This window comes from Longimicrobium sp., assembly GCA_036389135.1.
Lineage (GTDB): Bacteria > Gemmatimonadota > Gemmatimonadetes > Longimicrobiales > Longimicrobiaceae > Longimicrobium.
On record DASVQP010000077.1, the window covers coordinates 1 to 55,564 of the forward strand.

Here is a 55,564-nt window from a genome sequence, read left to right on the forward strand (position 1 = left end):
GTTGAAGGTCTGGAAGACGAAGCCGATCTCGCGGTTGCGGATGCGAGCCAGGTCGTCGTCCTTCATCCCCGCCACGGGCTGGCCGTTGAGCACGTAGTCGCCGGCGCTCGGCGTGTCCAGGCAGCCGATCAGGTTCATGAAGGTGGACTTGCCCGAGCCGGACGGGCCCATGATGGCCACGTACTCGTTGCGCTCGATGGTCAGGTCCACCCCGCGCAGCGCGCGCACCGTCTCCGCGCCCATGCGGTACTCCTTGCGCAGCCCCTGCACCCGGATCAGCGCCGGGGTCATTTCCGCACCGCCCCGGGAACCTCGGAGCGCACCACGTCGCCGGGCTGCAGCGAGCGCACGGACTCGTAGGGCCCCGCCACCACCACGTCGCCCGCGCGCAGGCCGCTCTTCACCTCGAAGTGCTGCTCCCCCGTGATCCCCACCTGCACCGGGGCGAAGACCGCCTGGTTGTCGCGCACCACCCACACCCCTTCGGCGCCGCGGGTGCGGCCCACCGGACCGCCCCCCGGCCCGCGCACGGTGAGCGCCAGGATGGGCACGGCCAGCACGCCCCTCCGCTCCTCCACCGCCACGTCGGCGCTGGCGGAGAGCTCCGGGCGCAGCCCCTCGGGGGGACGGTCGAGCGCGATCACCACGCGGAAGCCGGCGGACTCCTGCGCCCCGCCGCGCAGCGCGCTGTTGGCGATGCGCACCACCCGCCCGGGGAAGGCGCGGCGCGTGTAGGCGTCGATCCGCACCAGCGCGCGGTCGCCCACCGACACGTCGGGGACGTCGGTCTCGTCGATGACGACGTGCGCCTCCATCTCCGACAGGTCGGCGATGGTCAGGAGCTGCGAGCCGGGGCCGTTCATCGCCATCGCCGTCTCACCCTCCTGGATGTTGACGCGCGTCACGCGGCCGCTCATGGGAGCCACGATCGTGGCCTTCGCCAGCGCGTCGCGCGCCTCCGTGAGGGCGGCGCGCGCCTGGTCCACGGTGAAGCGGGCCCCGCGCGCCTGCGACGCCGCGCCCTGCACCTGCGCCCGCGCGCGCTCCGTCTCCGCCTCGCTCACGAAGCCGCCGCCGCCCGCCACCGCCTGCAGCCGGCCCAGCTCGCGCTCGGCGTACACCTGGTTGGCCGCCGCCTGCTCCGCCGACGACTCCGTCTGCGACAGCCCCGCCTGGGCGCGCACCAGCGCGGCGTGGAAGCGGGCGGGGTCGATGGTCACCAGCAGGTCGCCCTGGTTCACCCAGTCCCCCTCCTGCACCGCCAGCCGCGTCACGCGCCCGGATACGTCGGTGGAGACGTCCACCTTGCGCTTGGGCTCGATGCGGCCGCTCCCCGGCACGGTGGAGACCAGGTTGCGTGCGGCCACGGGCTCGGTGTGCACCGCCACCCCCTCCTCGGGGTCCGAGGCGGCGGAGACGACGACGACCAGCATGACGACGAGGCCGGCGGAGACGAGGGTGGCGATCTTGCGCTTGCGCATATGGAAAGTCCCGGGACGTGGGTTCAGCGAAGGGGGGTGCCGACCAGCGCCTGCAGCTCCGCCAGGCTCAGGTGGAACGCGTACACGGCGTCGATCTCGTCCAGCTCGGCCTGGCCCAGCCGGGTCTGCGCGTCGGTGAGCAGCAGGATGCTCCCGCTGCCCATCCGCATCCGTTGCTCGGCCAGGCGCACCTCCTCGGTGGCCAGCCCGCGGACCGTCTCGTGCGCGCGGGCCAGCTCGTACGAGGCGCGCAGGTTGGTGGCGGCGGTGGCCACCTCGGCGTACACCCTCACCTGCTCGGCGCGGCGGCGCAGCGAGGCGTCTTCCAGCGCGGCGCGGCTGCGCTCCATGCTCGCCCGCCGGGCGAAGCCCTGGAACACGGGAACGGAGAGCGTGAGCGCGGCGTTCACCGGCTGCCGGTTGTAGTTGAACGGGTAGCCGTCGTTCTCGCTCAGCACCCGCTCGCGGATGGCGGCCTCCTGCTCGGGCGTGGCGCCGCGCCCCAGCCGCTGCTGGATGAGCGCTTCCACGTCGCCCGAGCGCTGGATCCACCCGTGCGCGTTCACGGAGAAGGAGAGCGTGGGCAGGGAGGCGGCGCGGGCCAGCGTGGTGCGGGCGCGCGCGGTGCCCACGGCCAGCTCGGCCGTGTTCAGCGACGGGTTGCCGGCAAGGGCCCTCTGCACCAGCTCCTCGTCCGTCCACTTCGGCTCGAACAGGGCGAAGGTGGAGGTCAGCTCCACCTCGGGGTCCATCATCACCCCCGTCACGCGGCCCAGCGCCAGCACCTCGGTGCGCAGGGTGCGGCGGGCCTGCATGCGGCGGATCTCGGACTGGCTCAGCTGCACCTGCGCGCGGGTGCGGTCCAGCGGGCTGGTGAGCCCCGCGGCGGCCTGGGCGTTCCCCTGGCGCACGTACTCGCCGGCGCGCACGATCTCGCGCTCCGCCTGGTGGAGCCGCGCCTGCGCCTGCAGCACCGCCAGGTAGCGTCGCGTCACGTCCGCCTGCACCGTCGCGGCCATGCTCACGGCCTGCCCCTCCGCCTCGCGGGTCTCGGCGCGGATCACCCGCGGCTGCAGGAGGCGCGATGCGGTAAGGCCGTACGACGCGCCCACGTTGAAGCTGGACGAGTACACGGAGGGCTGGTCGCCCAGCGACACCGAGCCGATGCGGCGTTCGCCGCTGGCGGTGTATCCGAGTGAGTTGGAGAGGTTCAGCGTGGGGAGGAGGTCGCCGTAGGCGGCGCGCAGGGCGGCACCGGCCACGCGGCTGTCGTTGGTGTGCTCGGCGATCGCCGGGTTGTGCTCGCGCGCCAGGGCCGCCGCCGCTTCCAGCGACAGCGTGCGCGGCCCGGCCGGGATCGCCGGCTGCTGCGCGCCCGCCGCGGCGGTGGCGAGCACGGTCCCCACGGCGGCGATGCACACCGCGCCCTTCCACCCACCGTCGCCAGGATACCTCGGCATTTCTCTTCCCCCGTTTTTTCGGTAACGCCGCTCTCCCCGGATGTGGGGGGCGGAAGCGTGCGGAGCTCCCTGCGGCCAGCGGTTCCGCTGCCGGCCCGCGGACGGGCCGGCAGCGGAGCTGTGCGTGATGATGCGGATGGCTACTGCCCCGCGTGCCTTCGGCTGCGGTCCGGCCCGCGCCCGGGGGCGCGGTTCCGGCGGAGGCACGCGGCTCCCCTCAACTAGCAGACGGTCTGGACTTCCTGGTACATCTGGTACTGCTGCTCCTGCTCGTAGCCACCGCCGCAGCTGCCGCCGCCGCTGCCGTACCACATCTCGGTCTGCTGGAAGTCGTTGTTCTCGACGTAGGTGCTGGAAGCGTTGTCCGCCTCGTAGTCGGCCTGCGAGTTGTAGTTCTTGACCTCGGCCTCGCTGCCCTCCTGCTTCTCGCCGCCGTCGGTGCTGCTGAAGAGCTCCTCGAGCCACTCGGTGATCGCCTTGACGATCTCCTGTACGATCACGCCGATGACCTTCTTGATGACCTTCTTGACCCACTTCTTGAACTTCTTCCACAGCCCGTCACCCTGCACGTCGCTCATCTGCGCGACGGAGAGCTGGGCCACCTCGACGCTCACCGGCGCGGTGGCGAGGGAGGCGAACTGGACCGGGGCTGCGTGCGACACGGCGACGGAGGCCGTCGCGGTCGCCGGGGCGCCGGCCGTGGCGGCGACACCGCCACCGACGAGCGCGAACGCGAGAGCCACACTGAGACCAAATTTCTTGAACACGGCTGTCCTTGAGAATTGCGTCTGAAAGTGAACATCAGGACACTTCGGTACGACCCACCGCAGCAGCACCACGCAGTACATCGGTACTCGACCTTCTCCGGCCACGCAGCGGGCCGGACTGCCTCCCGGGTAGGGGGGTTCCAGGGCGCGGCTTGCGCCGCGGCGATACGCACCCCGGCCGGCGTGGGCGCAACGAGGCGCCTGCACCACACCGAGCCACGAGCTCTGTTTTGTTCAGGAGATCAGCACGCTTCGCCGGAGGAGGGGAGATCCCGCAGGATCCCGGGCGATGCGGGCGGGGCGGATCGAGCCCCGGCCACTGAGCGCGTGCTTTACGTCAACGAGAGTACGTTCGGTACGTAGGGTGGCGATCTAATCCTGCTAACAGACAACGAAGCTGGGCGGTCTCAATCCCGGCTCGGCCGGGAAGAGCGCTGCCTGGGGCGGGTCATTTTGTCAGCGGGGTACGATCAGAGGATACATCTGCCGCAAAGTTCAGTCAACCAGTTATATCGGGAAATATGCGTCAAGCTGAGGAATGTGGAGCCCCGTGTTTCCGGACCTATTCAGCTGCCGAAGACGAGCACGTTTCCCGTCCAGAGCCGGGCGAAATCCGCCGCCGGCAGAACGACGCGGCCGATCCCGGGGTCGCGCACATGCACCGTGCCGTCCGGCAGAACGCGGTCCACCACCACGTAATGGTCTTCGAAGTGGGCCACCGCGGGGAGCGGAGCGCGGGCGAGCGCCCGCATGTCCATCCGCCACCCCTGCGCCGCGAGCCCGTGCCGCGCCGCGATGCCCTGCATCTCTAGGAGGGACAGCCCCTCGCCCCGCTCCAGCACGCCGCGCCGCTCCCCTTCGAGCTCCGCGCGCCGCTGGTGGTGCTTCATCACCATGGAGAGCGCCGCGATCCCGCAGTCCGACTCGCCGCGCTGCATCTCCACCCCTTCCCTGCCCTCGTAATCGCCGCCGTACCACCACGCGACCGCCACGGACACCGGCACCGGCGTGGGGGAGCGGCTGGCCCACGTCCCCGTGGCCGCCGCACCCGCAAGCGCCGCGAACGACAGCACCATCCACCTGCTGCCGATCTTGCGCACCGATCTCCGGGGTTGTGAAACGAAGGTGATCCGATGCCGTGAGAGCTAGCGCCCCCCACGGTTCCCGTCAACCTTATGTTTGTTCCTGCGGATGCGAAAAACCTTGTCGTGTTTCAAGATGTGTGCAAAGACGCAAAGAGAGTGCAAAAGAGAACGCAATGTTCACTCTGTCTTCTTCGTATGATCACCGCACCGCGCATGCCCGTTGGCCCCGCGCCGGCCACGGGAGGGGGCCGCGAGGAACGAGCGGGGGTGAGGGCCTCACAGCTTCCGCAGCCGCACCCGCTCCACCCGGTGGTCCTTGCCCTTCTGCAGGATCAGCCGCGCGCGGTCGCGGGTGGGGAGGACGTTCTCGCGCAGGTTCACGGCGTTGATGGTGGCCCACACCTCGCGCGCGAATGCGATCGACTCGTCGTCGGACATCCCGATGGCGTAGCGGTGGAAGAAGGAGGTGGGATCGCGGAACGCCGTCTCGCGCAGCCGCTGAAAGCGCTGGATGTACCACGTCTCCAGGTGGCGCTCGCTGGCGTCGATGTAGATGGAGAAGTCCAGGAAGTCGGATACGAAGAGCCGCGCCGGCCGCTCCGGCTGCGGCGCGCCCGTCTGCAGGATGTTGAGCCCCTCCACGATCAGGATGTCCGGCCGCCGCACCACCAGCTCCTGGCCGGCGACGATGTCGTAGATCAGGTGCGAGTACACCGGCGCGCGCGCCTCCTCTGCCCCGCCCTTGATCTCGGCCAGAAAGCGGATCAGCCGGCGCACGTCGTAGCTCTCGGGGAAGCCCTTGCGGTGCATGATCCCCCGCGCCTGCAGCACCCCGTTGGGATACAGGAAGCCGTCCGTCGTCACCAGGTCCACCTTGGGATGGTCTGGCCAGCGCGCCAGCAGCGCCTGCAGGATGCGCGATGTGGTGCTCTTTCCCCCCGCCACGCTGCCCGCCACCCCGATCACGTACGGCACCCGCGCCGCAGGGCTCCCCAGAAAGGTGTCGGTGACGCGGTAGAGCTGCTGCGCCGCCGCCACGTACAGGTTCAGCAGGCGCGAGAGCGGGAGGTAGATGTCCGCCACCTCCTCCAGCGACACGTGGCCGTCCACGCCGCGCAGGGCGTCCAGCTCGGCCTCGGAAAGGGTGAGCGGGGTGGCGCCGCGCAGCCGCGCCCACTCGCCGCGGCGGAACTCGGCGTACGGGGAAAGCTCGCTGCCGGGGGAAGGTCTTGCCATCCGGATCGCTGGAGTGCGGTGGGAAAAACGCCGGCCCGCCGTGGTCGGGCGGGCCGGCATCAGCTTACCGCGCGCGGCGCCCGCGGAACAGTGCCTACAGGGCGTAGAACGTCGCCAGGAAGAGGACGAAGCGGTAGACGGTGAGCACGGCCAGCGTCCCCACGGAAAGGACGGCCGCCTTGCCGATCGCCAGCGCGCGGCCGTGGCCGTACGCCGTGCGCAGCGCCAGCGCCAGGTAGACCCCCCAGAACAACCCCGGCCCCGCCGCGTCTGCGATCATGCTGGCGGCCTCCGCGCTCGCCCCGGCGCTGTAGGCAAAGCGGGCCAGCATGCTCAGCGCCAGCACTACGGGGGGCATCAGGAGGAGCATGAAGGCGATGGCGTGCGTGGCGAACACGAGGTGCTCCACGAAGAAGCGCCGCGGACGCCAGAAGACCATCGTCACCAGGAGCGCGAAGATGGGCACCAGCAGAAAGGCCAGCGACCGCGCGTGGGCATCCACGGCGGCGTCGAAGATCGCGCGATACGCCTCCAGCCCCATCCCGCGCCGCGCCACCTCGGCGGTCACCCACGGCTCCACCAGGGGGCTGTAGGGAGTCTGGCTCAGGTGGATCGCCAGCGGCGAGTTGAGGCCGTTGAAGCCGATCAGCGGCTGGGTGAAGAAAAAGAAGACGCTGCAGAAGAGGAGGATCTGCTGCGGCCGCAGGTACTCGTCCCGGCGCGGCGAGAAGTACGCCGCGGTCAGCTCTCCCGGCCGCACCAGGAGCGCGCGGAACGAGCGCACGAAGCGCGAGTCCGCGTTCGTAACCACTTCAAAGAACTCCACCAGGTAACGGCGGAGCGAATAGTCCGTGGGTTCGGGCGGGGGCGTGTCCGGGCGGGGCGCGTTCAGCGGCTCAGGGCGGTTGGTGTCAGGTGGAGCAGCCATGGTACACGCGCTTCCCGTTCCGCTCCAGCGTGGCGGAGTCCGCGTTCACTTCGAAGCGCATCCCCCCCGCTTCGTAGCTGTCGCCGGTGCCGGCGCGCACCTGCGTGAGCGTCACCTTCTCCGTCTCGTCGGGAAGGAGGAGGCGCACGCCGCGGTCCTGGAACCACGCGGTGATGCGGGCACCGCCTTCGCAGGTGAAGGTGACCTCGTTCTGCCGCGAATCTTTGGCGTTGGTGCATGCGGCCAGCAGCGGCACGCACACTACGATCCATCGAGCACTCACTGCGTCCTCCCGGGAAACGGACCCGCCGCCCCGGAGCCGCCGGGGAACCACCTCCCTCCGGCAAACAGCGAGCCCGCGCGACGACAGTCGCCGGATCGTTACGCACGGAAGCGCCTGGATCGTCGCGCGCGGCGTGGTTCGGCGGACGCCCAGGGCACGGGCAGCCACGTGGGGCGGCCCCTACGGGATCGGTGCGTTGCGCATGGATCGAGGTGGGCGCAAGGGCGGGTGGACACGCAGGGCGGCGATCGAGGTGGAGGCAAGGGCGGGCGCGATGAATCGCGCCCCTACCGGATCGATGCGTTCCCCGATCCGGAAACACCGCGCGAATCCCCGCGATCTCCCCCCTCTCCCGAAGTCGGGAGAGGGGGGCCGGGGGGGTGAGGGCCTAGGATGCGTTCCCAGCCGCGGAGACACCGCGCGAATCGCCGCGATCTCCCCCCTCTCCCAGCGGTTTGGGAGAGGGGGGCGGGGGGGGTGAGGGGGCCTCCAGCGGAATCCGCACGGTGAACGTGCTCCCCTCGCCGCGCGTGCTGGCGACCTCCACGGAGCCGCCCAGCATGTCCACCAGGTGGCGGGTGACGCTCAGGCCCAGGCCGGTGCCGCCCGCGCGCCGGATCGAAGACTGCTCCACCTGCCAGAAGGCGTCGAAGATGCGCTCCTGCTGCTCCGGCGCGATCCCGATTCCCGTGTCGGCGACGCGCAGCACGGCCTCGTCGCCCTCCGCGCGCACGGCGAGGCGCACCTCCCCCGCTTCGGTGAACTTGACGGCGTTGGAAAGGAGGTTCAGGAGGATCTGCCTCACCTTGCCGGGGTCGGAGACCACCCACAGCGGATCGGCGGAGGTGTCCACCGGGAAGCGGAGATCCTTGCCGCGCGCCATCGGCTCCACCATCTCCGCCGTGTCGCGGGCCAGATCCGCCAGGTCGAAGCGCTCCACGCTCACCTGCTCGCGGCCGGCCTCGATGCGCGAGAAGGTGAGGATCTCGTCGATGAGCTGCAGGAGGTGCCGCGCGCTGGCGCCGATGCGGTTGAGCTGCTCGCGCTGCGCGGCCGTGAGGGGGCCCGCCACCTCGGCGTCCAGCAGGTCGGCGTAGCCCAGGATGGCGTTCATGGGGGTGCGCAGCTCGTGGCTCATGGTGGCCAGGAACTCGCTCTTCGTCTCGCTGGCATCGAGCGCGGCCGTGTAGAGGCGCGCGTTGTCCACTGCCAGCGCCACCCGCCGCGCCAGCTCGCCCAGCGCCTCCGCGTCCGCCCGGCCCAGGGTGCGCCCCGAGGGCCCGGTGGCCATGCGCACCGACCCCAGCATCTCGCCGCGGGCGATCAGCGGCGCCGCCACGTACGAGCGCACCCCCGGCAGCTCGCCCGGCCCCAGCGCCACCGTCTCGCCGGCCGCCAGGCGCTCCTCGAACTCGTCGGGGAGCACGGGGAGCGCGTCGCGGTCCGGCGCGGAGGCCACCATCCGCTCGCCGTCCTCAAAGGGGTGCAGCTCCAGCGAGAAGGAGTCGGCCAGCAGCGGGACGGCGATCTCGGCGAGGCGCCCCGGCATCCGCTCCGCCTCCAGCGACGCGGCCAGGACGGCGCCCGCGTCGCTCAGGAAGCGCTGGCGGTCCTCGGCGCGGCGGCGGTCCTCCACGTCCATGCAGAGGCCGACCCACTCGCGGATCTCGCCGCCGGGCTCCAGCACCGGCACCCCGCGCGCCATGAAGATGCGGTAGGCGCCGTCGCGCATGCGCAGGCGGTACTCGGTGTCGTAGGTGCCCTGCTCGCGGACGGCGTCCTCCCACGTCTGCGCGATGCGGGCGCGGTCGCCGGGGTGCACCGCGTCCAGCCATCCCCACCCCAGCAGCTCCTCCGGCGCCTGGCCCGTGAGGTCGCGCCAGCTGGGGAGGTCGCCGGTGAGCCTCCCCCTGGCATCGGTGGTCCACACCACGTCGGCCGTGGCGGAGGCGAGCACGCGGAGGCGCTCCTCGCTCTGGCGCACGACGCTCTCCGCCTCGCGCACGCGCAGCAGTGCGCGGATGGTGGCCAGGAGCTCGCGCGGCTCCACCGGCTGGGCGAGGTATGCGTCGGCGCCGCCCTCCAGCCCCAGCGCGCGGTGCTCCGGGTCGCGGTACGCGGCGGACATGTGCAGGAGGGGGATGGTGGCCGTCTCGGGGTCGGCCTTGATGCGCCGCGCCACCTCGAAGCCGTCCACGTCCGGCAGGTTCACGTCCAGGATGATGAGGTCCGGGCACTCCCCGGCGCGCGCCAGCGCCTCCGCACCGGTGGTCGCCTCCAGCACGCGATAGCCGGCCTGGCGCAGCACGCGCGAGGTGGCGTACAGCGCGGCCGGGTAGTCGTCCACGTTTAGGACGGTGAGGATCCGCTCTTCGGTCATCCTTGCGCCGCGGGCTCGGTATAGGTGAAGGGGATGACGAGCGAGAAGACCGATCCAGCCCCCGGGGTGCTCTCCACGCCCAGGTCGCCCCCCAGCAGCACGGCCAGCTTGCGCGAGAGGGGCAGCCCCAGCCCGCTCCCGCGCACCCGCCGTTGCAAGTGGCTCTCCACCTGCGCGAAGTCGCGAAAGATCCGCTCCCGGTCCTCCGGCGCGATCCCGATTCCCGTGTCCGCCACACGGAACTGGACGGTGCCCTCCCCCGGCCCGCGCGCGGCGGAGATCCGCACCTCGCCACGCTCGGTGAACTTGAGGGCGTTGGAGATGAGGTTGCGGAGGATCTGCGCCACCTTGGCCTCGTCGGTGTGCAGCGCGGGGAGCCCCGGCTCCACCTCCCACGCCAGCGGCGGCGCGGCGGCGTCCATCAGGGGGCGGAGCATGGCGCGCACCGCGTTGTAGACGTCGTCCACCGTGAACGGGGAGGGACGCACCTTCACCTGCCCCGCGTCCACGCGCGACGCGGCCAGCAGGTCGTCCACCATGTCCAGCAGGTCGCGGGCGGAGCGGCGCACGAACCCCACCTGCGTCTCCTGCTCGTCGGTGAGCGGGCCGTCGGTGCGGGCCAGCAGGAGGCCGCTCAGCGCCAGGATGGAGTCCAGCGGCGTGCGGAACTCGTGGCTCATGTACGACAGGAACTGCGCCTTGAGGTCGTTGGCCTGCCCCAGCTGCTCGGCGCGCTGATCCAGCTCGGCGTACAGCGCCACCACGCCGCGGTTGGTGTCCTCCAGCTCGCTGTTCAGGCGCTCCAGCTCCTCCTTGCGCTCCTCCAGCGCGGCGAGGGCGCGCAGCACCTCGCGGTTCTGCTCGTGCAGCTCGTGCACGGGCTCGGGCGGGGCCGCGCGCACGAGATCCGCGGCGATGCGCGCCGCATCCGTCTCGCCCAGCCGCCTGCCGGGGGGCAGCTTCATCGACATCACGACCGTCGTCCCGCGCCCCTCCGCGGTGTCGATGCGAAAGGTGTCCATCAGCCGCCGCGCCCCCGTGATCCCCGCGCCCAGCCCGGTCGGCGAGGTGTAGCGTCCGCCCAGCACGTCATCCAGGTGCGGGATGCCGGGGCCCCGGTCCGCCACGCGCACCCCCAGCGAGCCGTCCGCCACGAACAGCTCCATCGAGCCGCCGCCGGCGTAGCCGTAGGCGTTGCGCGCGATCTCGCTGACGGCGGTGGCGATGCGGGTGGCGTCCTGGCGCTCGAAGCCGGCGCGCTCGGCGGCCTCGCGGGCGCGGCGGCGGGCGATCACCACGTCCTCCTCGCGCAGCAGCGGCAGCGACAGCAGCGGAAGCTCGCTCACGGGGCGGTGGGAAGCGTGAAGTGGAAGATGGCGCCCTCGTTGGGTGCGCTGGTGACCGACAGGATTCCGCCGTGCGCCTCCACGATGCCGCGGGCGATGCTGAGCCCCAGCCCCACGCCGCGCCGGTCCGCGCGCCCCGCCTGCCAGAACCGGTCGAAGGCGCGCTCCACCTGCTCCACGCTCATCCCCGGCCCCGTATCCGCCACGGAGAAGCGCACGGCTCCCTCCGCGCACGCCGCTCCCAGCGTCACCGCGCCCCCGGCGGGGGTGAACTTGACGGCGTTCCCCGCCAGGTTGGCGAACACCTGCAGCACGCGGTCGCGGTCCGCCAGCACCGCCGGCAGCGAGCCCGCGCAGTCGGTGAGGAGCTCCACCCCGTTCTCCTCCGCGGGAGCGCGCATCACCTCGGCGGCGTCGGCCAGCAGGCCGGCCACCTCCACCGGCACGGCGTCCACCGCCAGGCCCCCGGCCTCGATGCGGGTGACGTCCATCAGGTCCTCCAGGAGGCGGTTGGCGCGGCGGGCGGCGCGGTGGATCACCCCCACCTGCTTCCCCTGCGGCGTGGCGAGCACCTCCCCGGGGAGCGTGTCCAGCAGGAAGGCGGCGGCGGTGATGACGCTCCCCACCGGGTTGCGCAGGTCGTGCGACACGATGGCGAGCACCGCGTCCCGCGCGCGCGACGCGGCTTCGGCGCTCCGGCGGGCCTCGGCCTCGCGGTCGGCGCGGTCGCGCAGCTCGGCGTGCAGGGCCAGGACGCCGCGGTTGGTCTCCTCCAGCTCCGCGTTGAGGCGGGCCAGCTCGTTCTGCCGCTCCTCCAGCGACGCTAGCAGGCGCAGCAGCTCCTGGTTCTGCCTGCGCACCTCGGCCGCGGCGTCGTGCGACACCTCGCGCGCCAGCGTGTCCGCTGCCCGGGCCAGCGACGCCGCCGTGGGCGCGGCGCCCGCGGGAAGGCGCTTCGCCATCGTCACCACGGTCCCCTTCCCCGGCGCCGCTTCGATGGCAAAGGAATCCATCAGCCGCCGCGTTCCCTGGAGCCCCACTCCCATCCCGGTCGAAGAGCGGTAGCGCCCCGCCAGCACCTCGTCGAGATGCGGGATCCCCGGCCCGCGGTCCGCCACGCGGATGGCGAGCGACCGCACACCTCGCTCCTCCTGCACCCCGATCTCTATCGTGCCGCCGCCCGCGTACGTCTGGGCGTTGCGCACGATCTCGCTCACGGCGGTGGCGATGCGGGTGGCGCCCTGGGCGTCGAAGCCCACCAGCAGGGCGGCGTGCCGCGCGCGCTGCCGGGCGAGCACCACGTCCTGCTCGCCGCGCAGCACCAGCGACCAGAGCGGGGTCACGGCGTGCGGCGGACGACGACCACCGTGGCGTCGTCCGTCTCGCGGCAGAAGTCGCGAAAGAGGACGCCCGCCACCAGCGCCGGGTCGCGCCCGGCCAGCCCCGGGTAGCGCGCCATCGACCAGCGCGCCTGCAGGCCGTCCGAGTGCATCACCACCAGCCCTCCCGCGGGCCAGGCGTAGGTGAACTCCTGCACGCGCCCCACGTGGTGCCCGGCGGTGCCGTTGTGCGACACCATGCTGTGCTCGCGCTCGCCCCCCGCCACGCTCCCGGCGATGTTCCCCACCCCGCAGTAGCGGATCTCGCCGCGCACCGCGTCCAGAACGGCCACCGCGATGGCCGCGCCGCGCGTGGGGCGCAGGGCGGCGTGGATCGACTCCACCATCTGCACCGGCGAGTCGTCCGGACGCGCGCGGAAGACCCTGACCGCCTCCATGGAAGCCTCGGCGGCGCCGGGGCCGTGCCCCAGCCCGTCGGCCACCAGCAGGACGCCGCCGCCCCCGCGCGGAACGAAGGCCCAGTTGTCGCCGCACACCGATTCGCGCGGCTTGGAGAGGTGTACCGCCGCCACCTCCAGCGGCACCGGCGCCGGCTGCGCGCCGCGTGGCCAGAGGCGCGCCAGGATCGCCGTCCCGATGCCTGGAAGGGAGTGGATGTCGAAGCGGTCGGCCAGCCGCGAGATGGCGCCCAGCCCCGTTCCCGGCGAGCCGGCGGTGGTGAAGCCGTCGCGCAGCGCCTGCCCCACGTTGGCGATCCCCGCCCCGCGGTCCAGCGCCAGGATCTCCATCCCCAGCACCCCGCCCTGAATGCGCGGCTGGGCCAGCAGGCGGCCGCCGCCGGAGGTGTGCTTCACCAGGTTGCCGGCCATCTCGGTGGTCACCAGCGCCACGCGCCCGGCGTCCGTCTCGTCGAAGCCCAGCCCGTGCGCCAGCCGCTGGAACTGGCGGCGCGCGTCGCCCACCTGGCTCTCCTCCTCCACGCGCACCAGGCACCCGCAGCGCGTCTCCATCGCCGCTACTTCCATTTGGTGCCCGTGATGCGCGTCCCCTGCCCCGCCGCCGATTCGATCTCCATCTCGTCCAGCAGCCGCCGCGAGCCGCCCAGCCCCAGCCCCAGCCCGCCACCGGTGGTGTAGCCGTCTCGCAGTGCCTGCTGCACGTCCGCGATGCCGGGCCCGCTGTCCTCGAACACCATGCGCAGCCCGGTGCGCGGCGGCCGCTCGACGGTTTCGATGCGCATCGACCCGCCCCCGCCGTAGACCAGGGTGTTGCGCGCGAGCTCGCTGGCGGCGGTCACGATCTTGGTCTGGTCCACCAGGGAGAAGCGCAGCTCCACCGCCCGCGCGCGCACGGCCTGGCGGGCGGCCACCACGTCGGCGTCGCTGCGGATGGCGTACGCCTCACTCCCCGGCGTCAGCATCGCCGGCGCCGTCATCCTCGCCCTCCTCCTCCGCCAGCGCCACGCGCAGCAGCTCCATTCCCCGCTCCACGTTGAGCGCCGTGCGGACCCCTGGAAGGGAGAGGCCCAGCTCCACCAGGGTGATGGCGACCGCCGGCTGCATCCCCACCACCACCGTCTGCGCGTCCAGCACGCGGCTCATGGCGGCGATGTTGGCCAGCACCCGCCCGATGAACGAGTCCACCACGTCCAGCGACGAGATGTCGATCAGCACCCCGCGCGCGCCGCTCTGCGCGATGCGCGTGGTGAGGTCGTCCTGCAGCGCCAGGGCGAGCCGGTCGTGCATGTCCACCTGGATCGTAACCAGGAGGACGCGCCCCATCTTGAGGATCGGGATGCGCTCCATGCGGCTCAGCCCTTCGCGGTGCGCGTGACCCGCCACCCGGTCTGGCGCAGCGCCATGAGGATGGCGTCGGCCAGCGTAGCCTTGGTGGCGGCGCCGTGCAGCTCCACCCCCAGGTGCACGATGGTCTGCGCGATCTGCGGGCGGATGCCGCTGATGATGCAGTCGGCCCCCATCAGCCGCGCCGCCGCCACCGTCTTCAGCAGGTGCTGCGCGACGAGGGTGTCCACCGTGGGCACCCCCGTGATGTCGATGATGGCGACGGTCGCCTCCGTGTCCACGATGCGCTGCAGCAGGCTTTCCATCACCACCTGCGTGCGCGCGCTGTCCAGCGTGCCGATCAGCGGTACGGCAAGGATGCCGTCCCACAGCTTCACCACGGGGGTGGAGAGCTCCATCAGCTCCTGCTGCTGACGGTGGATCACCTCTTCGCGGCTGCGCTGGAACACCTCGGTGGTGTGCAGCCCCAGCCGGTCCACCAGCGTGGTGACCCCTCGCAGCCCTTCGTGGTAGCGCCCCGGATCGTCGCCCGCCGCCGCGCGCAGCCGCTCGAAGAGGGGGCCGCGCAGCGAAAAGACGAAGGTAGCCGTCTCGGAGGGCGTGAACCCCTTGAGCGCCCGCGCCCGCGACACGCGCCCCAGCATCTCGCGCAGCGGCGCCCAGGCGGGGCTGTCCGGCTCGGCCGGCCCGCCGCTTCGCAGCGCCTCGCGCAGAAGCTGCAGGAACTCGCCGGACTGCTGGCGGAGCTCGGCCTCGGTGATCAGGTCGGGGCGCGTGTCCGGCGAGGCGAGCTGCTCGGCGATCCACGCCTCCTGCAGCCCGTGCGGGTCGCTCGTGAGAAGGTCCGTGACGATCTGGGTGGTGCTGCTGTCCATGGCTGCGCCGGGGATACGTGTTGGCGGGCAACGAATTGACGAAAATGGGATGCTCCGCGGCTGCGCCGGTTCGCAAGGATGAAGCCGGGGCGCGCGGGCCTACCCGCGCGCCCCTTCGATCTCCTTCAGCAGCTCCCCGTCGTCCATCCCCTCTTCCCAGTCGCCGGCGAGCTCCAGCTCGGCGGTCTGCGCGCCGCCGCTGGGGGTGCACACCACGCGGAAGCGGTCCCCGGCGCCGTCCACGCGCGCCGCGTCCTTGTTCCCCGATTCGTCCGCGCTCTGGGCCAGCCCGGCGTACGCCTGCACGCACGTCCACCGCACCCCCTCCGCATCCGTGACTTCCCGTGGCATCCCGTCTCCGTGGCCGGTGTGACTTCGATTCCGTGCGCGGCGGGTTTGCGAATCGCGGGCCAGGGGGGGACGCGGGCGGCGGCAATCCTCGCAGGGGCCGCCCCGCGTGGCTGCCCGTGCCCGCCCCGGCTCCGCCCCCGTCGTCCCGGCGCGGCGATTGCCTGCGAAATCAGGTCCCGGCCGGCGGTCCGTCCGCCGGCATGCGGCACCCACAACGCGGAGCGTCCCCCATGAATCGACACATTCTCCTGACCCTCTCGCTGTGCGGCATCCTGGCCGGCTGCGCCGACGCATCCAAGGAACCCGAGCCGCCCGCGAACTCCGAACAGCTCCCAGCACCGCCGGACCCGTCGGGCGGCACCGCGGGCCAGGGCGAGGGCGCGCAAGACCCGGCCGTCACGCCCGGCAGCACCTCGCAGCCCACCACCGCGGCGCCGTCGGCCCCGGCCCTGCCCGACACCGCCGCGCACTGACGCACGTGCCCGAGCCCGATCGCACGGAGACGCGGAAGAGAGCACGCGGCATCTTCTCCGTTTCTCCGTGCCAGTTCGTCCCGTCGCCCACCATGCCCACGATGCCGGAAGAACCGAGCGCGCCCTCCGGCCGCTTCCTGACGGCACAGTGGCGCGACCTCCTCATGCTCAACTACGAGGTCGATCCGGCCGCCCTGCGCCCGCTCGTGCCCGCCGGGACGGAGCTGGACTCGTGGGGCGGCACCACGTACGCCAGCATGGTGGGCTTCCTCTTCCTGGACACGCGGGTGCTGGGGGTGCCGATCCCCTTCCACCGCGACTTCGAGGAGGTGAACCTGCGCTTCTACGTTCGCCGCCGCGGGGCGGAGGGGTGGCGGCGCGGGGTGGTGTTCGTGCGCGAGATCGTGCCGCGCTGGGCGATCGCGACGGTGGCGCGGGTGATCTACAACGAGCAGTACGCCGCCATGCCCATGCGCCACCGCATCGCGCCGCTGGATGACGGCGGGCGGCACGTGGAGTATGGATGGAAGCATGGCGGCCGCTGGTGTGCCCTGCGCGCCACCACGCACGGCGATCCGCAGCCGCTCGTCCCAGGCTCGGAGGCGGAGTTCATCACGGAGCACTACTGGGGATACGCGGCGCAGCGCGGCGGGGGCACGGTGGAGTACCGCGTGGAGCACCCGTCGTGGCGCGTGTGGGATGCGCAGACGCACCAGCTCGACGCCGAGGTGGCCGCGCTCTACGGCCCCGCATTCGCTGAAGCGCTCACCGCTCCGCCCCGCTCCGCGTTCGTCGCAGAGGGGTCGCCGGTCGTGGTGCGGCGCGGCGCGCGCGTGTAAATTTACGGCATGAACCCGCCATTCCCCGAAGAGCGCGTCGTCCTGGTGGACGAGAGCGACGCCGAAGTCGGCACGCTGGAGAAGCAGCGCGCGCACGTGGAGGGGCGGCTGCATCGCGCGCTCTCCGTGTTCGTCTTCAACCGCGACGGCGACGTGCTGCTCCAGCGCCGCGCCTCCGCCAAGTACCACTCCGGCGGCCAGTGGACGAACACCTGCTGCAGCCATCCGCGCCCCGGCGAGCCCGTCGACGTCGCCGCGCGCCGCCGCCTGCGCGAGGAGATGGGTTTCGAGTGCGACCTCCACCCCGCCTTCGCCTTCACCTACCGCGCGGAGGTGGGCGGCGGCCTGGTGGAGCACGAGCTCGACCACGTCTTCGTGGGCCGCTGGGAGGGCGCCCCCGCCCCCGACCCGGCCGAGGTGGACGGCTGGCGCTGGGCCCCGCTCGACGACCTCGCCCGCGACGCCGAGGCCCATCCGGACGCCTACACACCTTGGATCCGCATGATCCTCGCCGACCCGCGCTGGCGCGACACGCTCCAGCGCGCGGCTGCCCCCCTGCCACGGCATCCGTGGTAGGGGCGCGATTCATCGCGCCCACCCTTGCCCCCGCCACAACCTCCGCGCCCCGCACCAATCCCGTAGGGGCAGACCTGCGTGTCTGCCCTCCCTCTGCCCCGCCTCGATCCAGGCCGCCGCATGACAATCCCGCCGCCATCCTCCACCGAAACGCACTGGGCCCGCGCATCGTAGGGCAACGTGCGCCGAGCTGGCCGAACGCGGTCCGCCGGTCTCCCGAACCGATACCCCCTCGATGCTCCCGCGCGTCTTCCTGCTCCTGATCGTCCTTTCCGTCATCGCGTGCGGCATCCGGCAGCTGTATCTCGCGCTGTGGAGCTTCCCCGCGCTTCGGCCGGACGAGATGGAGGGCGCCGAGCCCGCGCTCCCGCGCGACGACGAGGAGCTGGCAAGCGGCGCATTCCTGCATCGCATCCTGACCGAAGGGTTCTGCCACGAGCGCGAAGCGTGGGCGCTGGAGCAGGCGCGGAGCGTTGCGGACCGGCTGCAGCCAGACCGGCCGCCGGAGGCGCGATTGCACGTGGAAGTGCTCTGGACGGCGGAGGTCAACGCGTTCACGGCGCCGGGGCGGTGGGTGTACCTCTCGCGCCGGCTGATGGAGCGGTGCATGTACGAAGACGCCGTCGCGATGGTGGTCGCGCACGAGATCGCCCACCACGACCTGGGGCACCTGGACGGCGCCTCACCGCTGGTGTGGATGGCGCGGCAGCGCCTGCACGGCCCCGAACACGAGGCGAAGGCGGACGCGCACGGATTCAACCTGTGCCTGGCGGCCGGATACGATCCCTGGCGCGCCCTTCACCTCTTCGACGTGCTGGAGGCGCACGCACTCGACGTCGGCGCCCGATCCGCCGTATTCGGCCCTGAGAGCGCCATCGATGCCGCCCTCGCCGATGCCCCCGAGTGGAAGGTCGAGCTGCTCCGCTGGCTCCACGCCCGCCGCACCGGCTACCTCCCGCTGCGCGAGCGCAAGGCGGCGCTCGCCAACGCGTATCTGGCGGCCGCCGCGGAGTGCACGTGAAAAAAGCCTCACACGGAGGCCACAGAGGGAACTACAAGCCGCGGAGCACTTCTCTCCGTAGTTCTTTCCGTACCCTCTGTGGCTCTGTGTGAGGCCCTCTGTTTCGGTGCCCGGCCGCGCGTGGTAGCTTGGGGAAACGGACGAACAGCCACCCTGCGCAACCGCACCATGCGAACGCTCCTCACGCTTCTCCTTGCACTCTGCGCCCTCCCGCTCGCCGCGCAGACGCCCGCGCAGGCAGTACTGATCCGCCCCGCGCGGGTGTGGGACGGGGTGGCCGCCGCGCCGCACGAGGGATGGGTGGTGCTGGTGCGCGGCGCGCGCATCGAAGCCGCTGGACCTGCGTCCGCCGTGCGGGCGCCGGCCGATGCGCGGGTGGTGGATCTCCCCGGCGCCACGCTGATGCCGGGGATGATCGAGGGGCATTCGCACCTCCTCCTCCACCCGTACAACGAGACGTCGTGGGACGACCAGGTGCTGCGCGAGTCGCAAGCGCTGCGCGTCGCCCGCGCCACCGCGCACGCACGCGCCACGCTGATGGCGGGCTTCACCACCGTCCGCGACCTGGGGACGGAGGGCGCCGGCTGGGCGGACGTAGGGCTCCGCGACGCCATCGCGCAGGGGATCATCCCCGGGCCGCGGATGCAGGTGTCGACGCTCGCCATCGTCGCCAGCGGGAGCTACGGGCCCAAGGGCGCGAGCGAGGTGAGCTTCCCGCAGGGCGCTGAAGAGGCGGATGGCACCGACGCCCTCCTCCGCGCCGTGCGCGGGCAGATCGGGCGGGGCGCGGACTGGGTGAAGCTGTACGGCGACTACCGCTGGGGCCCGGACGAGCCCTCGCGCCCCACCTTCACCGAGGCCGAGATCCGCCTGGCCGTGGAGGCCGCGCGCGACGCGGGGCGCCCGGTGGCGGTGCACGCCTCCACGCCCGAGGGAATGCGCCGCGCCGCCGCCGCCGGCGCCGCGACCATCGAGCACGGCGACAACGGCACGGCCGAGGTCTTCCGGCTGATGAAGGCGCGCGGCACGGCGCTCTGCCCCACGCTGGCCGCGGGCGACGCCATCCTCCAGTACCGGGGGTGGCGCAAAGGGGTGGAGCCCGAGCCGGCGCGCATCCGTGAGAAGCGCGCCTCCTTTCGCGCGGCGCTGCAGTCCGGTGTCACCATCTGCATGGGCGGCGACGTGGGCGTCTACACGCACGGCGACAACGCGCGCGAGATGGAGCTGATGGTGGACTATGGGATGACGCCCGCGCAGGCGCTGATGGCCGCAACGTCGGTCAACGCACGGATCTTTGGCCTGGCGGATCAGCTCGGCACGGTGCGCCCCGGGCTCCTCGCCGATCTGGTGGCCGTCGATGGCGATCCCACGCGCGACATCCGTGCGACTCGCGCCGTGCGCTGGGTGATGAAGAACGGCGTCGTGTTCCGCGGGCCGGGTGCCGCAGCGGAGCGTCCGTAACCGCGTTTCACACAGAGACGCAGAGGGTACGGAAAGGGCACGGAGGGAGATACGAGAGGAGGCCGCACCCGCGGGGGTACGGCCTCCTTTCCTGCGTTCGGAAGCAGTCGGATCAGGGCGTACGGGTCCGCGTATCGTCCACCGGGCGGCCGCAGAAGCTGCCCTTGATGGTCGCGGTGCGCGTGGCCAGATCGAAGGTCGAGGTCAGGTCGATCACGCAGGTGCCGCTCCTCCCGTTGCTGCGGCTCCAGGCGAAGGCGCCCTTTTGCGTCTGGGTGCGCACGCCGGGGACGCCCTTGTTGAAGCTCTGGTTCACCGTCATCACCGTGTGGGGCTGTCCGGTGACGGTGACGGTCACGCCGTCGCGCTGCCGGAAGGCGCACGCGTTCTCCACCCGCTTCGCGTTAACGGCCAGCGTACCGGTCTGCGTGGCGCGGTCGATCGAGCGATCCACCGTGCCGGATACCGTCACGCTGCCGCCCGCGGGGCAGCCGTGCGTGCGCTCAAAGGTGCCCGCGCCCGCGTTCAGGTCGAAGCTGGCCGTGCCCGCCACGTCCGGCGACGCAAAGAGCCCATCGCCGAATTCCGTGAGCTGGGGCGCCTCGGCGGACGGGGACTCGTCGCGCGCGCCCGTCGTGCTTCGCTCGCATGCGGCGGTCGTCGCCAGCACCAGGAGCAGGGCGGCCATCTTTCGGTTGAGCACGGGGACCTCTGAAGAAGGGTTGAGCTGGATCGCACGTCCGCAACGGGCGGCACTACTCCTACAGCGGAGCTCCGGCCGGCGTTGGGCGCTCTCTCCTGCACGATACGCGATTACGGCGCGCAGCACAACGACGCCGACGAGCTAGAACCGACCCCCTTGCTGCGCCCGCCGGGCCGGACTCACTTTGGCGGGATGAATCCCGATCCCACATCCGCCCTGCCGCCCGCGTACGTCGGATGCGCGGGGTGGAGCCTGCCGCTCAAGGACCAGCCGCGCTTCCCGGCGGACGGCACGCACCTGCAGCGCTACGCGGGCGCCTTCCCGGCGGCGGAGATCAACTCCTCCTTCCATCGTCCGCACCGCCCGTCCACCTATGCGCGCTGGGCGGACGCCGTTCCGGAGGGATTCCGATTCTCCGTCAAGCTCCCGCGCGAGATCACGCACGCGGCCAAGCTAGTGGGAGCGGAAGTGGCGCTCGACCGCTTCCTGGGCGAGGCGTCGGGCCTCGGCGCGAAGCTGGGGTGCCTTCTCGTCCAGCTCCCGCCGAGCCTTGCCTTCGATGAAGACGTCGCGGGCGCATTCCTTCGCGCCCTGCGCGAGCGCCACGCCGGCCCGGTCGCCTGCGAGCCGCGCCACCCCACCTGGTTCGCCGCCCCCGCCGATGCGCTGCTGATCGACTCCCGAGTCGCCCGCGTCGCCGCCGACCCCGCGCGCGTCCCGGAAGCCGCCGAGCCGGGCGGCTGGCCCGAGCTGGTCTACTACCGCCTGCACGGCTCGCCCCGAATCTACTACTCCGACTATCCGCCATCCTACCTGGACACCCTCGCCGCATCACTGAAAAAAGCCACAGAACGGATTGCATCCACGTGGTGCATCTTCGACAACACCGCCTCCGGCGCCGCCACCTCCAACGCCCTCGACCTCCTCGAACGGCTGCGCTGAACCCCTCTCCCTTCCCCTTGCAGGTTCCCTCTGTGGCTCTGTGTGAGACGCGGTTCCTCACCCATCCGCCGCGTTCCGGTGTATGGAATCGCATCGATCACCCGCAACCGCACCCGATGTCCACCGAAGCGCGCCCCCGCCGCATCCTGCTGGCCGACTGCGACTCGTACTTCGTCCGCTGCGCGCAGCTGGCGGACCCCGAGGGCGCCGGGCGTGCCGAGCTGCTGATCGTGGGCGGCCGGCCGGATGGTCGCGGCGTGGTGACCTCTGCCAGCTACGCGGCGCGCAGGTACGGGGTGCACGCCGGGATGCCGATGGCGCGCGCCCTCCAGCTCTGCCCCCGCGCCACCCTCGCCCCCGTCCCCGGCGAGATGGTGAAGCGCAAGCACGTGGAGGTGCGCGCCGTCCTCGACGAGTTCTCGCCGCTGGTGGAGGCGGCGAGCGTCGACGAGTTCTACCTGGACCTCACCGGCACCGAGCTCCTCTACCACAACGAGCCGCTCGAGGAAACCGCGCGCCGCATCCAGGACGCGGTGCGCGAGCGGACGGAGATCGTGGTCTCCATCGGCGGCGCGACGTCGAAGATGCTGGCAAAGATGGCCGCCGGAGTGAACAAGCCCGCGGGGATCTTCGTGGTCCCGCCCGGCGGCGAGCAAGACTTCATGCTGCGCTGGGAGCTGGCCGACCTCCCGGGCGTGGGCCCCTCCTTCGCCGAAGCGCTCCGCCGCCGCGGCGTCACGACCGTGCACCAGGCGCTCCCGCTGGACCTTGCGACGCTGACCGCGTGGCTCGGCCCGGCGCGAGCGCGGTGGCTCCACACCGTCATCCGCGGCGAGGGAAGCTCCGAAGTCACGCCGCGCTCGCCGCAGAAGTCCGTCTCGCACGAGCGCACCTTTCCGCGCGACCTCACCGACGAGCGCGAGATCGAGACCCGCCTCCTGTACCTCGCCACGGAGACGGGCGCATCGCTGCGAAAGGAGGGGATGAAGGCGCGCACGGTGACGGTACGCCTGCGCTACGCCGACTTCACCGACCGCTCCGCGAGCCGCACGCTCCCCGAGCCGCTGGAGTCGGACCGCGCGATCTTCGCGGTCGCGCGCCAGCTCCTCCGCCAGCTTCGCGAGCAGCGCGGGGGCGGCATCCGACTGCTGGGCGTGGGCGTCTCCAAGCTCGGCGAGGACGCGGACGCCGAGCCGCTCCTCTTCGAAGCCCCCGGCGGCGTCGAGAGCGCCCGCGACCGCAAGCTCTCCGAAGTCACCGACCGCCTGCGCGCCCGCTTCGGCAAGGACGCGCTGATCCCAGGCCGCATCACGGAGCCACGGGAATCGTAAAAGCATCTCACACAGAGACACGGAGGCAAACGGAAAGAATGGAAGGAACTCCTCTCCTTTTTCTTGTTGTCTCCTCTGTGGCTCCGTGTGAAGCTGCGGTTCGCTGGAGACTGTCAGGATTCATGTCGCAGCGGCGTTTGTGGGAAAACAGCTCCAGCCACGGTACTCCTACCTGAAACACCCATGCTTTCTCGCGCCATCCCGATCATACTCGCGGCCGCGCTCCTCGCCTCGTGCGACGACCCCACTGGACCCCTTCCGCGTGAGGGCGCGCCGCGGGAATTCGAATACTCCGTCGGCGGCTTCGCGGTCGGCTCCGGCAGGGTGGAGCTGCACGGCGATACGGTGGTGCTGGTCCGAACTCCGTGGGACGCGCGCCCGGGAACCCGCCCCGACAGCATCCGTACCGTGCCGTCGGCGGAAGCGTGGCGCGCGTTCTGGAAGGCGGCCGCGGACGCAGGCGTGCGGCGCTGGCGCCCGCGCTACATGGCCGAGGGCATCGTGGACGGCGGAGGCTGGAGCCTGCGCATCGTGGCGCCGGGGGCAAAGATCGAGTCCAACGGGAGCAACGCGTACCCGGACCGGCACGGGCTGGAGCACGAGGGCGAAGCGCCGAACGAGTTCAGGGCATTAGAGGACGCGATCGAGGCTCTGGCCGGGGCGCCGCTGTACCCCGTTGCCGACACGCGGTAACCGGCTGAAATCCTTGCGTTCGAGGCCCTGGCGGCCACACACTCCCAACGTGCAGAGTGAAACCGGTCCCCGGGCGATTCGTATTCATCCCCGTGGCCCGGCTTCATGCCGAGGCCGCACGGGCGCCCCGCACGGGAGCGGCCCACCACCTGTAAGAACGCGGAGCTCCACACCGTATGCCTACCACGCAGATCCCCACCGGCCGCCCAGCGAGCCGCATCGGCCGCACCAACCCGTTCGGCGCGCTGCTGGGGAAGGCGCCGCTGCTGATCGGCGGCGTGCTCCTCCTGGCGGCGATCCCCACCACGGTCACGTACATCAACCCGGGGAACGTGGGGATCATCATCCACAAGCTGGGCGGCGGCGTCGATCCCAAGCCGCTGGGGCCGGGAATGCACTTCAGGAACCCGATCACCACCGGCGTCGAGGAGTACCCGGTCTTCATGCAGACGCTGGTGCTGACGGCGGGCACCGGCGACGGGTCGAAGCAGAACGACGAGATCAACGTCAACAGCGTCGAGGGGCAGCCGGTGTCGCTGGACGTATCGCTCTCCTTCGAGCTGGACCCCAGCAAGACGCCGTCGCTGTACTCCACCTTCCGCACGGACATCGAGTCCATCCAGCACGGCTACGTGAAGCAGGCCATCCGGCAGGCGCTTCAGGAGGTGGTGGGAAGCGAGGAGATCGCGGCAATCCTGGGCCCCAAGAAGGCCGAAACGGTGGCCAAGGCGCAGGCGCTGATCTCCAACCGGCTGGGGCAGTACGGCTTCATGGTGAAGCAGTTCACCATCAACGAGATCCGCGCGCCGGGCGCGGTGATGGAGGCCATCAACACCAAGAACGTGATGCAGCAGCAGGCGCTGACCGCGCAGAACGAGCTGCAAAAGAACACGTTCCAGGCGCAGGGCGACTCCATCAAGGCCGCCGGCCGCGCCATGGCGATCCTGGCCGAAGCGCGCGCGCAGGCCGAGGCCAACCGCCTCCTGAGCCAGAGCATCACCAACACGCTGGTGCAGTACGAGATGACCAAGCGCTGGGACGGCAAGATGCCGCAGGTCAGCGGCAACGCGGTCCCCATGATCCAGCTCCCCGCGCGACAGTAAGCGACCAGCCTCAACTGGAGGCACACGGAAAAACGGCGGGGGGCGCCCTGGAAGGAGCGCCCCCCGCTCTCGTCGTGCCTCCGCGCGAACGAGTTAAAGCCTGGGTATTGTAGGATTTAGCGGACCTTTCTACCTTCGATGCAGCGGGCACAAGACGTCCCGCGGGAACCCCCACCCGGAGGCGCGCGGTGCCCGATGAAGGACGTGTTCGCGTGGGTACCGCTGATTTGGACGAGCCGTATCTTCGTCCTGGTCTCCCTCTGGGGCGCCACACTGATCGTCACGCTGTACCTGGCCCGCTTCCTTCGCCCAAGCCATCTCAAGCGGCTCGTCACGGCGGACCTCCCCGTCTTCAGCAAGATCGGCGGCGAGGCGGAGGTCATGGGGCAGAAGCTTGCGCTCAACGCGGAGCTTGAAACGAGCCGGGAGGCCAAGCTTGGCAATACCGAAGCGCAGCTGCAAGAACTCCGCAGCGTGGTCAGGAAGCTTGAAGCACGGCTCGGCCTCGACCCACAACCGAACACGGAAGCCGGAGGCGAACATGGCAGAGGAACCGACGCGCAATAGCGTGCAGGAGACGTCGCGGGAGATCCGGGCACGAGAAGCGGTGATGGAAGTTCTCGACGCGGAGAACAAGCGGATTGATGCCCGGATCGAGGAGCTCTGGCGAAAGCGGCGCGCCCTCGACGCGATAAACCCGATCGGGGGCTTCACCGAAGAGCGATGGCGGGAGATCGACGCGGAGAGAGAGGCGCTGCGCCGCAGAATCGAGGCGGCTCGCCAGCTGTCCGACAACGAAGCGGCCTCCGCGTGATGGCGGAGGCCGTTCGGTCGCGCCGAGACGCACGCGTCGCCTAAGCGTTCTTCCGGTTCTTGTCCACGATCGCCGCGAGGATCAGGACGAAGGCAAGGAGGCGCAGCCCGTAGATGATGGTGTCGCTGCGGTCCTCGATTGGGATGAGCGCCAGCGCGATCCGCTGCCCAGCCAGGATGGTGAAGGCGACGGCGAACGCCAGGAAGAGCCGGTCGCCCGTCTCTCGGCGGAAGCGGAGGAAGAAGAGGGCCGCCACCAGGTAGCCGGCGACCAGCGCCCCCGAGATCAGCTGGACCACGGGCACCCCCTCCGGACGCCGAAGCGCGCCGCGATCATCGGGTGTCCCACACGAAGCCGTACAGGAGGAGGGCGATCCCGGCCAGCGCGGGGAGGGTGCGCCAGACCGAGAGATCCATCTCCGGCACAACGCGCATGTCGATGACCAGCAGGATGTTGTTCAGCGCCAGCCCCGCGAAGCAGAGCCCGCTCCACAGGAGGAGGCGAAAGCGGCTCCGCGCGTACCCCCGCAGGAGGAGGAAGGCGCAGGCGGTGCTCGTGAGCGCGCAGAGCACGTAGACCAGGGTTGCCACGGTCAGTCCCTCCTCATCCGGAAAGCGTCGGCGAAGCTGCGGACCGGGTCCGAAGGGCGGGCGAAGACGAGCTGGATCACCGCCACCCGCGACTGTCGGTAGGCAGCCGACAGCGCCGCCACCTGCCGCTCCAGCTCGGGGGTGGCGGGGGCGAATCGGTACGTGGGGTTCGCCGCCCTGTCGGACGCGGCGAGCCCCTGCCGAACCAGCCCCTCGAGCGACGCGATGGCGGCGGCGGGGACGGTGAAGACCTGCCGGCTCACCTCGTCCGCCGTCCACCCGCGCTCGGGCGAGCCGGCGAGCAGCAGGAGGATCTCCAGCATCTCGGCCGTTGGGATGCGGTCGGCGATCAGCCGCCGCGCCTCGTCGGAGATATGGCTTTCGGCCACCCGCCCTCCCGGTGAGCTTCCGTCACTCCGCTTTCGCCGCAGTTGACGCAGGGCGGCACGCGGACGCCGAAGGTGGCACCTCCACGCAAGCCCGTCAAGCACGGGGCGCACCTGTTACACAAGTACCTTCCGCCGCCGTCGGTTGCGCTACATATTCCGCGTGGGGATCGTTCGGGCCAGCCAAACAGACGGGGCGATGGCGTACCGCGAGTTCACCGACGACGGCGGCATCTCCTGGCGTGCCTGGGACACCTACCCCGGCTCCGCCGCAAACGTGCGCCCAGGGTTCGAAGGCGGGTGGCTGGGCTTCGAGTGCGAGGCGGAGCGCCGGCGCCTGGCCCCCGTGCCCGCCGGCTGGGAAGAGGCGAGCGACGACGACCTGAGGGCGATGCTCGCCCGCGCGCAGCCCAACCGCCCCGCCCGCGCCACCCCCGCCGACGACGCACCCGAGGCCGCCGTCCCGGCCCCAGCCGCCCTTGCCGACGCCGCCCGCGAGCCGCCGCCCCCGGCCGAGGACGGAGTGAGCCGCTCGCGCGCGGTTCTGGAGCGCGTCCGCAGCGTGCTCAGCGCCGTAGACCGAACGCTGCGCCGCTGAGGTGCCCCCGGCCCCCTCCCCCGCCTGCGGTGGTGCAGGGCGGGTGAGGGGGAGAAATCCGCCCCCACCGCGGCGTTCGCGGCGGGGGCGGATCTCGTCATAGCGGTATCTCCACCCTGTCACACCCTTTGGTAGGGGCGCGATTCATCGCCCCCGTGCCCGCCCCCGCAGGCGGACGAGTGAGCTCTCAGGGTACAGCCGCCGCGCGCCTGCGCCGGGCCATCTTGCGCGCGTACGACACGAGCTTCCACAGCAACGCGACCGCCAGGAGCAGCGCCAGGATCGGCGCGATCAGGCCGAGGATGATGAGCACCACGGCGGCCACGTCTTCGATGATGCTGATCAGCGGGTTCGCGAGGCCGCCCGTGAATGCGGTGCTCCCCACGCGCGCGGAAGCCTTGGCGGTGTGCACCCCCAGCGCCAGCGGCGCCCCCGCGATGATCGCCAGCGCCACCGAGTGCTCTGGCGCGAGCTGGTGCACGAACGGAATCGCGGCCAGCACGGCCAGCCCCGGCTTGGTAAAGGTCTGCACCGTATCCAGGAGGTGGTCCAGGACCGGGATCTTGTCCCCGAGCACCTCCAGCACCGTCGCTACGCCGAAGATGATGATCGTCGTCGTCGACGCCATCCACGCGAGCGACGGCGGCACCTCCAGGCTCAGCATGCGAATCGCCACGCTGGCCCCGAACACCGGCAGAAACGCGCGCAGCCCCGCGCAAGCCGCCAGCACCAGCCCGAACGCCGCCGCGGATGCAGCTTCCATGTGCATACCTCCTTTGAGTGCGTTGGTGCGTTGGTGCGTTAGTGCGCTACCCTGAGCGAATCGTGATCCAATCGAGACCGCTTCAGCGGTCTTCCCGTGGTTCCAGCCGGGGGATTCATCATCGCCCGCCCCCGGTTCCCGCGCCCTCCGCCATCGCCAACAGCTCCGCCGTGTGCAGCGTGGGGCGCCCGTCGCAGAAGTCGGCGATCTGGTGGCGGCAGCTGAAGCCGGGGGCCACCACCAGGTCGTCGGCCTCCGCCGCGCGGACGGCGGGGAAGAGGACGCGCTCGCCGCACGCCTTCGACACCTCGTAGTGCCCCCTCTCGTAGCCGAACGACCCCGCCATCCCGCAGCACCCCGAATCGAGCACCGAGAACTCCAGCCCCTCCACCCGCCCCAGCACCTCGTTCGTCGGCCCCATCCCCACGATCGCCTTCTGGTGGCAGTGGCCGTGGACGACGGCGCGCCGCTCCAGCCGCCCCGGCCGCCAGTCAGGGAGGGCGGCGAGGAACTCTTCCAGCATGACGGACGCGCTCGCCAGCGCTTTCGCGCGCGGATCGCGGACCAAGTCGGGGAGCTCGTCGCGCAGGGTGAGGATGCAGCTCGGCTCCACCCCCACGACCATCGCCCCCGCCTCCACCTCTGGAAGGAGCGTCTCCAGCAGCTCCGTCTGCAGGGCGCGGCCGTGGTCGAGGAGGCCGTTGGAGATGGCGGCGCGGCCGCAGCAGACGGACTTCCTCGGCAGCTTCACTTCGAAGCCCGCGCGCTCCAGCACGGTTGCGGTGGCGTGCAGAGGGCCGGGCTGGAAGAAGTTGTGAAAGGTGTCGTCCAGCAGGATCACCGTGGGGCGCCCCGCGGACGGCTTCGGCCGCCACGCGCGGCGGAACGGCTCGCGGGCCAGCGGCGGAAGCTCGCGGCGCGGGTCCATGCGCCCGATCCCCTTGATGGCGCCGCCCATCAGCCGGCTTCCCAGGTTGGCGAGGCCAGGCGCCAGGCTGCCCGCGCGCGCGAAGTCGCGGATGCGGCCGAAGAAGAGCGCGTCCCGCGGCGTACCCGTCTCGCGGTAGTGCTGGGCAAGGTACTCCACCTTGTAGCGCGCCATGTCCACGCCGACGGGGCACTCCGTCTTGCACGCCTTGCACCCCAGGCAGAGGTCGAGCGCCTCCATCACCGCCTCGCTCTTCATCCCCGGCAGGTTGCCGCGCATCGCCTCGCGCAGGGCGTTGGCGCGTCCGCGGGTGGCGTGCTGCTCCTCCAGCGTCACCATGTGCGAGGGGCACATCGTCCCCGTGTCCAGCTTGCGGCAGACGCCCATCCCGTTGCACTTCTCCACCGCCACGTCCCACCCGCCGTCGGCCGAGTAGTCGAACCAGGTTTCGGGTGCGCCGGCGTGGGCCACGGCGTCGAAGCGCAGGTTCTCGGACATGCGCTGGTAGGGCGGCACGATCTTGCCGCCGGGGTTCATCCGCCCCTCGGGATCGAAGACGCGCTTGACCTCCTGGTGCAGGCGGATGATCTCCGGCCCGAACATCAGCGGGAGGAACTCGCTGCGCGACAGCCCGTCGCCGTGCTCGCCGGAGAGGGAGCCGCCGAACTCCACCACCAGCTCGGCGATGTCGTGCGCGATCCCCTGCATCCGCTGGACGTCCTCGCCGCGCTTCAGGTCCAGGTCCACGCGGATGTGCAGGCATCCCTGCCCCGCGTGCCCGAAGTACCCCGTGGTGGTGCCGTGGCGGTTGACGATCTCTTCGAAGCGGCGCGTGTAGTCGCCCAGCCGCTCGGGGGGCACGCCGGTGTCCTCGACAAACTCCTGCGGCTTGATGTTCTTGTTGGGCGTCGTGAGGTAGAGAAGCCCCGTCGCGGCCTGCCTCAACGCCCACGCCGCCAGCTGCTCGCGCGCGGTGAGGTACGCGTTGGCCTGGGGCGCGCCGGGAAGCGTCTTCGCCCGCGCCGCGAAGTCGTGCGCCAGCCCGGCGACCTCCTCGGGCGAGTCGCCGCTGAACTCGCAGAAGAGGACGCCCAGCGCGTCCGGCGCAGCCATGGCGGCGGTGTCGCGGAACTCGATCAGCGAGCGAGCGCCCTGCAGCACCCGGCTGTCCACGATCTCCAGCGCCGAAAGCCCGCGCTCCAGCAGGATGGCGGGGACGGCGTCCATCGAGGTGAAGCGCTCGCGGAAGGAGAGCAGCACGAGCGACCGCGCGGGCGGCACGGGAACCAGCCCCAACTCGGCCTCCACCACCGTGGCAAGCGTCCCCTCGGAGCCGACGATGAGCTGCGCGAGGTTGAGGGTGTCGCCCTCCAGCATCGCGTCGAAGTTGTAGCCCGAGACGCGGCGCGGGATCTTTGGATAGCGGGCGAGGATGCGCTCGCGCTCCGGCTCCAGGATGCCGAGGACGGAGCGGGCGATCTCCCCCTCCAGCCCGGGCATCTGCGCAACCTCCTCGCGCGCGACGGAGCCGAAGTGGGCGCAGCGGCCGTCGGCGGTGATGCACTCCAGCGAGTGCACGTGGTCGCCCGTCTTGCCGTAGACCAGCGAGCGAGCGCCGCACGAGTTGTTGCCGATCATCCCGCCCAGCGCGCACTGGCGGATGGTGGCCGGATCGGGCCCGAAGTGGAGCCCGTACGGCGCCGCGGCGCGGTTGAGCCGGTCCAGCCGCAGCCCCGGCTCCACGCGTGCCCGCCTGCGATCCGGGTCGATCTCGATCACCCGGTTCATGTACTTGCTGAAGTCCATCACCAGCGCCGTGCCCACAGTCTGCCCCGCGAGCGCCGTACCCCCGCCGCGCGGCAGGATGGCGACCCCGGCCTCGGTCGCCAGCTTCACCGTCGCTTCCACGTCCGCCGCTTCCCTGGGCACCACCACGCCCACGGGGAGGAGTTGGTAGAGCGACGCATCGGTGCTGTACAGGAGGCGCGACTTGGCGTCGAAGCGCACCTCGCCGCGCACCTTTTCCTTGAGCGCGCGCTCGAGCTTCGCCGCGCGCGGATCGTTCTGGACGACGGGGAGGGGCAAGGGGATCCGGGAAAAGAAGTGCTAAGTGCTAAGTGCTAAGTCCTGAACGGCGGTCCCGTGGCACTTAGGACTTAGCACTTAGGACTACCTGCCCTGAAACATACGCGGCACGATTCCCCCGGCAACTCGCCCCCGTGGAACCCCCACCGGAAGGGGTGTACCAGAGGTCCGTGGCGCGAGGGCGTGCGCCCGTGCTCGCAACAGGATTTTCGCCCATGCACGTTTATCTTCGAGACGAACCCGTCGAGCTCGAGCTCCGCGAAGTGGATCACGAGGGGCTCCTGCCGGAAGAGGCCGAGCTGATCCCCGTGGCGTTCTACGCGGACGGCAACGACCGCCCGTCGTTCCGCGCGCTCCTGCCGCCGGAGACGCTGGCGATCCTGGAGGAAGCGCTGCAGACCCCCGTGCAGCTCGGCCTCCTCGCCGAGGAGCCGGAGGAGGCCACCGCCGAGATCCACGCCATGGTCGGCCTCTCCATCCCCGTCGACCAGCTCCCGGAGGGGATCTCCGCTGACGGCGAGGAGGAAGAGCAGGAGCTGGAGCCGTGGCAGACCGCGCCCGCCGCCGACGCCTGGCGCGGCGAGGGGGCCGGGCCGGAAGAGGGCCCGCGCACCGTGATGCTGGCATTCGCCCCCCTGGTTCGCCTCACCCGCCGCTTCCCCGACGACTTTGGCGAGGAGCTGGCCGACCTACTGGAGAGCGCCCTTTCCGGCGCCACCAAGCCGTCGCTCGAGGCGCGCGTGGACCGGATGCTGGGCGGGCCCTGAAACGGCGGGTCTCACGCAGAGACGCAGAAGGAGGCGCGGAGAGATTCTCCGCGCCTCCTCTTCATTGTCCGCCGTCCGATGATCGAGCCGTCAGCGCTCGACGGTGAAGGGAGGCGTGAAGATCTCGCCGCCGTCGCCGCTCCGCATCCGCTCGACCCTGGTGACCATCCGGTACTCGCCGGGCTGCCATTCCGAGGTGATCGGCTCCTTCAGCACCGTCTCCGCGCCGGGAGCGAGGATGCGGAGCTCCATCGTGCAGAGGCGCAGGGATGAGATACGCGCCCACGACGCGCCCGTCCTCAGCTCGCGCGAGGAGTGGCAGAGGTTGTAGCCGAGCGACTGGCTGGTGCCGTTGCGCAGCACGATGGTGGCGGTGTCGCCCCGGCGGTAGGCGGGGCGCTCGGCCGCGAAGGTGATCCCTTCCGCATCGCGGAGCTCGGCCGCGGGCCCACCCGCCGCGGAACCGGTAGGGGACTCAGAACATCCCAGCGCGAGCAGGGCGGCGAGCGGCAGCAGGACAAGGGTGCGCATGTCGGTCTCCGTCTGGTTCGAGGTTTCGTGGTGCCCAAAGAACGAGCGGGGCGCCGGGGGTGTGACACACGCCCGGTGCGCGCATCCGCGGACCGCCTTATTCTCCCCGGATGACGGAATCGCACCCATACCGCGGCCGCTTTGCGCCGAGCCCCACGGGCGCGCTGCACATAGGCAACGCGCGCACGGCGCTGCTGGCGTGGCTGCACGCGCGGGCGGCGGGCGGCAGCTTCGTGATGCGGGTGGAGGACCTGGACTTCGGACGCGTGCGGCCGGGGATCATGGAGGCGCAGCTCGACGAGCTCCGCTGGCTGGGGCTGGACTGGGACGAGGGCCCGGACGCCGGCGGTCCGCACGCGCCGTACGTGCAGTCCGAGCGGGTCGCGCTCTACGAGGACGCACTGCGCCGCCTGGCCCGCGACGGCCACCTCTTCGCCTGCGGCTGCTCCCGGCGCGACATCGCGGCCGCCGCCAGCGCACCGCACGCCGGCGAGGAGGGCCCCCGATACTCCGGGATGTGCCGCCACCAACCCGTCCCCGCCGACGCCGTGAGCCTCACGCGCTGGGCGGTCTCCGAGCGCGCCCTCCGCTTCCGCGTGGACGATGCCGAAGAGGAGGTGTGCTTCGACGATGGCGTGCAGGGCCGCGCCTGCTTCCGCCCCGCCGCGGACACGGGCGACTTCGTGGTGCGGCGCAAGGACGGCGTGGCCGCATACCAGCTCGCGGTGGTGGTGGACGACGCCACGATGGGGATCACCGACGTGGTGCGCGGCGGCGACCTGCTGGGCTCCACCGCGCGCCAGATCCTTCTCTTCCGCGCGCTCGGCCTGCCCGCGCCGCGCTACGCCCACGTCCCGCTGATGCTGGGCGCGGACGGCGAGCGCCTCGCCAAGCGCCACGGCGCCGTCTCGCTGGCCGAGCTGCGCGGCGAAGGGGTCGCGCCGGAAAAGGTGGTGGGGTGGCTCGCCTCCACCTGTGGCCTCGCGGACCCCGGCGAGCACCTCCATCCCGCCGAGCTCGTCCCCCGCTTCCACACGGCGCGCATCCCCGCCGCGCCCACGGTGGTGACGGGCGCCTCGCTGGCGGCGCTGCGAACGCCTTGACATCGCGCCGACTCCGCGTACCTTCGATTCCTTTCACGCCACAAGCACCGTCCCCCGCAGTCACCCCACCGAGCGACCATGCCCACGCAGAGCCCTCCCACCTCACGAGTTCGCTTCATCGAGCACCGCGGCGCCCGCATCCTGCTGATCGACTTTTCCGGCCTTCAGAAGACGGAAGAGATTCTGCGCGAGGTGGAGGTCGCGCGCGAGGTGGTCGCCGGCCAGCGCCCGGCGTCGCTACGCACGCTGACGCACGTCAGGGGCGCGCGCTACACCCCGCCGGTGATGGAGGCGCTCAAGCAGCTAACCGTGCACAACAAGCCGTACGTCACCGCCGCCGCGGTGGTGGGGATGGAGGGGCTGCACCGGGTGCTCTTTCGCGCGGTCGTCCTCTTCAGCCGCCGCAACATCGAGGCGTTCGACACGCTGGAGGAGGCGCGCGACTGGCTGGCATCGCAGCCCTGAAGCCCCGCCCTTCGTGCGCGAAGTGCGAAAAGATTGCCGGTTCCACGCCCGCGACGCACCCCTCCCCCTCCCCCGCGCCACCCGCCCGCGCGCACCCAATCTCCTGCGCCCCAATCACTTAACCCTCGCGGAACGGAGCGCTATTCCGCATCCGCTGGGGAACGCTTATCTTCGCCCTACCGCCGAGACAATCCCGCCGCCGTACGCATCACCTGACGCGAGCCCCCGCTACGGCTCGCAACGGCCCGGCCTCCGCACATCCGCCAGACCTTCCAGGAGATCCATCCGATGAAGCGCTTCGCGCTCACGCTCGCAGCAGGGCTGCTCGCGCTACCGGCCGTCGCCGGGGCACAGACGCGCCCGGTGTACTCGCCCGAGCCGCACCCGCAGCAGCTTCCGCACTCCCGCTGGGCCATCACGCCGTACATCGGCGCGCGGGTGCCGTACAACACCGGCACCTTTTACGTGACGGGCGCCAACGGGGCGGACCTGCAGGTGGAGGAGGAGCGCGAGGGCGCCCCGGCGGTGGGGCTGAACGCGGACTTCTTCTTCCGCCGCGTGCTCGGCTTCACGGCCGGGGTGGCGTTCAGCGCCGCCCCGCAGGACATCTTCACGTACGGCACCGCGGGCGACACGATCGTCGACCGGTTCATCACCGACGCGCCCGCCATGTGGTTCGCCAAGGCGGGAATCACGGCGCGCCTCCCGGACCCTAGCCCGGACGACCGCCGCTTTCACCCCTCCGCGTTCGTGACGGTGGCGCCCGCGATCGTCTTCATGGGCGAACATGCTGGGCAGGAGTCGACGCGGCACTTCGCGCTGAACCTGGGGGCGGACGCCACCGCGCGCATCGGCCGCAGCGGCTTCGCCTTCCAGATCGGGCTGGAGGACTACATCACCTTCTGGGATACGGAGCGCTTCCTGGAGCGCGACGCGGCGCGCTTCGGCAGCGAGCCGCGCTTCGAGGGCGAGCCGGTGCTGATCGACTACAACTACAGCACGGCCAACATCCTGATGGCGCGCTTCGGCATCTCGTACCGCCCCGCGCCGCGCGGCATGGCGCCGATGGCGACCTACACGCCCCCGCCGGCCCCGGTGGCGCCCGCGCCGGCTCCAGTCGCCCTCCGCTACTGCATCGTGCGCGACGGCCGGCTCGCCGAAGTGGACGCCGTGTACGACCACGAGCGCGCCGACACCCTGGTCGACGGCCGCCCGCTCGCCATGGCGTACCCAGCGGACGCGCTTCCCTACGCGGCGGGGACGCAGTGGTACATCAACCACGAGCCGCTCATGATGCACAACCGGCGGTTCACGAAGTACGGGCTCCCGCGCAGGCTGTCCGCGCGCGAGCTTCAGCCGGCGGGGGAGTTCCGCGGCATCCCCGTCTTCGCGGAGGCGGGGGTGAGGAGCCCGGACGTGTTCTACGTCCCGGTGCGCCCCGGCTGCGAGTTCCAGCCGTACCAGAACTCGGACGTGACGGGGGCGGTGCGGGGGTAGGGCTCGCGGGGCACCCTCCCCCCGGCCCCCTCCCCCGCCTGCGGGGGCGCAGGGCGGGCGAGGGGGAGAATTCACGCCCCCTCCGCAACCATCGCGGCGGGGGCGTGTTTTTATTCTGCCCGGACACCCGTTTCGTAGGGGCGGCCCCGTGTGGCCGCCCGTGCCCCGCTCCGCACCGTCGCCCGCCTGCCTCGCCCCACACCCTCCGCACCGATCCGGTAGGGGCAGACCTGCGTGTCTGCCCACCCTCGCCCCGTCTCGCCCCGCGCTACGCACGTCGTGCGGCAGGCCGCTCAGAACGACAGACGGGGGTGCTGTCCCCTGTTCCCCGCGCCCGCCGGCATCCCCGCGCACGCCGCGCGCAGCCCCTTCACCTGTGCGCGGACCGCGGCGCGCGCACGGCCGCGCGCGAGGCTCCACGACCGCCAGTCGGCCTCCGTCCCGGGCCCCCAGCGGCGCAGGATGCGTGTGGCGGCGGCGCAGCGCTCGATGGGTGTGGCGCGCGGAAGGGCGGCGAGGAGGCCCGGGACGGCGTCGGCGCTGAGGCCGGCGGCGTAGCGGGCGTCGAAGGGGCGCTCGGCGGCGACGCGGGCGGCGTTGGTGTGCACGATGCGCGCATCCGGGTTGAAGGCGTGCAGGATCACCAGCGCCTCGCCCGCCATCAACAGCGCGCCAAAGGTGAAGCGCTCGCGCCGCCCGCGCAGCACCGTCGCGCCGAACCAGGCGAACACCGCCGCCAGCCAGAGCATGAACGCCGTCGTGTACAGCCGCAACTCGGTGAGGCCGAACGCAGCCTGGTAGAGCCGCATGCGGTGCATCGCCGAAGCCATGATCACGAAGAGCAGCGCCACCTGCACCCCCGCCATCCACCGGAAGACCCGCTCGTGCCGCGGCTCGCTGCGGCGCATGGCGGCGTGCAGCCCCAGCAGCAGCGGAAGCACCAGCCCGGCCACCGTCACCAGCTCAAAGAAACCGCGCCGCGCGTACTGCGCATGTGATACCTCCGCCGAGGGCGACGAGCCGAAGAGGTACGGAAGCTGGACGGCGACGAAGGAGAGGAAGAGCGCGTTCAGCAGCCCCAGCACCGTCGCCACCTCCACCACCCCCAGGAATGGCCCGGGCACCTTGACCTCCTCCGACTCCGCACGCTCGTCGCCCAGTGACAGGGTGCGCAGCACGCCCGCCGACACCCAGGTGATGGCGCAGCCGAGGAAGAGGTGCGACACCAGCACGGCGCCATCGAGCCGGAAGACGCGGTTCATCATCCCCTCGAACGCCGCGTCGGCGGCGACGAGGAGGGCGGCGAATATGCCCAGCAGCGGCAGCGCGATGGCCAGCCCGCGCAGCAGCGGGAGGAGGAAAACGGCGCCGCGCCCGCGCGCCACCTCGCTCCAGCGCACGTCCTCGAACGCGAGCACGAACAGCCCCGCGACCGTCTCCAGCGTGCTGCGCGCAAAGCCGGCGGCGTACGCGACGACGCCGCCGGTGCGGAGCCGCGCGCCGCGTGCGCGGTGCATCGCCAGCGCCAGCACCAGGCAGAGCGCGGCGATGTCGAACCCCTTCAGGGTCGGCGAGTCGCGCCACGCCACGAGGACGGCGATCACCAGCGCCATCGGCACCCACGCCCGCCCCGCGGCGCCAAAGCCGGCCCAGCGGCGCAGCCCCACCGCGGCGGCGACCAGCCCCAGCGTCCAGAGCGTCAGGTTGATCCCCCAAGGCGTCGCGCGGAGGAGTGCGTCGCCCAGCGCGCCCATCGCCACGGCGCCGCCCAGCACCCCCAGCGCGTTGCGGGTGTTGGGGCTCAGCGGCGCGGGCGCCTCCTGAACGCGGATGACGGGCTCGTCCAGCGTCTCGTGCATGCTCATCGTGCTGCGATCCTTTCCGCCCGGTGTCCCGGCGCGGCGTGCGGATGGAAGATGGATTCGGTAGCATCGTCCGACACCGGCGCCGCGAGGCGGGTGCAGCGGCGGAATCGGGAGCCCGGCGAGCCGCCAGAACTGCGCGGCGTGAGCGAAAGAGAGCGCCACCACCGTGATCAGCCGGAGGGGGTCCGGTCGCCCGCTGGCGGCGGGCACGAGCGTGAGCGCCGTGTAGATCGCTGCCACGGCGGAGCTAGGCAGGAGGAGCACCACGCCGACCAGGCGCGCGCTCCATCCCCGGCGCTCGAGGCTGAGCGAAGCCGCGAGCCCCAGGTGAAGGAAGCCGATCAGCAGCACGGCAATCGGCATGTCCTCGACCCGGAAGTGCGAGGCCCAGCTCACCACGCTCGCGGCGATCAGCGCCATCCGCCCGTGGCGGAAGTCGTTCGCCGACCACGAGAAGCGCATCGCCGCCTCACCCCGCCGCGGCGGCCGGCACGCGGCCGAAGCGGCGCTCGCGGCGGTGGAACTCGGCGACGGCCTCGCCCAGCGCGCCGGCGTCGAAGTCGGGCCACATGCGTGGCGTGAAGTACAACTCCGCGTAAGCGCACTCCCACAGCAGGAAGTCACTCAGCCGCTGCTCGCCGCCCGTGCGTACGAGGAGGTCCACGTCGGGCGCGGGGGATTCGCCGCCCAGGGCATGGGCGAAGTCGTCGCGCGTGGCATCCGGGGCCAGGCGCGCGGCGGCTGCGAGAAGGGCATCGCGCGAGGAGTAGTCGAGCGCGATGCGCAGGTGCATCCGCGTCCCGTCCGCCGTCGCTGCCTCGGCGCCATCGATGGCGCGGCGCAGCGCCTCGGGGAGCCGGTCGCGACGGCCGATGATGCTCATGCGGATGTCGTTCTCCACGCACCGCTGCGTCTCCGCCGCCAGGTACGAGCGAAAGAGCCGCATCAGCCCGCTCACCTCTCGCGAGGGGCGCCCCCAATTGTCGGACGAGAAGGCGTACAACGTCAGCATCCCCACCCCCAGGTCGGGCGCCACCTCCACGATGCGCCGCACCACCCGCGCGCCCTCGGTGTGCCCCGCCACCCGCGGCAGCCCGCGCGCGTTGGCCCACCGCCCGTTGCCGTCCATGATCACCCCCACGTGGATCCCCCTCATCCTCCCCTCCTCCTCTCGCGGGTACCGAGCGCGCCCAAAGCACTCTGCATTATAAAGTGCACGGGCGTAAAAAAAGGCCGTGCGGCGGTCAGCCGTCCCGCACGGCCTGGATCAGCGCTTCCATGTGGTCGAGGTACGCGGCCAGCGCGCGGCGCCCGGTCTCGGCCAGGCGGAACTCCGTGCGGGGGACGCGGCCCTCGAAGCTCTTGGTGCACTCCACGTACCCCGCCTCTTCCAGCTTGCGGGCGTGCACGCTGAGGTTGCCATCGGTCAGGCTCAGCATGTCCTTGAGCTCGTTGAACGACAGCGACTGGTTGACGGCGAGCGCGCTGACGATCCCCAGGCGCACGCGCTCGTGGATCAGCCGGTCGAGCTCGGCCGCCCCGCTCTCCGCCCCGCCTACGACGGCGCGGAGGGAGAAGTCCTGCCCGTCGCGCGTATCGCGCTTCGCCTCAGCCACCGTACCTCCGCGCGATCAGAGTGCCAAAGAACATGTGCAGCCCGCCGAAGCCGAGCGCCATGTACGCATCGCCCCACGCCGCCGGCGAAAAGAGCGCGGCGGTGCCCAGCGCCATGAAGGTGAGCCCCATCACCGGCACCACCGGCACCGAGAACGCGCCGGCCGTCAGGATCCCCACGCCGAAGAGGAGGAGCCACACCCCCGGCAGCACGGCCATGCTCCCGGTCTTGAAGAGCACCACCGTGAGCACGGCGCCGGCCACCAGCGGCGGCGCCAGCGACAGGGTGAACTTGCGCCCTGGCCCGGTGAGGAGCGGCATCTTGGCGGCGCGCGCCTTCATCGCCGTGGTCAGCACCCCGATGGCGACCGACACCACCGCGGCCAGGCACCAGGTGGCGAGCCACAGCTCTGGCGAGCCCTGCACCGAGGCGAGCCACGCCGCCAGGAACCCGGTCACCCCGATCACCACCTGCCCCCAGCCGCTGACGGCCGTGAAGCTCCCCGCCCGCTCCATCGTCTCGCGGATGAAGCGGAGGTTCTCCATCGCTTTCGCGTGCAGCTCGAGCGAGGGCTCCTCGTCGGGTGTCTCTTCGCGGCGGATCGGGTGGATGGTTGCCATGGTCTCAAGATGCACGGGTTCGGTGCGCCAGTCAAGTGCTTTGCGAAGTAAAGCATGAAGTGTGCCCAACAGAAAACCATCACACAGAGGGCACAGAGGGGGACAACAAGCCGCGGAGAAAACCTTTCTGTTCTTCTTGCTTTGCCCTCTGTGTCTCTGTGTGAGGCCGTTGTTACCTGAGCAGCGGCGCCAGGACCGAGGCGCGTCCGTCGATGGCGGGGTTGGGGCGCAGGCGCAGGATGGTGGTGATGAGCGGGTAGAGGTGCACGTTGTCGAAGGCCGGGACGCGCGTGCGCTGGCGAAAGGCGGGGCCCGCGGCGGCGAAGAAGGCGTGCATCGAAGGGGTCGCTGGGTCGTAGCCGTGGTTGGCGGGGTCGGTGCCGGGCCCGGGACGGCGGACGGCGATCAGGTCGGGAGCTGGCATCTCCACCAGGAGGTCGCCCGCGCGCGGCGACGCGGAGAGGTGGTAGCGCGCCGGGATCTCGGCGCGCCGGTATACGCCGGCGCCGGGGAGCCCCGCGCGCAAGGCCGTGCGAGCCCGCTCCAGCGCGGCCGTGTCGCCGTCGAAGAAGAGCGACGTCGTGGGGCCGGTCCCCACCACCCGCACCCTTTCCAGCGGGATGTGATCGGCGAGGAACCGGGTGCGCCCGGCGCGCACGTCCTGTATCCCGTGGTCGGATACCAGCACCACGTTCACCTCCCGCGCGATGGGGAGCCCGTTGATCCCGTCCAGCAGCAGACCCAGCACCGAGTCCACTCGCGTGACGGCCGCGCGCACCTCGGGAGTGCCGGGGGGATGGTGCCCCTCGTCCACTTCCGAGAGGTAGACGGCGACGAGGTGCGGCCGGCGGTCTGGAGGAAGACGGAGCCACTTGAGCACCTGGTCCATGCGCGCGCCGCTCGGCACCGACTTGTCGTAGCGCGCGTGATAGGTGGGGAGGATGCCCCCGATCGGCACCTGCGAGCCGGGCCAGTACAGCGCCGCGCTCAGCATCCCCTGCCGCTCGGCGGTCACCCAGAGCGGCTCGCCCCCGTACCAGCGCGGGTTCCGCTCCGTGACGAGGTTGCCGACCCTGAACGAGTCGCGGAGCACCGGGTCCCACATCTGGTTCCCCACCACCCCGTGCGTGCCGGGGTACATCCCGGTGATGATGGAGTAGTGGTTGGGGAAGGTCTTGGAGGGGAACACCGGGAGCATGTACGGCGCCGCCGCCCCCTTGCGCCGGAACAGGGCGATGCGGGGCGCGGGCACCGTCTCCACGTAGTCCGGCCGGAACCCGTCGATCGAGACGAGCACCACGTACGGCTTCGCCTGCTGCGCCGGCGCATTGCGCCGCTCCTCCTGCACCACCACGTCGGGTGTCTGCGCCGGCAGTGCCCGGGTGGCCGCCAGCAGCGCCAGCACGGCGATGGAGAAGCGTGTGCGAGACAATGTCATCTCCCTGCCTCCATCAAGGGGCGATTCCGGCGCTCAGCAGCACCCCGGCGTCGGGCGAGAAGCGGGTGAGGCCGGCCACGCCTTCCACCCTGATCCACCGGCGCCTTCCAAAGCGCACCCCCAGCCGCGCCTCGCCCAGCGACTCGTTGCCGCGGATCTCGCGGTGGCCGCTCCCCACCTGCTGCCCCGTGATCGTCAGCGAGGGGACGACGGGGAGGCGGTCGTACTCCGCGCGCACGATGTAGAGGATAAGGTCGTCCTGCTCGAAGTCGGGCCGCCGAGTGGTGTTGATGGTCACGCCCGTCTCCGCCGCCAGCGACGCTCCGGCGCGCGCGACCCGCGCCCCCAGCAGCGCAAAGAAATCGGTGGCGTCGCGGTCCAGCCCCACGCGGTTGTCCGTCGTGGGAATGCGCGTGCCGAAGCGCAGGATCGCCAGCACGCGCGAGTTCTCAGGCGTGAGCCGCAGCAGCGTGGAGACGCGGTAGTCGCCGGAGTCCTGACGCCCGGGCCCCGCCTCGGTGACCGCCGGGTCTGCCTCGGCGAAGCGCTCCTCGTCCTCGAAGAAGCGCCGCACGGTCCCGGCCGCCTCCAGCACCACTCGCCCGGTCCGCCACACCGCCCGGAAGTTCCCGGCCTCCACCAGCGACCCCTCCGTCCCGGCCAGCGACGCGCGCTGCCCCCTGAACGCCCCGCCCCCCACCTCCACCCACACCTCCGGCGCCTCCACGAACGCCCTCCACTCCGTCGGATCGAGCGGCCGCAGCTGCGCCCGCGCCTCTCCCGCCACTGCGAGCGCCAGCATGGCAACTAGTGATGCGCAGCGGAGGTTCATGGGAGCGCGGGTGCGGCGGGGCGTCACGGAGCAGATAGGCGGCGATCAAGCGCTGCCAGGAGCTGCTTGCAGTGCGGTGCGCTTACTTCAGCCGGCTCCAAAAGCTTCAAGATCTCCGGCGCATGGCTTCCTTTCTGGTATCGTCCCTTCTTCGTCCCGCGTGTAGCCTGGTCCAGCCCTTTCAGGACGTCCGCTTTGGGAATCGACTCAACGTTCGGGTTCGCAGGCAACATGCCTTCCGCGAACCCCTGCCCATAGTAGGCAGCAAGCTTGTCGGGTGCCGTCAGGAACCACGATTCCATTGCTTCTACCATCAGATGCACCTGCTCGTCAGATACCGTGTTCAACTTCCACCCGTTCACACGGCTGAGATGTTGGCGAGCAGTCCCCTGAACGGGTTCTTCGGAGTCCACCAGAAGCAAATTGAACGCGTCAGGATGTCGGTCCTCCGCATCGCAGAACTTCTCGTAAGCGCTTTCCCGAGAACCACATGCAATCACGTCCCAGCGTAGCTTCCGCGACCGGGCGCGCAGACGATATCCATCCAGAAACTGGCTGAAGGCCGCGCGGATGGCTGCTTTGCTGTCTCGGTCGCCACCTCCCTCGACGTAAATGCGGATCTCCTTCACCAGCGATTCCCCCCGATCTCTCCGGCACGCCAGACCTCGCCGAGTGAGTACTTCTCCAGCCACGTCGCGAGTCCATCGCGGTCCAAGCGGCGGAGCGAGGTGCCGTCGATGCCGGCTTCACAGACGATTACGCTCTCGGGCTGATCCGAAAGCGCGGAAACCAGAGTGTCGGAGTGCGTCGTAACCACGAGTTGCGTGCGCTGTGATGCGTCCTTGAGCAACTCCGAGACGATGGGAATCACGTCCGGGTGTAGTCCCAGTTCCGGCTCCTCGATGCAGATAAGGGGCGGGGGCGACGGATGGCAGAGGATGGCGAGCAGACTCAGATACCGGAGGGTACCGTCGGAGAGCCGCGGAGCTGGAATTTGCTCGCCACCCTCCTCCTCCACGTAGAGCTGGACGGTTCCGCCTTGGATCTTCGTGATGATACGTTCCGCTCCTTCAAAGAGCCGGCGGAGATACTTCTCCACCTTGTCACGCGTGTCCGGCCGTTGCGCGAGGTCATGAAGCACCAGGACGAGGTTCTTCGTGTCCGGGAGCAAAAAATCCGTCGGTAGATCCGCACCCTGCGGGAGCCGCGCAGAATTGCGCCTCCCGAAGCTCCACTCTTGGAAGAGCGTGATTCCCTCAAACGACGACGCGAGATGCGTCAGTTCTGGGTATGCAACTGGATCTTTACGCTGCGACAGGATGGATTGGTTCGACTTTAGACCCTGTTGTTGTAAATGGATCGTTTTGGGCGCCTCGCCCTCCGCGTCATAACTTCTGATTATGGCTCCATCCCGATCTGATTTGAAAACGGGCTTATACGTGATTGGAAAGCCCGGCCGATGAACTGGGGCGCTGATCGCTTCGGAAGTTATGTCGAGCCGGTAGTTAACCTGCTCAAACTCGAGACTGTACCGGACGTCCTGGTGAGCCAAATAGTTCGAATAGTCCACCCATGCCATGATAGTAGCGCCGCCAGACTTGCCGGCGCCCCTGCGGATGTACTCGCTGACACCGCCGCCTTCCCGAAAGTACGCTGCAAGATCGGTTGGCGCCGCACGCAGAACCCCAAGCGCCTCGATTAGGTTGGACTTCCCAGAAGCGTTGGGGCCTATCAGGACGTTGAGCGGCTGGAGGTCGATCTCCACCCCGGCGCTTCCGTAGGAGAGGAAGTCCGTGAGCTTCAACCGGTGGATGAGCCGTTTGCCTTCCATGATCGTCGCCTGGGGAGATCGCTCGGGTGCAGTTCGTGTCTAAAGGATACATCCCTCCGTTGCCCGCCCGCAAACCGCACGCGCGGAGAAACTGGAGAACCTCCGCGCCTCTTCTCCGCGTCTCTGCGCCTCCGCGTGAGACCGTGTTCAGGATCTCCGCGAGCCGCCGATGTTCGGGAGCACCGCCGCGGCCCGCGCCAGCACCTCGTCCGGCGTGCCGAGTGCGCGCTTGATGGCGACTTCGCGCTGCAGCGGATTGCGGATGCGCCGCAGCTCGGCCACTCGGCGCGCACCCAGGCGGCGGATGTGCCAGACGGGGCTGCTGGGCACCGGGAAGTCGCTGCCGTGCAGGGTGCGCGCGGCCAGCTCCGGGTCGGCAGCGAGGCGGCCGAGGGTGGCGGAGCGCGCGGGGTTGTTCATCCCCGAGTTGTCCGTCCACAGGTGCGGGAACTCGGCCATCAGCGCGCGCAGCAGCGGCGTCTGGTCCGGGTCCCGGCGAAAGGGCACGGGCGCGGCCAGGTGCGCCACGATCACGGGCACGCCCTCGCACAGCGGAAGGCGGATCTTCGCCAGGTCCTTGAGCCCCGGATCGACCTCGGCAAAGGTGTTCTCGCTGCCGCCCGAGTGGACGAGGAGGGGAAGCCCCGCGTCGGCCATGCGGCGGTAGAAGGGGCGGTGCGCCGGGTCGGCGGGGTCGATCCCCTGCGTGGCGGGGAGCCACTTGAGGAGGACGGCACCGTTCTCGATGCACTCCTCCAGCCGGTCCAGCGCGTCGCGACGCGCGGGGTTGACGGACGGGCCGGGGAGGAGCTCCGGGTGCTCGCGGCAGACGCGAAAGACCCATCCGGCCGGGATCACCATCTGCGAGCGCGCCAGGTCTGGCTCCCCACTCGCGTCGCACACGGCGTCGAATCCCAGGGCGACGGCGCGGTCCATCTCGCTGCCGCGGACGTGGGCGGCGAGGCGCGCGGCCCACTCCGCGTCGCCGGTGGGCGAGTCGGGGCGCATCCCGTGGATTCGCCCCAGCGCGCGAAACATGAAGCTGCGCCTGAACTTCGGCGATACCCAGCACCCGCTTCCGCCGGAGCCCACCCCGGCCAGGTGAGTGTGAACGTCGATCTTCACGCCGCCTCCAGCCACTCGGCCACCCTCGCCACCGTCCGCGGCTCGAAGGGCACGCACCAGTGCGGCGCCCGCTCCAGCATCTCCAGCCGCGCGCCGGGGATGCGGCTCGCCAGCAGCTCGCCCTGCTCCGCCGGCACGATGCCGTCGGCCCGGCTGTACACGAGGAGGACGGGAGTGCGGATCCGCTCCGCCGCCTCACCAAGCCGCAGACCTTCGAGCAGCGCCTGCACCCCCGCGACGTACCCGAACCCGCCCGCGGTACCGCGAAATGGGAACGCGCGCCGCTTCAGCGGACCCACCGCGGGGACCACGCCCCACACCCCGTAGTGCTCGCGCTGCGCCAGCGCCGCGCGCCCAAAGAATCCGCGCAGCTCCCCCAGCACCGTCCACCCGATCCGCAGGCGGACGGGCGCCGAGATGACCGCCGCCGATACGACCCGCTCCCATCCTGGCCGCGAAAGCGCGTGCAGCACGAGCGACCCGCCGAGGCTGTGGCCCAGCAGGTGGAGCGGAAGGGGCGGCCCGCCGGCCTCCGCGCGCTCCACCGCATCGGCGAGCGCGTCCTCGATCCGTGCCGGGTCGAACACGGTGGTGCTGTCGCGTCCGTGCCCGTCCAGGTCGAAGGCGAACACCTCCAGCCCCGCCCGCAGCAGCGGCTTGCAGAGGGCGTGGAGGGGATAGAGCGCATCGTTCCCCGCCCCGTGCGCCAGCAGGACGCGCCCCCGAGCGCCGCCCGCGGGCACCAGCCGGAACCCGCGCGCCTGTCCACCCGCGCGCTCGTAGCCGACCGTCTCCATACGCGCCCCGGACGCGGCGAGCCATGCCTCCAGGCGTGCCGTCACCGCGCGGAACCGGCCTGGTGGCGGTCGCCGCTCATCCAACCGGTCGCCTCGGTGTCGGAGGGGGCGGTCTGGCCCTGGCGAGCGGCGGCATCGGCGTCGCGGCCGGACTGGCTCTGCGGGGTGTCCGGCGTGCCGAGCGGCTTTCCATGCGGCGCCAGCTCCGATCCCACCGCGCCCGTGATCAGCCTCGCCGCGCGCTGCCAGGTGAGGTACGACCACGCCCACTGCGAGAAGACGGAGAAGCGGTTGCGGAAGCCGATCAGGAAGAGGATGTGGACCAGGAGCCATCCCAGCCATGCCAGCATCCCGGTGAGCTTCACGCGTCCCGCGTGCAGGACGGCCGCGTTGCGCCCCACCACCGCCATGCTCCCCTTGTCCTTGTATCGAAAGGGGCGCCGCACGCCCCCTTCGATGCTCGCCACGATGTTGGACGCGGCGTGCCTCCCCATCTGCATCGCCACCTGGGCCACGCCTGGGAGGGGCTTGCCGTCGCTCCCGTCGAGGCTCGCCAGGTCGCCGATGACGAACACCTCAGGGTGGCCGGGGATCGACAGATCCGGGAGGATCTCCACGCGCCCTACGCGATCGGTGGGCACGCCCAGCCGCTTCCCCAGCGGCGAGGCGGTGACGCCCGCCCCCCAGATGACGTTGCGGGTGCGGATCGTCTCGTCGCCGATGCGGACGAGCTCCGGCTGCACGTCGGTGACGATGCTCTCCGTCCTCACCTCCACGCCGCGAAGCTGGAGCGCCTCGCGGGCGTAGGCGGAGAGCTCCTCGGGGTACGCCGCCAGCAGCCGTGGCCCGCCCTCCAGCAGTACGATGCGCGCCTGCGACGGATCGATGCGCCGGAAGTCGCGGGCGATGGAGTGCCGCGCGGTGTCCGCCATCGCGCCCGCCATCTCCACCCCCGTCGCCCCGCCGCCGATGACGACGAAGGTGAGGAGGGCGCGCTGCTCCTCGGGGTCTTCCTCGCGCTCGGCGGCCTCGAAGGCGAGGAGGTAGCGGCGGCGGATCTCGGTGGCGTCCTCGAGCGTCTTGAGGCCGGGGGCGAGCGGCTCCCACTCCGGGTGGCCGAAGTAGGCGTGCGTGGCGCCGGTGGCGAGGATCAGGTAGTCGTAGTCCAGCCGCTCGCCGTCCGTGAACACCACCTGCCTGCGGCCAAGGTCGAAGTCCTCCACCTCCGCCATCAGCACCTCGGTGGACCTCTGCCGGCGCAGCACCTGGCGGATGGGGGAGGCGATGTCCGCGGGGGACAGGGTGGCGGTGGCGACCTGGTAGAGGAGCGGCTGAAAGATGTGATGGTTGCGCCGGTCCACCACCGTCACGGTGACGGGTGCCCGGCGCAGCGCGCGCGCCGCCCACAGCCCTCCGAAGCCGCCCCCCACGATCACCACGTGCGGAACGCGCAGGATGCGTGTCGCCATTGTGTCTCTCCCCCACCAGGCTCGATGTAGGCCGTGTCGCCGCGTGCAGCCGTGCGCCTCCACAAGTATGGGGCCGCGCGGCGCGCAGGGGCCAGGGCCGGGTGGCCGCTATCGGGCGATGGGGGGCGGGGCGGGGGGAGGCGGGGTATTTGGGTGTGGGGCATTCGATCGCCCGCGCCGAGCACCGGGGGCCGGGGGCCGGGGCACCGGGGGCTGAAGCCCCCGGCTGGAACAACGGGAAGACCGCTGAAGCGGTCTCGTGGGCGGCGGGGGGCGGATCACATCCAAACACACGAGGGGACATGCCGAGCGCGCATACGGAGTTGTACCTGCACATCGTCTGGGCCACGCACCGGCGGCATCCAATCATCACCCCGGAGCTGCAGCCGCGGATCTACGGTGCGATCGCCGACCAGTGCAGGAAGCTCAAGGCGGACATCATCGCCATTGGTGGGATCGAGGACCACGCGCACGTGCTCCTCCGCACCCCGCCAACCGTATCCGTCGCGGATCTCGCCCGTCAGATGAAAGGTGCCTCGTCGCACCTGGTGAACCAGGTGGCCGGCGCGCGCTCCTTCAAATGGCAGGACGGCTACGGTGCGTTCAGCATCTCGCGCTCCATCGTCCCCCGTGTCCGCGCCTACGTCGTCGACCAGGAACGCCACCACCGGGACGGAACTCTGAGCCCTGCCTTCGAGCTCACCAACCCGCCCCCCACCCTGACCCGGCGGCTTGCGAGACCGCTTTAGCGGTCTTCCCGTAGTTCCAGCCGGGGGCTTTAGCCCCCGGTTTTCGGGGTTCCGGCGACGCGCGGCCGCTGGCCCCCGCCCCCCCGCACACAAACCAGCCCGCCCCCCATCCCGGGAAGCGGGCCGATCCATCCATCCATCCGCCGCTACACCCTCACACCGGCACGGGCAGCAGCAGGCGGAACGAGTTGCGGGCGCGGTTGAGGCGGCTCTTGACCGTGCCGACGGGGATGCCGATCTCCTCGGCGATCTCCTCGTAGGTGCGGTCCTCCACCTCGCGCATCACAAAGGGGATGCGGTGATGCTCGTCCATGCGGCCGATGGCCGTGTCGATGGCCTCGCGCAGCTCGCGGCGGTACGCCTCGCGCTCCGGGTTGTGCCCCGTGGCCGCGAACTCCACCGGCCGGGCCGGCGCACCCGAGGCCGTAGTCTCCGGGCGCATCTCCGAGAACGTCGTCTCCCGGCGGCGCGAGCGGTTGCGGAACTCGTTCTTCAGCAGGTTGTTCGCGATCGTGTGGATCCACGTCGAGAACTTCCGGCTGGGATCGTAGCTCTCCCGCGCGCGGTGAATGCGAAGGAAAGTGTCCTGCGTAAGGTCCTCCACCCGCTCCTCGTCGTTGAGACGCTTGCGGAGGAAGCCCTGGATTCGCGGCTGGTAGCGCTCCATGAGGAGGCGGAAACCTTCCTCCTCGCCCTGCGTGTAGCGCTGGAAAAGGTCCTCGTCAGTCATCTCCCGCAGCGGAGCATCGCCGTGTGGAAGACGCATGGAAGGGCGCACACCCCGACTCCGGGAGTCGTCCTGGGCCGCGCCGAACTGCGCGGCGGCACTGGTGAGGTCGATGGCGGTTTTCATGACTTCAATATAAGGGAAAACCCCGCGTTTGTCGAGGTCGGTTCACCGCTGAACGAAAACTGCAAGTGTTTGCACGAGCCGAATTTAACATCCCCGTCAACCCCGCGGCAGGGGGGCCCCGGCGCGGGCCCGGGCGCGGGCGTCGGCCACGTTCATCATCATGAACAGGATGGCGCCCAGCGAGAGCTGCAGGTAGAAGGTCAGGAGGCGCCACCCCCCCGTGGCGATCCCCACGATGCTTGCCGGCAGCAGCGCCGAGTACACCAGGTAGAACGCCGCCTCCGCCCCGCCCGCCGCCCCCGGCGTGGGGACGAAGAGCATCGCCGTGAAGATCACCCACTGCAGGAGGAAGAAGAGGACCGGGTCCACCTCCGCCCCCAGGAAGTACGCCACCGCCGTCGCCACCGAGTAGCGCGCGGACCACTGCACCGCCGTCACCCCGAAGGTCAGCGCGAAGCGCCACTTCCCCCGCTCGCGCACCATGGCGAAGACGCTGCGGAAGTCCTGCCGCGTCTTGCGCGACCGCTGGCGGGTGCGGACGGCGCGGCGCAGGCTCCACCAGCGCACCCGGCGCCCCAGGAAGCCGCGCAGCGCCCCCTGCCAGAGCGCCACCACCGCCACAATCGTCAGTACGACGACGGGGAGCACTCCGGATGCCTCGCCCCGCATCTCGCGTCCCATGCGGCGCAGCACGGGGAGCTCCCACGCGCGCGAGACGATGAAGGCGGCCGGGAGCGCGGTGGCGAAGAAGCAGAGGTCTTCCAGGTAGCCCAGGGTGACGATGGAGGCGGCCTCTCCCTTGGTAACCCCCTTCTGCACCATCATCCCCCAGCGGAACACCTCGCCGCCGGAGGAGGTGGGGAAGACGGAGGAGGCGAGCTCGGCGCCCAGCGTGATGCGGAAGCAGTCGCGGAAGGTGAGCGGGTGGCCGATGAAGCGCGCCCACACCAGGATGCGGATCGTGTTGGTGATCCAGGGGAGGAGCGCCAGCACGATCCCCAGGTACAGGTAGCGCCGGTCCAGCTCGCCGAAGCGGCGGAAGACGCTGCGGTCCGTGGCCGCCCACGAGATCCACAGGTTGAACAGCACCCCAAAGGGCACCAGGATCATCGAGGTGCGGAAGACCCGGTTGAGGCCCCGCGACAGGCGGCTCTCCCCGGCTTCCTCCCCGGCGGTGCTCACCGCTCCGGCCCCCGCGCGATCACCTGCGCGTAGCTGTCGATCAGCCGTCCGTTGATGGCCGACCAGTCGCGATCGCTTGCCGCCACCCGCGCCGCGGCGCCCATCCTGCGCCGCTCGGCGGGGTCGTTCAGCAGTCTCTCGACGTGGTCCGCGAGGTCGGCCGGGTCGTTGGCGCGGGCGATGAAGCCGGTCTGGCCGGGCTCCACCTGGTCCGGCGGGCCGCCACGGTCCACGACGACGGTGGGGAGGCCGCTGGCCTGCGCCTCCAGCACCACGTTGCCGAACGTCTCGGTCGTGGAGGGGAAGACGAAGACGTCGCCCGACGCGTACCAGCGGGCCAGCGCCTCGCCGCTCTGGTGGCCGGGGAAGAGGGCGTCGGGAAGGTCGGCCTGGAGCTGCTCGCGCATCGGCCCCTCGCCCACCAGCACCAGGCGGTGGCGGCTCCCGCGCTGGCGGAGGATGCGCTCCATCGCCACCAGGTCCGCCAGATCCTTTTCGCGCACAAGGCGGCTCACCAGCAGGAGGACGGGGGTGTCGTCGCTCTCCGCGCCGGCCATGCGGCGCAGGTCCGGGTCGCGGAAGGCGGGGGAGAAGCGGTGCAGGTCGATGCCGCGCGACCACAGCTCCGTGTTGCGGATGCCGTGGCCCGCCAGCTCGCGGATGATGCTGTGCGACGGGGCGTACACCACTTCGCACCTCCCGTAGAAGCGGCGCATCATCTTCCACCCCACCTCCTCGAGCCCGCCAAAGCCGTAGAAGCGGAAGTACGAGACGAAGTGCGTGTGGAACGACGACACCACCGGCACCCCGCGGCGCCGGCCGTACTTCTCCGCGCGCACGTTGATGGGGGTGGGGCTGACCACGTGGATCAGGTCCGGCTGGTACTCGTCGAGCCGGGCGGAGGCGCGGTGGCCGATGGGGGAGGCCAGCCGGTAGTCCTTGTACAGCGGAAAGCGGATGTAGGGGATCTCGTGGACGCGGGTGCTCCACGAGATCTCCGGCCCGGGCTTGAAGGGCGAGAAGATGCGGAAGTCGACTCCCCGCTTCTCCAGCGTCGCGAAGAGCTGGGCCAGGGTGCGCGACACCCCGTCCACGTGGGGGAGAAGGCTTTCCGTGAAGTATGCGACCTTCATCCCGTTCCCGGTGCGCTCTTGCGGGCTGGCAATGGGCGCAATCTAAGCAGCGGCTGCCGCGCGTGACAGTGTACTGCGAAGAACCCCAACAGCAGCCTCACACAGAGACACGGAGGATACCGCAAGATGAACGGAAAGGGGTTCTCTGTTCCTTGCGGTTCCCTCTGTGCCCTCTGTGTGAGGCTGTTCCCGGCTACCGCTCGGGTCGCAGCGACGGCTCGGCTTCGAGGGCGCCGCGCAGGCGGCGAGTGTCGCGGCGGAGCGTCTTCATCCCACTGATGCGGTTCATGTAGGCGGCGTGCACGGCGAAGAGCACCGCCGCCGCTTCCGGGTCGCGCCGCATCCGCGGAACGTCTACCTCCTCGATGCGGATATCGCCCAGAAGGGCGCGGCGCATGAAGGGAAGCCCCCGCGCCATCGGCAGCGCCAGCCCCGTCATCGTCTCGCGAAAGAGGCGCTGCCGGTCCGCCTCCGTATCGAGCGACGAGGAGTACGCCGCCAGCAGCGCCCGCAGCGTGTCGTTGCGCACCAACCGCAGCTCTCCCGTGCCCAGGATGGCGCGGTAGTTCCCCGCGACAACCCGGAAGTCCGCGGCCGAGGCCGCGCCGGACATCCAGGCGATCACGCTGTCGGCTGAGGGCGGCGCGTCGCTGCGGGTGAGCGCGTCGATCAGGCGCGCAGCCGCGCTCACCGATGTCGAGTCGGACGCGATGACGGCGTCCAGCCGCGCCTCGTTCTCCCGCGTGTCGGCCAGGAGCTGCCGCAGGTAGTCGCGCTCGCGCCCGCGCTCCTGGTGCCCGTCCCACCACGCCTGCGCGCCCAGTGCGCAGAGCACGCCGGCCACGATGATGGAGAACTCGCGCAGCGCCCCCGTCCACCCGCCCGCCCGCTGAGCCCCTGCTGCGCCCGGTTCGGCCACGAGGGTCATCCTCCATTGCGAGTCGATCGTCGTGCGCGCGCCGCCCGGCCGGCGCGGAAGGAACCAATGCGGCGCTTTCCCGGTAGACCGGTCGTCCCCGCCTCCCCGGCGGCGTGGCATGAGGCGCGGGATGATCGGCTCCGCAATCCGTGCTCCATCGTCCTCGCGCAGCGCGAGCGCGGCTGTCCTTCCCCCACGTTCCCTGCACCTCGCGCGCGGGCATCCCCCGGATGAGTTTCGCTTCCCTCTCGTCCCGCCCGCCCTCGCGCCTCCCCCGCGCCAGCCCCCTCGCGGCATCGGCGGTCGCCCACGCGATCCTTTTCGTTGCGGCCGTGCGGTGGCATCACCCCGCGCACGCCCCGAAGATGCGGCCGGCCGCGCCGCGGCAGGAGGTGGTGTGGATCGACTTCCCCGCACCGGACGCGCTCGCGCTGCCCGGGCTGGGCGGAGTCGCGGGACAGGGGCGGGCGCCGGGATCGCCACGCATCACGCCCGAAACGCGGGTGGCGGCACGGACGACGGCCGTGGAGACCAGCGCCGCCGCGCCCGCCGCGAGTCAGGGCCCGGCGGGTCCTTCCGCGCCGGCAGCCGCATCATCCCGGCCCTGGAGCGGCGTGCGCGATCCCCGCCTCTACGTGGACACGCGCAGGCTTCCGCCGCCGGAGCGCCCGGACCACGCGCGGCTGGCCCCGGACTTCGCCGCCGCCGTGCGTGCCGACTCCGTGCGCGCGGCCGAGGCGGCGCGGCAGTCGCTCGCGCGGCGGCAGGTCACCGTGTTCGGCCGCCGGGTGACGGTGGGCGGCGACTCCGCGGCCGCCGGCTTCCGCACCGAGGCCATCGAGGCGCGCCGCGACGTGCTGACCATGCCCGGCGACCGGATCATGTGGGAACGCCTCGAGCTGAGCAAACAGGACGGCCAGCAGGCGCGCGACTCCGTTCTCCGGGAGCGTATCCGCGCGACCCGCGCGCGCAACGACGCGGACCGCCGCCCGTAAGCCCGCGCGGCCACATGAGTCACCGATGCCCCGCGTGAGCCATGCGGCCGCCATTGGTCAGAGCCGTTCCAGCACCCTGGCGACCCCGCGCAGTGCGCCCGCGACCGCGTGGAAGACGGGGCGCAGCACCTCGGCCGGCGACGGGATGCGGGCGTGCGAATGGTGGTGCGAGTAGGGGCCCGGCTCCGGCTCGGGCGTCATCACGCCAACGGCGGTGGGGGGAAGACGGTGCGGCGGCTCCAGCCCCCCGCTCGGCTGCGTTTCCGGCGTGAAGTCGTCGGTCATGGTGCCCCCTGGGTCGATGGACGTGGCGATCCGCCCCACCCGGTACGGCTCCCATGCCCGGCGGTTTCGCGACGCCTCTCGACCGGCGGAATGGGCGGGACGGAACTCGGCAGCCGCGTCGGATGTACAACGTTCGTTCAACTTGTGCGTACCGACGATGTAACACAGACTGTGTCAGTCGCACCACGTGTTTCTTTCTTCGCGGATGTTTTCCCGTGCAATCAGTCGAGTTCGCCCGGATCCCGCCCTGGGAGCAGATGCGCGCCCGCGTGGCCGCACACCTGAACGCGAATCCGTTCATCAGGGACGTCGCCGATGGGCCGTCGCTGGAAGCGAGCCGCTTCGGCGTCCGGATGCGCCTGGGCGGTGACGCCGTCTCGGTGATGCGCTTCCAGTGGTACCTCCCGCTGACCGACGAGCGCGCCCTCCGGCTCGCGTCGGACCTGGCGCTCCAGGCCCGCGGCGCACGGGACGAAGCGGCCGCGTAGCCACTTCCGTCCCACCTGGCGGTTTCCCCAACCCCGTTACCGGGGAGGCAGTACCATGCCCGCGTACGAATACCTTTGCGACACCTGCGGCCGCACCGCGGACCATCTGCGCCCGCGCGTCGATCGGGACCGCCCCGCCCGCTGCGGCGACTGGGGGTGCAAGGGGCACCTGGCGCTCATCGCCCCTTTCCACTCCGCGCCCCCGCCCGCCGTACCGCCGCGTCCCTGAGGCGCGCCGCCGGCACCGAAGCCCCTCCTCCGCCACGCGCGGGGGAGGGGCTTCGCGCGTGTGGCAAGGAGCGAACCCGAGGCACCGGGTAAGCGCTACAACGCCGGGCTCGCAGATGCGAGCCCGGCGCTTTTTACCCTACACTGCACAGAATCTATCGCTCCCGAACCGCGCTACCATTTGCGTCGCCGGGAGGTGCCTCCTGCATGGAACTCCGGTAACGCCGCTCGTATCTCACCCACTGCGTTTTGGCGAACAACCAACCGCCGATCGGCCAGAGAACGAGGGAAGAGAGCGTGGCGAGCCAGAACCGGCGTGTACCCAGGAACAATAGGTCAGGCGGCGAGGCAGGAACATACAGGACCGGCACTACAACCCAGCAGATTGCCCAAGTCGCCAGTCCGACGGGCAGCGCGAACCGGCGCCACCCGTATTCGACTGCAAACTTGCGGAAGCCCATCTTGCGGATTGTCGGCCATTCCGCTCGGAACTCCCGAGTCAACGGTGAAACCATCAGCCACCTCGTGATCAAAGCTCCGCGGTTGCCACCGTGACGAAGGGTCGTGGGGGCGCGGATGAAAGTATATCCTCAAGCAACGTTCCGCAATAAAGTCTCAAAAGGCGCGCAGGCAACCGGCTCTTGTGATGCGCCCGAAGCGCCCCCGCTCAGTGCGAGCCGGGGCGCTTCGTGAGTGCCTTCGCCAAATTCGGTTCGTCCTCCCGGAGCCTTGCGCCTCGGCCGGAGCTCAAAGGAAGCCGAGCGCGTACCGGGTCATACACCCTACTCCGCCCTGAGCGCCTCCGTCGGCTCGACGCGCAGGGCGCGGCGGGTGGGGACGACGCAGGCGAGCAGGCACACGCCCAGCATGAACGCGGCGTAGCAGAGCAGGAGCGCCACCTGGCTGGCGGTGAATCCGCCGCCGGACGAGGCGAGGGCCGCGACGGCGATGACGGCTCCGCCCGCGGCGACGCCGAGGCCCACCTGCGTCAGGGGGCGGCGGAAGATGGCGGCCACTACGCGGCGGGGGCTCGCGCCCAGCGCCACGCGCACGCCGATCTCGCGCGTGCGCCGCGCGACGGTGAAGGAGAGCACCGAGTAGATGCCCGCCAGCGCCAGGAGCAGCGCGATGCCGGTGAGCGCCAGCGTGATTCTGAGCCACACCCCCAGGAACCACAGCACCCCGCTCGTGACCTGATCCACCCGCTGCACCTCGGAGATGCGCAGCGCGGGGTCCACCGCCGTCGCGATCTCGCGGAGGCGGGGGGCCAGCGACAGCGGGTCGCCGCGGGCGTGGAGGATGACGAAGAGCGGGCCCGTGCTTCCCGGAGCCGCCGGCAGGTAGAAGCCCGCGGCGCGGCCCTGCTGCGTCGCCGCGCCCATGCCGAGCTCGTCCACCACGCCGACGATCTCGTACCAGGGGCGCGCGTCGTCTGCCAGCGGGCCGCCGCGCTGCTCGCGGGCGAAGCGCACCCGTACGCCGACCGCGCTGCGCCCCTGGAGCACCTGGTCCACGAAGCCGCGGTCCACGATCACGGCGCGCGAGTCCGGGGCGAGGTCGCCGGGGTGGAAGCGGCGCCCGGCCAGGATGGGCGCTCGCAGCACGTCGAAGTACGAAGGATCGATCCGCGCGGTGCTCACCTCGCGCAGCGGAACGACCGCGGGTGGCGTGCGGCCCGGCGCGGGCGGCGGCTCGTCCAGCTCGACGAAGCGCTCGACGTGGCCGGTGCGCGGAAGACGGTCGACGAAGGTGACTCCGGCGACTTCGGGCTCGGCGGCGAGGCGCTGGCGCAGGGCTTCGAGCCTGGCGGTGAACTTCGCTTCGTCCGGCTTCGCGGCCGCGTCCGGCGCGTCCATCTCCAGCTGGGCGGCGAGGTACTGCTCGGCCGCAAAGCCGGCGGGGAAGGAGCGGACGCGCGCCAGCTCGCGCTGCACCACCCAGGTGACGGCCGGGAACGCGACGGTGAAGGCGACCTGCGTGATGATGACGGCCGTCCATACGCCGCCGAAGCGCACGCCGCCGCCGCCCGCCGTCGCCTGGCGCAGGCGTCCACTGAGGCCGCGAGTGATCTTGAGCGCCGGCAGCACGCCCGCGATGGCGGCGCCCAGCAGCGTGAGCCCGCACGCGTACAGCACGG

The 55,564-nt window shown here is 71.1% G+C and carries 60 protein-coding genes (1 of these 60 cut by a window edge); 20 read left to right on the forward strand and 40 right to left on the reverse strand.

Annotated elements, in window-relative coordinates:
- The 16 genes from VF584_18335 to VF584_18410 all read right to left on the reverse strand — a co-directional run.
- The coding region (locus VF584_18335; protein ID HEX8212141.1) for an ATP-binding cassette domain-containing protein at positions 1–291 on the reverse strand (291 nt) is incomplete at its 3' end.
- Complete coding sequence (locus VF584_18340; GenBank protein ID HEX8212142.1) at positions 288–1,481, reverse strand: efflux RND transporter periplasmic adaptor subunit; 1,194 nt, start codon at positions 1,479–1,481, stop codon at positions 288–290. The genes VF584_18335 and VF584_18340, both read right to left, overlap by 4 nt.
- Before the next feature lie 23 nt (positions 1,482–1,504).
- Positions 1,505–2,941 carry a TolC family protein gene (locus VF584_18345; protein ID HEX8212143.1) on the reverse strand — a complete coding sequence of 479 codons (1,437 nt, stop codon included), beginning with the start codon at positions 2,939–2,941 and terminating at the stop codon, positions 1,505–1,507.
- Positions 2,942–3,162: 221 nt separating this feature from the next.
- Entirely contained in the window at positions 3,163–3,684 is a 522-nt protein-coding gene (locus VF584_18350) for a hypothetical protein (protein HEX8212144.1), read from the reverse strand.
- 590 nt (positions 3,685–4,274) lie between these two features.
- The gene (locus VF584_18355; protein HEX8212145.1) at positions 4,275–4,808 is read right to left on the reverse strand and encodes a cysteine peptidase family C39 domain-containing protein; all 534 of its coding nucleotides are present in this window, start codon (positions 4,806–4,808) and stop codon (positions 4,275–4,277) included.
- 261 nt (positions 4,809–5,069) lie between these two features.
- Positions 5,070–6,029, reverse strand: coding sequence for a type I pantothenate kinase (coaA, locus tag VF584_18360; protein HEX8212146.1), 960 nt, complete (start codon positions 6,027–6,029; stop codon positions 5,070–5,072).
- Positions 6,030–6,123: 94 nt separating this feature from the next.
- A complete protein-coding gene (locus VF584_18365; protein ID HEX8212147.1) occupies positions 6,124–6,957 on the reverse strand; it encodes a DUF3667 domain-containing protein in 834 nt (277 codons plus the stop codon).
- Complete coding sequence (locus VF584_18370) at positions 6,941–7,240, reverse strand: MliC family protein (protein ID HEX8212148.1); 300 nt, start codon at positions 7,238–7,240, stop codon at positions 6,941–6,943. Before VF584_18370 ends, VF584_18365 begins: the two co-directional genes overlap by 17 nt.
- A gap of 388 nt (positions 7,241–7,628) precedes the next feature.
- A complete protein-coding gene (locus tag VF584_18375) occupies positions 7,629–9,620 on the reverse strand; it encodes an ATP-binding protein (protein ID HEX8212149.1) in 1,992 nt (663 codons plus the stop codon).
- A complete protein-coding gene (locus VF584_18380) occupies positions 9,617–10,966 on the reverse strand; it encodes an ATP-binding protein (protein HEX8212150.1) in 1,350 nt (449 codons plus the stop codon). The genes VF584_18375 and VF584_18380 overlap by 4 nt, the downstream gene beginning before the upstream one ends.
- Positions 10,963–12,309: an ATP-binding protein gene (locus VF584_18385; GenBank protein ID HEX8212151.1), complete on the reverse strand. Its 1,347-nt coding sequence runs from the start codon at positions 12,307–12,309 to the stop codon at positions 10,963–10,965. The genes VF584_18380 and VF584_18385 overlap by 4 nt, the downstream gene beginning before the upstream one ends.
- Positions 12,306–13,331: an ATP-binding SpoIIE family protein phosphatase gene (locus VF584_18390; GenBank protein ID HEX8212152.1), complete on the reverse strand. Its 1,026-nt coding sequence runs from the start codon at positions 13,329–13,331 to the stop codon at positions 12,306–12,308. Before VF584_18390 ends, VF584_18385 begins: the two co-directional genes overlap by 4 nt.
- On the reverse strand, positions 13,322–13,741 hold the full coding sequence (locus tag VF584_18395) for an ATP-binding protein (GenBank protein ID HEX8212153.1): 420 nt from the start codon (positions 13,739–13,741) through the stop codon (positions 13,322–13,324). The genes VF584_18390 and VF584_18395 overlap by 10 nt, the downstream gene beginning before the upstream one ends.
- A complete protein-coding gene (locus tag VF584_18400; GenBank protein ID HEX8212154.1) occupies positions 13,707–14,111 on the reverse strand; it encodes an STAS domain-containing protein in 405 nt (134 codons plus the stop codon). The genes VF584_18395 and VF584_18400 overlap by 35 nt, the downstream gene beginning before the upstream one ends.
- A gap of 5 nt (positions 14,112–14,116) precedes the next feature.
- Positions 14,117–14,983, reverse strand: coding sequence for an STAS domain-containing protein (locus VF584_18405; GenBank protein HEX8212155.1), 867 nt, complete (start codon positions 14,981–14,983; stop codon positions 14,117–14,119).
- A 99-nt stretch (positions 14,984–15,082) separates the two neighbouring features.
- A complete protein-coding gene (locus VF584_18410; protein HEX8212156.1) occupies positions 15,083–15,334 on the reverse strand; it encodes a hypothetical protein in 252 nt (83 codons plus the stop codon).
- A gap of 230 nt (positions 15,335–15,564) precedes the next feature.
- Between VF584_18410 and VF584_18415 the strand changes: the two genes are divergently transcribed.
- From VF584_18415 to VF584_18435, 5 genes are all read left to right on the forward strand, one after another.
- Positions 15,565–15,807, forward strand: coding sequence for a hypothetical protein (locus VF584_18415; GenBank protein ID HEX8212157.1), 243 nt, complete (start codon positions 15,565–15,567; stop codon positions 15,805–15,807).
- Between the two features lie 101 nt (positions 15,808–15,908).
- Complete coding sequence (locus tag VF584_18420) at positions 15,909–16,646, forward strand: DUF2071 domain-containing protein (GenBank protein HEX8212158.1); 738 nt, start codon at positions 15,909–15,911, stop codon at positions 16,644–16,646.
- A gap of 9 nt (positions 16,647–16,655) precedes the next feature.
- Positions 16,656–17,222 (forward strand): isopentenyl-diphosphate Delta-isomerase, encoded by a 567-nt coding sequence (gene idi / locus VF584_18425; protein HEX8212159.1) that lies wholly within the window; start codon positions 16,656–16,658, stop codon positions 17,220–17,222.
- Positions 17,223–17,457: 235 nt separating this feature from the next.
- Positions 17,458–18,243 carry a M48 family metallopeptidase gene (locus tag VF584_18430; GenBank protein ID HEX8212160.1) on the forward strand — a complete coding sequence of 262 codons (786 nt, stop codon included), beginning with the start codon at positions 17,458–17,460 and terminating at the stop codon, positions 18,241–18,243.
- Between the two features lie 168 nt (positions 18,244–18,411).
- The gene (locus VF584_18435) at positions 18,412–19,704 is read left to right on the forward strand and encodes an amidohydrolase family protein (GenBank protein ID HEX8212161.1); all 1,293 of its coding nucleotides are present in this window, start codon (positions 18,412–18,414) and stop codon (positions 19,702–19,704) included.
- Between the two features lie 112 nt (positions 19,705–19,816).
- On the opposite strand, the gene VF584_18440 is transcribed toward VF584_18435, so the two are convergent.
- Positions 19,817–20,407 carry a hypothetical protein gene (locus VF584_18440; protein HEX8212162.1) on the reverse strand — a complete coding sequence of 197 codons (591 nt, stop codon included), beginning with the start codon at positions 20,405–20,407 and terminating at the stop codon, positions 19,817–19,819.
- A 192-nt stretch (positions 20,408–20,599) separates the two neighbouring features.
- Here VF584_18440 and VF584_18445 point away from each other — a divergent pair, with 192 nt between their 5' ends.
- From VF584_18445 to VF584_18470, 6 genes are all read left to right on the forward strand, one after another.
- Entirely contained in the window at positions 20,600–21,349 is a 750-nt protein-coding gene (locus tag VF584_18445; protein ID HEX8212163.1) for a DUF72 domain-containing protein, read from the forward strand.
- Positions 21,350–21,465: 116 nt separating this feature from the next.
- The gene (locus VF584_18450) at positions 21,466–22,680 is read left to right on the forward strand and encodes a DNA polymerase IV (GenBank protein ID HEX8212164.1); all 1,215 of its coding nucleotides are present in this window, start codon (positions 21,466–21,468) and stop codon (positions 22,678–22,680) included.
- Positions 22,681–22,863: 183 nt separating this feature from the next.
- Positions 22,864–23,373: a hypothetical protein gene (locus VF584_18455; GenBank protein HEX8212165.1), complete on the forward strand. Its 510-nt coding sequence runs from the start codon at positions 22,864–22,866 to the stop codon at positions 23,371–23,373.
- A 176-nt stretch (positions 23,374–23,549) separates the two neighbouring features.
- Positions 23,550–24,476: a prohibitin family protein gene (locus VF584_18460; protein ID HEX8212166.1), complete on the forward strand. Its 927-nt coding sequence runs from the start codon at positions 23,550–23,552 to the stop codon at positions 24,474–24,476.
- Positions 24,477–24,671: 195 nt separating this feature from the next.
- A complete protein-coding gene (locus tag VF584_18465) occupies positions 24,672–25,043 on the forward strand; it encodes a hypothetical protein (protein HEX8212167.1) in 372 nt (123 codons plus the stop codon).
- A gap of 43 nt (positions 25,044–25,086) precedes the next feature.
- A complete protein-coding gene (locus tag VF584_18470; GenBank protein HEX8212168.1) occupies positions 25,087–25,290 on the forward strand; it encodes a hypothetical protein in 204 nt (67 codons plus the stop codon).
- A gap of 40 nt (positions 25,291–25,330) precedes the next feature.
- Here VF584_18470 and VF584_18475 read toward each other — a convergent pair whose 3' ends face one another.
- The 3 genes from VF584_18475 to VF584_18485 are packed head-to-tail and all read right to left on the reverse strand — an operon-like array spanning position 25,331 to position 26,269.
- Positions 25,331–25,588, reverse strand: coding sequence for a DUF5985 family protein (locus VF584_18475; protein HEX8212169.1), 258 nt, complete (start codon positions 25,586–25,588; stop codon positions 25,331–25,333).
- A gap of 34 nt (positions 25,589–25,622) precedes the next feature.
- On the reverse strand, positions 25,623–25,880 hold the full coding sequence (locus VF584_18480) for a DUF5985 family protein (GenBank protein ID HEX8212170.1): 258 nt from the start codon (positions 25,878–25,880) through the stop codon (positions 25,623–25,625).
- Positions 25,881–25,882: 2 nt separating this feature from the next.
- Complete coding sequence (locus tag VF584_18485; GenBank protein HEX8212171.1) at positions 25,883–26,269, reverse strand: hypothetical protein; 387 nt, start codon at positions 26,267–26,269, stop codon at positions 25,883–25,885.
- A 142-nt stretch (positions 26,270–26,411) separates the two neighbouring features.
- Here VF584_18485 and VF584_18490 point away from each other — a divergent pair, with 142 nt between their 5' ends.
- The gene (locus VF584_18490) at positions 26,412–26,864 is read left to right on the forward strand and encodes a hypothetical protein (protein ID HEX8212172.1); all 453 of its coding nucleotides are present in this window, start codon (positions 26,412–26,414) and stop codon (positions 26,862–26,864) included.
- Between the two features lie 187 nt (positions 26,865–27,051).
- On the opposite strand, the gene VF584_18495 is transcribed toward VF584_18490, so the two are convergent.
- Together VF584_18495 and VF584_18500 are read right to left on the reverse strand one after the other, a co-directional pair.
- Positions 27,052–27,627: a DUF4126 domain-containing protein gene (locus tag VF584_18495; GenBank protein ID HEX8212173.1), complete on the reverse strand. Its 576-nt coding sequence runs from the start codon at positions 27,625–27,627 to the stop codon at positions 27,052–27,054.
- Between the two features lie 118 nt (positions 27,628–27,745).
- Positions 27,746–30,640 (reverse strand): FAD-binding and (Fe-S)-binding domain-containing protein, encoded by a 2,895-nt coding sequence (locus tag VF584_18500; GenBank protein ID HEX8212174.1) that lies wholly within the window; start codon positions 30,638–30,640, stop codon positions 27,746–27,748.
- A 215-nt stretch (positions 30,641–30,855) separates the two neighbouring features.
- Here VF584_18500 and VF584_18505 point away from each other — a divergent pair, with 215 nt between their 5' ends.
- Positions 30,856–31,407 (forward strand): hypothetical protein, encoded by a 552-nt coding sequence (locus tag VF584_18505; GenBank protein HEX8212175.1) that lies wholly within the window; start codon positions 30,856–30,858, stop codon positions 31,405–31,407.
- Positions 31,408–31,497: 90 nt separating this feature from the next.
- On the opposite strand, the gene VF584_18510 is transcribed toward VF584_18505, so the two are convergent.
- Entirely contained in the window at positions 31,498–31,938 is a 441-nt protein-coding gene (locus VF584_18510) for a hypothetical protein (GenBank protein HEX8212176.1), read from the reverse strand.
- A gap of 110 nt (positions 31,939–32,048) precedes the next feature.
- On the opposite strand from VF584_18510, the gene gluQRS reads away from it, so the two are divergent.
- From gluQRS to VF584_18525, 3 genes are all read left to right on the forward strand, one after another.
- Entirely contained in the window at positions 32,049–33,041 is a 993-nt protein-coding gene (gluQRS, locus tag VF584_18515; GenBank protein ID HEX8212177.1) for a tRNA glutamyl-Q(34) synthetase GluQRS, read from the forward strand.
- A gap of 78 nt (positions 33,042–33,119) precedes the next feature.
- On the forward strand, positions 33,120–33,506 hold the full coding sequence (locus VF584_18520; protein ID HEX8212178.1) for a hypothetical protein: 387 nt from the start codon (positions 33,120–33,122) through the stop codon (positions 33,504–33,506).
- Between the two features lie 288 nt (positions 33,507–33,794).
- Positions 33,795–35,003 carry a hypothetical protein gene (locus VF584_18525; GenBank protein HEX8212179.1) on the forward strand — a complete coding sequence of 403 codons (1,209 nt, stop codon included), beginning with the start codon at positions 33,795–33,797 and terminating at the stop codon, positions 35,001–35,003.
- A 293-nt stretch (positions 35,004–35,296) separates the two neighbouring features.
- Here the strand turns inward: VF584_18525 and VF584_18530 are convergent, their stop codons facing one another.
- From VF584_18530 to VF584_18580, 11 genes are all read right to left on the reverse strand, one after another.
- Positions 35,297–37,330 (reverse strand): DUF4173 domain-containing protein, encoded by a 2,034-nt coding sequence (locus VF584_18530; protein ID HEX8212180.1) that lies wholly within the window; start codon positions 37,328–37,330, stop codon positions 35,297–35,299.
- Between the two features lie 7 nt (positions 37,331–37,337).
- On the reverse strand, positions 37,338–38,024 hold the full coding sequence (locus tag VF584_18535; GenBank protein HEX8212181.1) for a di-trans,poly-cis-decaprenylcistransferase: 687 nt from the start codon (positions 38,022–38,024) through the stop codon (positions 37,338–37,340).
- 88 nt (positions 38,025–38,112) lie between these two features.
- Positions 38,113–38,484 (reverse strand): transcriptional regulator, encoded by a 372-nt coding sequence (locus VF584_18540; GenBank protein ID HEX8212182.1) that lies wholly within the window; start codon positions 38,482–38,484, stop codon positions 38,113–38,115.
- Entirely contained in the window at positions 38,477–39,103 is a 627-nt protein-coding gene (locus VF584_18545) for a hypothetical protein (protein HEX8212183.1), read from the reverse strand. The genes VF584_18540 and VF584_18545 overlap by 8 nt, the downstream gene beginning before the upstream one ends.
- Before the next feature lie 172 nt (positions 39,104–39,275).
- Complete coding sequence (locus VF584_18550; protein HEX8212184.1) at positions 39,276–40,541, reverse strand: ectonucleotide pyrophosphatase/phosphodiesterase; 1,266 nt, start codon at positions 40,539–40,541, stop codon at positions 39,276–39,278.
- A 13-nt stretch (positions 40,542–40,554) separates the two neighbouring features.
- On the reverse strand, positions 40,555–41,343 hold the full coding sequence (locus VF584_18555) for a hypothetical protein (GenBank protein ID HEX8212185.1): 789 nt from the start codon (positions 41,341–41,343) through the stop codon (positions 40,555–40,557).
- Positions 41,344–41,396: 53 nt separating this feature from the next.
- A complete protein-coding gene (locus VF584_18560) occupies positions 41,397–42,002 on the reverse strand; it encodes a DUF4276 family protein (GenBank protein HEX8212186.1) in 606 nt (201 codons plus the stop codon).
- Entirely contained in the window at positions 41,999–43,204 is a 1,206-nt protein-coding gene (locus VF584_18565; protein ID HEX8212187.1) for an AAA family ATPase, read from the reverse strand. Before VF584_18565 ends, VF584_18560 begins: the two co-directional genes overlap by 4 nt.
- Before the next feature lie 147 nt (positions 43,205–43,351).
- A complete protein-coding gene (locus VF584_18570; GenBank protein ID HEX8212188.1) occupies positions 43,352–44,329 on the reverse strand; it encodes an amidohydrolase family protein in 978 nt (325 codons plus the stop codon).
- Positions 44,326–45,171, reverse strand: coding sequence for an alpha/beta fold hydrolase (locus VF584_18575; protein ID HEX8212189.1), 846 nt, complete (start codon positions 45,169–45,171; stop codon positions 44,326–44,328). Before VF584_18575 ends, VF584_18570 begins: the two co-directional genes overlap by 4 nt.
- On the reverse strand, positions 45,168–46,595 hold the full coding sequence (locus VF584_18580; protein HEX8212190.1) for an NAD(P)/FAD-dependent oxidoreductase: 1,428 nt from the start codon (positions 46,593–46,595) through the stop codon (positions 45,168–45,170). The genes VF584_18575 and VF584_18580 overlap by 4 nt, the downstream gene beginning before the upstream one ends.
- 302 nt (positions 46,596–46,897) lie before the next feature.
- Here VF584_18580 and tnpA point away from each other — a divergent pair, with 302 nt between their 5' ends.
- Positions 46,898–47,344, forward strand: coding sequence for an IS200/IS605 family transposase (gene tnpA, locus VF584_18585; protein ID HEX8212191.1), 447 nt, complete (start codon positions 46,898–46,900; stop codon positions 47,342–47,344).
- A gap of 154 nt (positions 47,345–47,498) precedes the next feature.
- Here tnpA and VF584_18590 read toward each other — a convergent pair whose 3' ends face one another.
- The 4 genes from VF584_18590 to VF584_18605 form a co-directional block, all read right to left on the reverse strand.
- Positions 47,499–48,197, reverse strand: a complete 699-nt coding sequence (locus tag VF584_18590) for a sigma-70 family RNA polymerase sigma factor (protein ID HEX8212192.1) — start codon at positions 48,195–48,197, stop codon at positions 47,499–47,501.
- 96 nt (positions 48,198–48,293) lie between these two features.
- A complete protein-coding gene (locus tag VF584_18595) occupies positions 48,294–49,379 on the reverse strand; it encodes a lysylphosphatidylglycerol synthase transmembrane domain-containing protein (GenBank protein ID HEX8212193.1) in 1,086 nt (361 codons plus the stop codon).
- Positions 49,376–50,512 carry a glycosyltransferase family 1 protein gene (locus tag VF584_18600; protein ID HEX8212194.1) on the reverse strand — a complete coding sequence of 379 codons (1,137 nt, stop codon included), beginning with the start codon at positions 50,510–50,512 and terminating at the stop codon, positions 49,376–49,378. The genes VF584_18595 and VF584_18600 overlap by 4 nt, the downstream gene beginning before the upstream one ends.
- Before the next feature lie 193 nt (positions 50,513–50,705).
- Positions 50,706–51,431: a hypothetical protein gene (locus VF584_18605; protein ID HEX8212195.1), complete on the reverse strand. Its 726-nt coding sequence runs from the start codon at positions 51,429–51,431 to the stop codon at positions 50,706–50,708.
- A gap of 230 nt (positions 51,432–51,661) precedes the next feature.
- Between VF584_18605 and VF584_18610 the strand changes: the two genes are divergently transcribed.
- On the forward strand, positions 51,662–52,426 hold the full coding sequence (locus VF584_18610; GenBank protein HEX8212196.1) for a hypothetical protein: 765 nt from the start codon (positions 51,662–51,664) through the stop codon (positions 52,424–52,426).
- Positions 52,427–52,483: 57 nt separating this feature from the next.
- Here the strand turns inward: VF584_18610 and VF584_18615 are convergent, their stop codons facing one another.
- Positions 52,484–52,711 (reverse strand): hypothetical protein, encoded by a 228-nt coding sequence (locus VF584_18615; GenBank protein HEX8212197.1) that lies wholly within the window; start codon positions 52,709–52,711, stop codon positions 52,484–52,486.
- Positions 52,712–52,926: 215 nt separating this feature from the next.
- Between VF584_18615 and VF584_18620 the strand changes: the two genes are divergently transcribed.
- The gene (locus VF584_18620; protein HEX8212198.1) at positions 52,927–53,199 is read left to right on the forward strand and encodes a hypothetical protein; all 273 of its coding nucleotides are present in this window, start codon (positions 52,927–52,929) and stop codon (positions 53,197–53,199) included.
- A 55-nt stretch (positions 53,200–53,254) separates the two neighbouring features.
- Positions 53,255–53,428, forward strand: coding sequence for an FmdB family zinc ribbon protein (locus VF584_18625; protein ID HEX8212199.1), 174 nt, complete (start codon positions 53,255–53,257; stop codon positions 53,426–53,428).
- Positions 53,429–54,209: 781 nt separating this feature from the next.
- Here VF584_18625 and VF584_18630 read toward each other — a convergent pair.
- Positions 54,210–55,564, reverse strand: the 3' portion of a protein-coding gene (locus VF584_18630; GenBank protein HEX8212200.1) for an ABC transporter permease. Its footprint extends 1,186 nt past the window's final position; 1,355 of the gene's 2,541 nt are visible here — the last part of the coding sequence; its start codon lies off the right edge, out of view; it ends in the stop codon at positions 54,210–54,212.

What these genes read in the sequence shown, in the direction of transcription:
- VF584_18545 (HEX8212183.1), bottom strand. Translation starts at nt 39,103, where the DNA reads ATGGCAACCATCCACCCGATCCGCCGCGAAGAGACACCCGACGAGGAG.
- VF584_18555 (HEX8212185.1), bottom strand. Translation starts at nt 41,343, where the DNA reads ATGCTGGCGCTCGCAGTGGCGGGAGAGGCGCGGGCGCAGCTGCGGCCG.
- VF584_18435 (HEX8212161.1), top strand. Translation starts at nt 18,412, where the DNA reads ATGCGAACGCTCCTCACGCTTCTCCTTGCACTCTGCGCCCTCCCGCTC.
- VF584_18505 (HEX8212175.1), top strand. Translation starts at nt 30,856, where the DNA reads ATGCACGTTTATCTTCGAGACGAACCCGTCGAGCTCGAGCTCCGCGAA.
- VF584_18390 (HEX8212152.1), bottom strand. Translation starts at nt 13,331, where the DNA reads ATGGAAGTAGCGGCGATGGAGACGCGCTGCGGGTGCCTGGTGCGCGTG.
- VF584_18395 (HEX8212153.1), bottom strand. Translation starts at nt 13,741, where the DNA reads ATGACGGCGCCGGCGATGCTGACGCCGGGGAGTGAGGCGTACGCCATC.
- VF584_18450 (HEX8212164.1), top strand. Translation starts at nt 21,466, where the DNA reads ATGTCCACCGAAGCGCGCCCCCGCCGCATCCTGCTGGCCGACTGCGAC.
- VF584_18520 (HEX8212178.1), top strand. Translation starts at nt 33,120, where the DNA reads ATGCCCACGCAGAGCCCTCCCACCTCACGAGTTCGCTTCATCGAGCAC.
- VF584_18615 (HEX8212197.1), bottom strand. Translation starts at nt 52,711, where the DNA reads ATGACCGACGACTTCACGCCGGAAACGCAGCCGAGCGGGGGGCTGGAG.
- VF584_18565 (HEX8212187.1), bottom strand. Translation starts at nt 43,204, where the DNA reads ATGGAAGGCAAACGGCTCATCCACCGGTTGAAGCTCACGGACTTCCTC.
- VF584_18535 (HEX8212181.1), bottom strand. Translation starts at nt 38,024, where the DNA reads ATGAGGGGGATCCACGTGGGGGTGATCATGGACGGCAACGGGCGGTGG.
- VF584_18610 (HEX8212196.1), top strand. Translation starts at nt 51,662, where the DNA reads ATGAGTTTCGCTTCCCTCTCGTCCCGCCCGCCCTCGCGCCTCCCCCGC.
- VF584_18625 (HEX8212199.1), top strand. Translation starts at nt 53,255, where the DNA reads ATGCCCGCGTACGAATACCTTTGCGACACCTGCGGCCGCACCGCGGAC.
- VF584_18430 (HEX8212160.1), top strand. Translation starts at nt 17,458, where the DNA reads ATGCTCCCGCGCGTCTTCCTGCTCCTGATCGTCCTTTCCGTCATCGCG.
- VF584_18550 (HEX8212184.1), bottom strand. Translation starts at nt 40,541, where the DNA reads ATGACATTGTCTCGCACACGCTTCTCCATCGCCGTGCTGGCGCTGCTG.
- VF584_18420 (HEX8212158.1), top strand. Translation starts at nt 15,909, where the DNA reads ATGCCGGAAGAACCGAGCGCGCCCTCCGGCCGCTTCCTGACGGCACAG.
- VF584_18375 (HEX8212149.1), bottom strand. Translation starts at nt 9,620, where the DNA reads ATGACCGAAGAGCGGATCCTCACCGTCCTAAACGTGGACGACTACCCG.
- VF584_18600 (HEX8212194.1), bottom strand. Translation starts at nt 50,512, where the DNA reads ATGAAGGTCGCATACTTCACGGAAAGCCTTCTCCCCCACGTGGACGGG.
- VF584_18455 (HEX8212165.1), top strand. Translation starts at nt 22,864, where the DNA reads ATGCTTTCTCGCGCCATCCCGATCATACTCGCGGCCGCGCTCCTCGCC.
- VF584_18510 (HEX8212176.1), bottom strand. Translation starts at nt 31,938, where the DNA reads ATGCGCACCCTTGTCCTGCTGCCGCTCGCCGCCCTGCTCGCGCTGGGA.
- VF584_18340 (HEX8212142.1), bottom strand. Translation starts at nt 1,481, where the DNA reads ATGCGCAAGCGCAAGATCGCCACCCTCGTCTCCGCCGGCCTCGTCGTC.
- VF584_18445 (HEX8212163.1), top strand. Translation starts at nt 20,600, where the DNA reads ATGAATCCCGATCCCACATCCGCCCTGCCGCCCGCGTACGTCGGATGC.
- idi (HEX8212159.1), top strand. Translation starts at nt 16,656, where the DNA reads ATGAACCCGCCATTCCCCGAAGAGCGCGTCGTCCTGGTGGACGAGAGC.
- VF584_18415 (HEX8212157.1), top strand. Translation starts at nt 15,565, where the DNA reads ATGAATCGACACATTCTCCTGACCCTCTCGCTGTGCGGCATCCTGGCC.
- VF584_18580 (HEX8212190.1), bottom strand. Translation starts at nt 46,595, where the DNA reads ATGGCGACACGCATCCTGCGCGTTCCGCACGTGGTGATCGTGGGGGGC.
- VF584_18470 (HEX8212168.1), top strand. Translation starts at nt 25,087, where the DNA reads ATGGAAGTTCTCGACGCGGAGAACAAGCGGATTGATGCCCGGATCGAG.
- VF584_18405 (HEX8212155.1), bottom strand. Translation starts at nt 14,983, where the DNA reads ATGGACAGCAGCACCACCCAGATCGTCACGGACCTTCTCACGAGCGAC.
- VF584_18530 (HEX8212180.1), bottom strand. Translation starts at nt 37,330, where the DNA reads ATGCGCTTCTCGTGGTCGGCGAACGACTTCCGCCACGGGCGGATGGCG.
- VF584_18525 (HEX8212179.1), top strand. Translation starts at nt 33,795, where the DNA reads ATGAAGCGCTTCGCGCTCACGCTCGCAGCAGGGCTGCTCGCGCTACCG.
- VF584_18465 (HEX8212167.1), top strand. Translation starts at nt 24,672, where the DNA reads ATGAAGGACGTGTTCGCGTGGGTACCGCTGATTTGGACGAGCCGTATC.
- VF584_18400 (HEX8212154.1), bottom strand. Translation starts at nt 14,111, where the DNA reads ATGGAGCGCATCCCGATCCTCAAGATGGGGCGCGTCCTCCTGGTTACG.
- VF584_18365 (HEX8212147.1), bottom strand. Translation starts at nt 6,957, where the DNA reads ATGGCTGCTCCACCTGACACCAACCGCCCTGAGCCGCTGAACGCGCCC.
- VF584_18345 (HEX8212143.1), bottom strand. Translation starts at nt 2,941, where the DNA reads ATGCCGAGGTATCCTGGCGACGGTGGGTGGAAGGGCGCGGTGTGCATC.
- gluQRS (HEX8212177.1), top strand. Translation starts at nt 32,049, where the DNA reads ATGACGGAATCGCACCCATACCGCGGCCGCTTTGCGCCGAGCCCCACG.
- VF584_18495 (HEX8212173.1), bottom strand. Translation starts at nt 27,627, where the DNA reads ATGGAAGCTGCATCCGCGGCGGCGTTCGGGCTGGTGCTGGCGGCTTGC.
- coaA (HEX8212146.1), bottom strand. Translation starts at nt 6,029, where the DNA reads ATGGCAAGACCTTCCCCCGGCAGCGAGCTTTCCCCGTACGCCGAGTTC.
- VF584_18460 (HEX8212166.1), top strand. Translation starts at nt 23,550, where the DNA reads ATGCCTACCACGCAGATCCCCACCGGCCGCCCAGCGAGCCGCATCGGC.
- tnpA (HEX8212191.1), top strand. Translation starts at nt 46,898, where the DNA reads ATGCCGAGCGCGCATACGGAGTTGTACCTGCACATCGTCTGGGCCACG.
- VF584_18590 (HEX8212192.1), bottom strand. Translation starts at nt 48,197, where the DNA reads ATGAAAACCGCCATCGACCTCACCAGTGCCGCCGCGCAGTTCGGCGCG.
- VF584_18410 (HEX8212156.1), bottom strand. Translation starts at nt 15,334, where the DNA reads ATGCCACGGGAAGTCACGGATGCGGAGGGGGTGCGGTGGACGTGCGTG.